This window comes from Patescibacteria group bacterium, assembly GCA_018896215.1.
Classification (GTDB): Bacteria; Patescibacteriota; WWE3; order 0-14-0-20-40-13; family 0-14-0-20-40-13; genus JAHINB01.
In genome coordinates this window covers 1-55,228 of the sequence record JAHINB010000013.1, presented here as the reverse complement: position 1 = coordinate 55,228, position 55,228 = coordinate 1, and the positions used below count along the sequence as shown (strand labels likewise).

The following is a 55,228-nucleotide window of genomic DNA, read 5'->3' as shown; positions in this document are numbered from 1 at the left end:
TGGTGGTGGTATGGAAAACTTTTCGTTGGTTACTTTAGGTCTTGGTCCCTATATTAACGCCTCTATTATTATGCAACTTTTTACTAAGGTTTTTCCAAAATTGGAAGAAATGAGCAAAGAGGGCGAATTTGGCAGAATAAAAATAAATCAGTACACCAGAATTATTGCTATTCCCATGTGCGCTATGCAATCTTACGGAATGTTTATTTTGCTTTCTAAACAGGGGATTATTGGAAATTTGTCACCTGCCGATGTTTTGCGTTTGGTTGTTGCCATGACAGGGGGGAGTGTCCTTTTAATGTGGTTGGGAGAATTAATTTCGGAATATGGGATTGGCAATGGCATTTCGATCATAATTTTCTCGGGAATTGTGGCCAAGCTTCCGCGATCCTTTGGGCAAACTCTTGCCACAGTAAGCTCACAAGGTATAACAAATATTGCGATTATTTTTACTTTGGCAATCGGCGTTGTTGCTGCCGTGGTTTTTGTCAATGAGGCGACGCGAAATGTTCAAGTTCAATATGCCAAAAGGTTGCGCGGGGGACGAATTTATGGCGGGGGGAGTAATTTTTTGCCTTTGCGAGTTAATATGGCGGGAATGATTCCCATCATCTTTGCGGTCTCTTTAGTGTTACTGCCTTCTTTTCTTGGCAATGTTCTCGTTTCGGCAAAGAGTCCGCAATTGGCGGAAATCGGCAGAGTGCTTACGGTTTATTTTAAAATGGGGGGCTGGATATATAATGCTTTTTATTTTATTTTGGTTTTTGCGTTTACCTATTTTTACACTGCGGTAGCTTTTAACCCCGAAGATGTGGCAGACAACTTAAAAAAACAGGGTGGGTTTATCCCAGGAATTAGGCCCGGAAAGCCAACATCCGATTATCTAAATCGGGTGGTAACCAGAATCACTTTGGTTGGGGCATTGTTTTTAGGGTTAGTTGCGGTACTGCCGAATGTAGCTCAAAGCATCACGGGTATTGCCACTCTTACCGTTGGGGGGGCAGGAATTTTAATTGTTGTATCTGTGGTATTAGAAACGGTAAAATCACTCCAATCGCAACTTATCATGCGCGATTACGATGCTAAGATTATTTAGTGAGTTTTTAATTATTAAAACATGGCACTACCATTTGGCAATGTAAAAAAACTTTATGAGATGAAAAAGAAGGCTGATGAGATGAAGAAGCAAATGGAAGCGATTGTTGTTGAGGTGGAGGAGAAAGGAATCAAAGTCGTGATGCAGGGAGATAATCATGTGCAAGAGGTTTGGGTAGATGGCGAGTTGGATGTGCGTCTCAAGGAGGCTTTTAATAAAGCGGTTAAAGAAGCCCAAAAAAAGGTCGCCCACAAAATGCAAGGTCAAATGGGAGATTTTGGGTTTTAAATCGCTTTTTGTGTTATAATAACCTCACTTACCCCCTCGAATCTCTACAAATCAGTGAGGAATCTCACAAAGGAGGAATCCATGAAGCAGAAACTGTTTCTGTTCGAGGACTTTGTTCCCGAGGGTCGCAGGATCATTGAGCAATTGCTCCTTGCTCATGATTATGAGATTGGTGAACCTGCCGACATCGTTCTCGTTATGTTGTACCCCAGACACTTGCATTTGGCTGTGGAAGCTTACTCTCATGCTGTACAAGATAAACGGCGCAGAGTGATCTTTCTGCGGGTAGGAATGGGGAGTCTTAACGAGTGGCGTACCGTGTTTCGTGCTGAAATCGGGGGGGGGGCATCGCATCGTATACGATGTCGTGGGTTTTCCATATGGCGATGTATCCGCCAAGGCATTCTTGCAGAGCCTCTCCGATTGTATCGATGCCAACAAGTGATGCGGTGGGGGGGAAGTTGCGGAAGGTGCTGGGGGTATTTTCTCTTGATGTATCATGAGAGACTCCAGCGCCTTTTCTTTTTCTTTTTGTTGTTTAAGAGGTGCCCCACTCCATCTGCATCCAGTTGCAATTGATAGTAAATTTTCCTTGCTATAACAACACGAAACACTGTATTCAAAAGAACCCTTTAGTGGCAAGATATTATCGGGTACTACCCGATTCGGGTAGTACCCGAATTGATAGGTGCGCAAATACCGTTTCGTAAATAGCGGTTTGTGAGGTAAAATCAACTCATGAATATAGTTATTATGGGAATGCCGGGGAGTGGTAAGTCTACTCAAGCCGAGATTTTAGCCAAAAGTCTTGGAGTTTTGCACCTTTCTACTGGTGATATTTTTAGAAAACTAAAGCAAGATAACACCCCGCTTGGTGCGCGAGTCGAAACCGCCATGGATCGGGGTCATTTAGTAAATAATCAAGATGCGGTTGAGATTATAGATTTACATCTTTCTAAGCTAAAAGACAAAGGTTTTGCCTTGGACGGCGCCCCAAGAGATTTGTATCAAGCCGAACATTCCTCAACTCCCATTGATCTTGCTATTTATATCAAATTAACCGACGAAGAATGCATCAAAAGGTTAAACGAACGGGGACGAGGTGACGACACGCCGGAGATCATCAAAGAACGGCTTTTGGTTTATCACCAACTAACCGAACCAGTGTTGGATTTTTTTAGAAAGCAAAACAAATTACTTGAGGTTGATGGAAGTCCCAGCGTAGAAGAAATTGCCCGTCAAATATCCGACAAAATTAAATCTTATGGTAATCATTAAAACCCCTCAAGAAATCGAAGAAATCTATCTTACTGCCCAAATTGCCAAGAAGGTGATGGAAAGAACCTTAGGTTGGATTCACCCTGGTCTTAAAACAGCCAATATTGACAAGTTTGTTTCTTCGCAACTTAAATCGCTTCATGCCAAATCATCGTTCCTTGGTGAAGGTGGTTACAAGTTTTCTACCTGCATTAGCATCAACGATGAAGTTGTTCATGGAATGCCGGGCGGAAGAAAGGTTAAAAAAGGCGATCTATTATCTTTAGATATGGGCGCCTTATTTGGCGGTTGGAAATCGGACATGTGTCGGACTATTGTAGTAGGGCAGGAACCAAATCCCGCAACTAAAAAGTTTTTGCAGATAGGTCAGCTGGCTTTAGATAGAGCAATAAATGCTATTGTACCCGGAAATTTTGTAGGAGATATTTCTTGTACAATCCAAAATACTATCGAAAGAGCAGGCTATAATGTTATTCGCGATCTTACTGGTCACGCTATTGGAAAAGAGCTTCATGAAGACCCACAAATTCCTTGCTTTGGCAGATGTAGTTCTGGAGTATCGCTTGTTTGCGGAATGGTTTTGTGTGTAGAAGTAATGTATGTAGCAGGCTCTCCAGAGCTTGCCGTTTCTCGTGACGGCTGGACAGTTAAAACAAAGGACGGTAAGTTGTCAGCAATGTTAGAGGATATGGTTGCAGTAACGGAGAACGGTTATAGGATATTGACTAGATAGGTTTTTTTTGTTTTAATACCCAGAGCCCTTTATGGGGTTGTATTTATTTATGCAAAAAGAGGATATAGAAGTTCGAGAAGGCGTGGTTTTGGAATCCCTACCTAATACCATGTTTAAGGTAAAATTTGAAACGGACGAGTTGCCAATTTTGGCGCATGTCTCGGGAAAGATGCGACTGCATCATATTAGGATTTTACCTGGTGATACGGTTAGGGTAGAAATGACTAAATACGATACTACCAAGGGGAGGATAGTCTTTAGGATCAAATGATATAAGCGAAGCTTGTAACGCTTTCGCTTCGCGAAATATTTTAGTATTTTTTCTTGAATCTTGTTATGAAAGTTAGATCATCAATCAAAAAAATTTGCAATAAGTGCAAAATTATTAAAAGGGAGAATGTTTTGCGGGTTATTTGCAAGGCAAATCCCAAGCATAAGCAAAGGCAGGGATAATTATGGCGAGAATTGTAGGAATAGAACTTCCAAATAAAAAAAGAATCGAAGCGGCGTTGCCGTATATTTATGGTGTGGGAGCCTCCCGAGCTAAAAAAATTCTCGAAATGGCAAAGATTAATCCCGATACTCGGGTCAGCGCTTTAACCGAAGATGAGACTGTGCGACTTAGGGACACTATAGAAAGAATGAAGATTATGCTCGAAGGGGAGCTTAAGAGAGTGGTCTACTCTAATATAAAAAGATTAACAGACATTAAGTGTTACAGAGGAATTAGGCATTTTAAAAAGCTCCCAGCGCGAGGTCAGCGTACAAAAACCAACGCCAGAACTAAACGAGGAAAAAGGCAGACTATTGGAGGCATGAAAAAAGTTCTCACCAAAACATAATGGCAGAATCAAAAAAAGTAATTTCGGAAAAAGCTCGGGTTAGTATTTTTGCGGGATTCAATAATGTCATAATTACCGTTTCTAGCCTCGAAGGTAATGTTATTTGTTGGGGATCCGGCGGCACATCCAAATTTAAAGGGGCTCGAAAATCCACACCCTACGCAGCGGGTGTTGTTGGTTTTGATATAGGTAAAAAGGCTTACGATATGGGGGTTAGAAGCGTTGCTATAACCGTAAAAGGTCCCGGAATGGGTAGAATTTCCGCTATAAAATCTATTAGAAGCGCAGGTATTAATGTAAGTTCAATTTCTGATATGACTCCCATTCCTCATAATGGATGCAGACCTAGAAAGCGCCGAAGAGTTTAACTAGATAAATTTATGGCAAGATATACCGGTCCCAAATGCAGATTGTGTAGAAGAGAAGGAAGCAAACTTTTTTTAAAAGGTGTCCGTTGTGAATCCGAAAAGTGCGGCTTAACCCGCAGGGTTAGCGCTCCAGGGGTTCATGGAATGGCATATAGGCGAAAGCCCAGTGAATATGGTATCCAGCTTAGAGAAAAGCAAAAAACAAAAAGGATCTATGGAATTTTAGAACGCCAATTTAGAAGATATTACACAGCAGCTTCTAAAAAGGTTGGGGTTACGGGAGAATATCTTTTAGAAACACTGGAACGGCGATTGGATAATGCAATCTATCGTTCTGGAGTTGCTGTCTCGCGAGCGCAAGCCAGAAAACTAATTACCGAAGGCCGTTTTTTGCTTAATGGAAAAAAGGTCAATATTCCGTCAATTGCTGTTTGCGCTAAAGATGTGATAACGCCCTCTGGTTGGAAATTTAATTTAAACTCCGATAAGGAACCTGCGGTTTGGGTTAAAGTATCTGCCAACAAAATAACGGTCTTGGGTGTTCCCAAAAGAGAAGATATTAAAGAAGATATTAATGAACAATTAATTGTGGAGTTTTATAGCAGGTAAATCTAAGGGGTTGATATTTTTTAATATCCCCAACCCTTAGCTTTATAGCTTTTATTATGAGACTTGAACCCGAAGATGTAAAAATTATTACCCTGCAAGAAAACGAATACAAGGGAAGTTACGCTATAGAGCCCTTGCCTAGTGGGTACGGTCACACTTTAGGAAATGCCTTAAGAAGGGTGCTACTCTCTTCTCTTCCAGGATGGGCGGTTACCCAAGCGGAAATTGTCGGCGCGTCTCATCAATTCTCCTACCTAAAGGGTGTAAAAGAAGATTTAATCGAGCTTACTCTTAACTTTAAAAAGATAGAAATTGCAGTTTCGGGCAAAGAATCTGCGGTTTGTGAAATAGACGAGACGGGACCAAAGGTTGTTAAAGTTTCGGATATTAAGCTACCCGCTGGAGTTGTTATAGCAAATCCCGATTTGGTTATTGCAACACTTGCGGATAAAAATGCCAAGTTTAAAGCGTCTCTTTTGGTGGAGTCGGGTTTTGGTTATGTGCCGTCGGAAGAGCAAAAGACTAATCGGGTTGGGGTGATTCTTTTAGACGCGATCTTTTCTCCTATTACCAATGTGGCCTTTTCTGTTTCCCCAACTCGTATGGGGCAAAAAACAGGATTAGATAGACTAACCATTGACATAAAAACAGATCGCACAATTTCTCCAAAAACGGCTTTAATGCAAGCTTCTGACATTTTACAAAAATTCTTTATGCGGGTTGCAACTGGAGAACAGTCTCTTAAAGACGAAGTTATTGTGGATGCTGGTAAGACAATTACGCCATCATACAAGCCGAGTGATGTTTTGGTTGATGAGCTAAGGCTTCCAACTCGCACTATAAACGCGTTAAAGAAAGCAAAGGTAAAGACCTTGGAAGATTTAGGAAAACTAACCGACGAAGATTTGCTAAAGGTGAGAAATTTGGGAGAAAAATCCATTAAGGAAATAGCCAAACTTCTTAAAAAGGAAGGGTTAAAGGACTAAGTAAGTACCATGAAGCACCAAGTTAAAAAGGTTAAAAAACTAGGAAGGTCGGGTGGGGCAAGAAAGGCTTTGCACCGCGACTTAATGATAAGTCTAATTGACAAAGGTAGCATAGAAACTACCGTTGCCAAGGCTAAGAGCGTGCGACCATTGCTCGAAAGACTAGTGTCAATGGCAAAGAAAAACAACCTTGCCTCTTACAGATATATAATTGCAAAACTGGGGAATAATACCAAGGCGGCAAAAAAGCTCTTTAACGAAATTACTCCGTTGTTTAAAGATAAAACAAGCGGTTTTTTAAGCATAAAAAGAACCAGAATAAGAGCGGGAGATGCCGCAGAGCTGGCAAAAATTAGTTTTACTATACAGTTGCCTAAAGTAAAACCGGTGGAGAATAAGGGAGATATAGAGGCAAAAAAGACAAGTACAAAATCCAAGAAAGTTAAAACCAAAGCCAAATGAACAAAAAGACTTACGCCACAAAAAAAGCGGACATAAAAACCAATTGGCAGATAATAGATGCCAAAGACAAGGTTATGGGCAGATTAGCCTGCGAAATTGCAGAAATACTTATGGGAAAGGATAAGGCGTATTTTGTAAAAAATATGGTTGTGGGAGACAAGATTGTAGTTGTTAATGCTTTAAAAATAAAAGTAACCGGGAACAAAGAAGAGGATAAAATCTATGTTAGGCATAGTGGTTATATGGGTGGTCTAAAAGAGGAGACTTACAAAAATTTACAAAAGCGCCGACCCGGAGAGGTTTTAAGAAGGGCGGTGGCGGGAATGCTTCCGCGGAATAATCTGCGAAAAGTGTGGTTGGCTAATTTATATATTTATGCTGGGGATAAGCACCCGCACGAAGGGCAGGTAAAAGCAATAGTTAAACAGTAATCTATGGAAAAAACAAATAAGGTAAATAAGATAAATAAGAAAAAGAAGATCAGTAAGGTAAATAAAGGGATTGTGGAAAAAACAAAAAAACCTCTAAAATCTTCAAAATCCGATAAGGTAGATAAGGTAGATATTGTAAAAACAGAAGAAGTAAAACAACCTAAAAGCAAAACTAAAATATTTATGGGGTTGGGTCGCAGAAAAAGATCCGTTGCTAGGGTTTGGTTGTATGATGAAAAAGGCGATATTACGGTTAATGACAAACCTATTGGCGATTTTTTTACTAAAGACGCCGACAAGCTGTTGTGGCAAAAACCTTTTCATATTGTGGGAGTTTCTCACCCCGCAGCCAAATTTTCGGGGTCAATAAAGGTTAGAGGTGGCGGAAAAACTGGATTTATTGACGCTGTAGTATTGGGAATTTCTCGGGCATTACTGGTCTACAACGAAGAATTTAGGGCAAAATTGCGAGTTGCAGGTTTACTAACCCGAGATTCCAGAGAAGTCGAAAGCAAAAAGGTTTTTTTACGCAAGGCTCGAAAGGCTCCGCAATACTCCAAGAGATAACAAGCCCCAAAAAAGCTCTTGAAATTATTGCTCGTTTAACCCATGATAGAAACATTATGCGGTTTAAACTTTTACTTTCTCTATTAATTGTTGCTACTCTCCTCTTGGCGTTTTTTAAACTTACTAGAAACTTGCAAAATCCTCTTTCCTTGACAAAATTAACTGGGATGTACGATACCTCTCAAATAATGGGGGTTTTTCATGGGGTTAAAGTCTCAACGCCTCGTCTAGCAACATCCCAACCCACCACAACTGTACTTGGCGCGACAAGTTCCGATAAAAGACTAGAAATAGATCTTACGAATCAAAGGATTTATGCCTACGAAGGAGAAGAGAAGGTTTACGATTTTTTAATTTCGTCAGGAAAGTGGGGAAGGACCCCAACTGGGGAATTTACTATTTGGATTAAGCTTAGATATACTCTTATGGCAGGTGGCTCCAAGGCCTTGCATACCTATTACTATCTACCGAATGTTCCCTACACGATGTATTTTTACAATAATGAGGTGCCAAAAGAGAGAGGATACGGAATTCACGGAACCTATTGGCATAGCAACTTTGGTCATCCTATGAGTCATGGGTGTATTAATATGAAGACAGAAGAAGTAGAGCAATTGTTTTATTGGGCAAACCCAGAACTAAAAGAAGGAGAATGGGGAACAAGAGCAACCCCAGAAAACCCTGGGACAAAAGTAATCATTTACGGCGAGGCACCTGCGGAATAGAGACAAGATTAGGGATTATCCCAAATTTGGGATAATCCCTATTTCTGCTTGCCGTGACAGCGTTTGTATTTTTTGCCACTTCCACAGGGGCATAAGTCATTGCGCCCAATTTTTTGACCTTCCTCGTCTTTGGGTTTTTGGGATTGAGCTTGGGCTATTTCGCGCGCTTCGTCGGCAACGCCGAGTTCTGGAGAGGCGTGTTGATAAACTAAACTTTGAGAAGATAGGGGGGATTGGGTAGATTGTGGTGAGGGGGAGACTTCTGATGTGATATTAATTTTGGAAAAGCGCTCGCCCAGGGTACCCCAAATATTAGCCAAAAGCTTTTCGAACATCTCCCGACCCTCTTTTTTGTATGCCACAATAGGGTCAATTTGAGCATAACCGCGCAGTCCAATTCCTTCTCGCAGGTCATCCATGCCATCCAAGTGTTCCATCCACAAAAAATCAATTACCCGCAAGGTTTCTTGTTTTACCACCTCTAGCCACATCGGACCGAATTGTTTTTGGTACTTACTCCAAATGGTTGTAAATTCTGCATAGTAAGGGGTAATTTTATTGGTGTACCAGTTAGCAAATTCCTCTAGAGTGGTTGTTGGAGATGTTAGGGATTTTTCTAGGAGGAGAACCTTTTTGCGAATTTTGTATATGGCACTCCTTTGCACATTCATCACATCATCGTATTCTACAACTCGTTTTCGGGCGTCAAAATTAAAACCCTCGACCTTTTTTTGTGAGTTTTCGATGGCTTTGGAAACAATCCCCGATTCCAGCGGAGTGTTTTCGTCCATTTTAAAACGGGTCATCAGACCTTCAATTTGCGCCCCGCCAAAAATTCTCATTAAATCATCCTGCAAGGAAACAAAAAATCGCGAAGCTCCCGACTCTCCTTGCCTGCCCGCCCGCCCACGGAGCTGGTTGTCAATCCGTCTTGCTTCATGTCGTTCGGTTCCAATTACAAAGAGTCCACCAAGAGTCTCGACTTGCTGTTTTTCCTCTGTCGTTGTTGGATCTCCGCCAAGCTTAATGTCCACCCCACGACCTGCCATGTTGGTGGCAAGAGTTACCGCCCCAATTCTTCCCGCCTGAGAGATAATCTGGGCCTCTTTTTCGTGTTGTTTGGCATTTAACACCTCGTGTTTTATCCCTTTATGAGAAAGCAAACGAGATAAAAGCTCGTTATTTTCGATGGAAGTGGTACCTACCAAAACTGGTTGGCCACGGTTTGTCGCCTCCTCAATTTCTGCCACCACAGCGTGGTATTTGGCGGTTTTAGTTTTATAAACAAAGTCGGGATAATCCTCTCGTTTAATTGGGAGATTAGTGGGGACAACAACAACATCCAACCCGTAAATTTTGTAAAATTCCTCGGCTTCGGTTTCGGCGGTTCCTGTCATTCCAGCCAACTTGTGGTACATTCTAAAATAGTTTTGAAACGAAATAGTAGCTAGCGTTCTAGACTCCTTTTGAATTGAAACGCTTTCTTTTGCCTCAATTGCTTGGTGCAAGCCCTCGCTCCATCGGCGTCCCGGCATAAGTCTTCCTGTAAATTCATCTACAATGATTATTTCGCCTTCGCGAACTACATAATCCCGGTCTTTTAAATATAGATGGTTTGCTCTAATGGCGTTTTCGATTAGATGGATACTTTCAAAATCCTTTTCGTACAAGTTATCTACACCCAAAAACCTTTCTACTTTTCTAATTCCCAGATCGGTAAGCGTGGCAGTTTTAAATTTTTCATCTATTTCGCAGTCGGTTTTAATGACAAGTTTGTTGGCAATTTGAGAGAATTCCTTATAACGGGAGGCTAAATCCTCGGCGGGGGCGGAGATAATAAGAGGAGTTCTGGCTTCATCAATCAACAAAGAGTCAACCTCATCCACCACGGCAAAATTGTGGTACCCTTCGTCACCTTGGGGATTAGTTTGTACAATTCCTAATAATGTATTTGCCATATTGTCCCGCAAATAGTCAAAACCAAATTCGTTGTTGGTTCCATAAGTTATGTTGCAGGCGTAGGCCTCTTTTCGCGATACAGGTTTTAAGTTTTTGGCGTATTCGTCTAAGAATTTTTCGTTCTCAAAGCTTGGGTCATAGATATAAGACGCTTCGTGAATAATTACCGAAACCGAAACGCCCAGCAGGTTGTAAATTGGTCCCATCCATCCGGCGCCGTGACGGGAAAGATAGTCGTTTGGGGTAACCAAATGACAGCCTAATTTTGTAAGTGAGTTTAAATACAAAGCTAGAACTGCTGTGTTGGTTTTTCCCTCACCAGTTTTTTGTTCGGCTATAGCTTTGCTATTTAAGACAATTCCCGCCAGCAACTGCTCGTCATGCAAAATTTTATCCTGGGTTCTTTTAGTTGCTTCCTTGACCATAGCAAAAGCTAAAGGCAGAATGCTTTCGAGATACTTTTCTTTTTGGGCTAAATCCTTAATCTTGAATAAGTCGTCTTGGAACTTGCTTGTCTGGTTTGCAAAATCTTCATTTTTCCAATCTTTAACATTTTCCCATTGCTGGTTTATTTCACGAACCAAAGGGTAAAGTTTTTGAATTTTCTTTTTGTTTAGATCAAAAAGCGATTTTAAGATGCTCATAAAAATATTGCTGTAACAATTACTATAGAGGCTAGAGCAATTCTATAAATAGCAAATGGCATCAGAGACTTGGTTTTTACATAAGAAAGCAAAAATTCAATCGAAAAAATTCCGGCAAAAAATGCAGTGATAAATCCGACGGCGTAACTTAATAATTGATTGTAATCAAGGTAAGGTAGCGCTTGATAAAAAGAGTATGCTCCGACCAGTAGAACTATTGGTGTTGCCAGCATAAAAGAAAATTTAGCGGATGCTTCGCGCGTTAATCCACCCGCCATGCCAGAAATTATGGTAATTCCCGATCGGGAAACTCCTGGAATAAGTGCTAATACTTGAGATAGTCCAACAATTACCCCATCCTTTTTTGTTACCACCTCTCGTTTTTGATTTTTTAGATATTTTTCGACTAGAATAATTGCAAGAGCCACAATAAATAACGCTCCAGCGACTACAAATTCTCCGCGCATTTTGTTTTCTATGAAATCTCCAAAAATAAGCCCAATAATTCCAGCAGGAATACATCCAATAATCAGATAGGTTACTTGTTTTTGCGCTGATTTGTCTTTTGCTAATGCTTTTGTCAAGAGTTTTTTGTAGTCGGGAAAAAAATAGCTAACTATAGCTAACCCAGTTGCCAAATGTAAAAAAGCATCAAAAGAAAATCCTCCAGAATCTATATTTAAGAGTTTTGGGATAACGATTAAATGACCCGAGGAAGAAACCGGTAAAAATTCGGTTGTTCCTTGAATTATCCCAAGTATAATGGCTGTTACTATTGACATATAAAGAGAAAATTGAAACTAGTCTCGTAAAATTTAGTCCGGACTCTTTTGCAGGTAACTTGTTTAAAATACTTTTTAAGGTTGTTAGAAAATTCGCTGGTTTGGTTAGCAATGTTTCCTGTAAAGATTCTGTTTATTATAACAGCACCATTTAGCTCTACAAGTTTTGGTAGCGCTCCTAAAAATTGGTCACTGGCAAAGCGGAGGTCGTAAGAACCACCAGTGTATAAATCCACTACCACTAAATCGTACGAGTTGGTTGTTTTAAGCACAAACTCGTAGGCGTCCATAACCACTACCTTTGGGGGATAAGGGGAATTAGGGGGATGAGAGGGATTAGGAAAATGCAGGAACTTGGAACCGGTGCTAGTAACAATCTCGTCGTAATCAACACCGGTAATCTCAAGAGCGGGGTTGGTTTGCTTAAGTAAAGCAGGAACTGTGCCACCGGCAATACCCAAGATCAAAGCTGTTTTGGCGTTGGGTACAATTGTTCTGGCACAAGTTACAATATTCCCCCAGACAGTGCTTTCGATATTAGGGTAGTTTAGGCTTACGGATTGAACATAGCCTGTCACAACAAGTCTGGTGTAATTGTCTTTTTGCTCAACTCTAATGTCTCCAGAAACAGGGGAAACAGTGGTATAAATTGTTTTCCATGGGGAAAAAATAGCCATTATCTCTTTTTAATTATTTCCAACCCGCCCATGTAGGGTCTTAATACTTCTGGTACAACAACTGACCCATCCGCTTGTTGGTAATTTTCCAAAATCGTCAAAACCCAGCGATCGGTGACTGCTGTCGCGGAGATGGTGTGAGGAAATACTTTATTGCCGTCTTTGGTTTTGTATCTAATTCCAAGTCTTCGGGTTTGAAAATCAGTCAAATTGGTGTTGGAGGTGATTTCTTTGTATTTGTTTTGGCTGGGAAACCAAGCCTCCAAGTCGTATTTTTTATATCCCGGAGCTCCGCAGTCTCCAACACAAACCAGTACTCTGTGATGGGGAATTCTAAGAGCCTCTGCCATGTCCTCTTCGTTTTTTTGGCATAATTCGTGCATTTTTTGCGATTCTTCAGGCTGGCAAAAAACAATTTGCTCTAATTTGTTAAACTGATGAACGCGAAAAACCCCTTTGGTATCTTTGCCGTAGCTTCCGGCTTCGGTTCTAAAACAAGGTGAGAAACCAGAATACAAAAGAGGAAGATTTTTTTCTTCTAATATCTCATCAGCGTGATAGGCGACTAAAACTTGTTCCGAGGTTCCTATTAGAGAAAGGTTGGACCTCTCGATTTTGTATATATCCTCCGAGAAAAAAGGCAAGTACCCAGTTCCAAAAAGGGTTTTTTCTTGCGCTAAATCTGGGGTTAAAAAGAAAGTAAAACCCCTCTCCTGCAAAAAATTTTGTGCCCAGCTAAAAAGCGCCCAAACAAGCCGTGCTCCGTCACCTTTCCAAAAGTAATATTTTGACTCGACAACCTTGGCGCCTCTTTCTTTGTCTAAAATGTCCAAATTTTCTCCCAATTCTTGGTGACCTTTGGGCGTAAAATTGAATTCCTTAATCTCGCCCCACTTTTTTATTTCTACATTATCCGCATCACTTTGGCCGTCGGGAACATCGGGGGAAAGCATATTGGGAACCCAGCTTAAAAGAGAGAAAAGTTCCTTCTCAAGTTTGTTTATTTCTTCTTGGAGTGTCTTTGTTTGTTCTTTTAACTCCTTTAATTTAACCATTTGCTTTGGTTCTGGTTTGGATTTGGAAAGAGAGTTTATTTGGTGTTTTAGAGCTTCGTTTTGAGTTATCTTTGTGTTTTTGGCATTAGAGAGCTCTAAAATTTTGTCAATATCAACTTTAGATCCACGCCTCAAGCAGTTTTTGGTAACAGCCTCTTTATTTTGTTTAATAAAATTTATGTCTAGCATAGATTTAGATCTAACTTTAACTTTCCTTTAGACCTTTCTCCGGTCTTTGGAGAGGGAACATAACGCACTCTCTTACGGTTTTGTTGGCTAAAAAGGCAAACAGCCTTTCCGAAACTCCAAGACCTGTTACGGGTGGCATGCCATACTCCAGCGCCCTGACAAAGTCGCCATCGTACATTTGGGCTTCGGCATCTCCGGCATCGCGGGCTTTTTGTTGCTCTTTAAACCGTTGTTCTTGATCTTGCGGATCGTTAAGCTCGCTGTAGCCGTTACCCATTTCGCTTCCTGCGATGATTACTTGATATCTTTCAACTGTTTTTGGGTTTGCATCATCGCGTTTAGCTAAAGGAGAAACCTCCACCGGATGTCCGACTAAAAAAGCAGGACCGACAATTTCTTTGCGGGCCTGTTTCCAGAGTAAGTCCAAAAGACGAGCCTTGGGGAGATTGAGGAGTTTGAGGGAATTGACCTTAGCAAGAACATCTTCGCGACTGGCAGTTTGGGCGTTAACTCCAAATTTTTCTTGGATAATTGTAGTGTAGTTAATCTCTTTCCACGGTTTTTCCAAATCTATCTCCATCTCATTAATTTTAAATTTAAGCGTCCCAAAGGTTTTTTTTGCTACCTCCTTGTACATCTCTTCGACCAATTTCATGCCATCTTTGTAGTTGGCGTACGCCCAGTAAAACTCCATTTGGGTGTAGTCTTGCAGGTGTTCTCGGCTGATGCCTTCGTTTCTAAATTGTCTTCCGATTTCAAAGGTTTTCTCAAAACCACCTACCATAAGCCGTTTTTGCCAAAGTTCTCCCATAGAGATTCGTAAATATAAGTCCACATCCAAGGCATTATGGTGAGTCACAAAAGGTTCGGCATCGGCGCCCCCAGCGGTGTTTTCCAAAACTGGAGTTTCAACCTCTAAAAATCCACGAGAAGACAAGAACGCTCTCATTGTGTTCCAAAAGATACTTTTTTTAACAAACAGCTCTTTAAGTTCTGGATTTATCGCAAAATCCACATACCTTTGGCGGTATCTTTCTTCTTCGTCTTTCAGCCCAAAATGAGCAGAAGGCAGTGGTCTTAGAGCTTTAGAAAGCAGGTTTAAGTTGCTAACCTGGATGGTCAACTCCCCAGATTTGGTGGTAAAAATAGAGCCAGTACATTCTATAAAATCCCCAGTATCTAAAAGCTCCAAAAGAGGGAGTTTTTTGGTGTCAAGAGTGTCTTTTTTAAGGATAATTTGGATTTTTCCTGTAGCGTCAGTAACATCAAAGAACGCCAGCGCCCCAAAATTTCTTTGTGAAGTAATTCTTCCAGCAACGGAAACAGTGGAATTTTCGCCTTTATCTCTAGCCTCTACTATAGGGATTCTTTTAAATTCGAGTTTTGAAGGATATGGGTTAATACCAATTTTTATGAGCTGATTAAGTCTTTCTACTCTGCTCGCTTTTATGCTTTTAAGAGATTCTTCCATGATGGAATAATAGCACAGTTAGCTTACCGAGAGAATCTCGTAGGTTATTTTGCCCACCGGCGCCTCTACTTCTACGACATCCCCAACCTTTTTTCCTATTAAGGCGCTTCCCAAAGGCGATTCGTGAGAAATTTTGCGTTCCGAAGGATTGGCTTCGGGAGCTCCTACAATGTTAAATTCTTCCTCGGAACCTTCTATTTTAACTTTTACTAAGCACCCAACACGAATTAACCCGTCGTTTTTAGAAGATACCTCAACTAGAGCATTTTTTAAGATTTCGTCTAATTCCTCAATTCTTCCCTCGATAAAAGCCTGCTCTTCCTTGGCGGCATGATAGGCGCCGTTTTCGGAGAGATCTCCTTCAGCGCGGGCTTTAGCAATGCGATCTACAATTTCTTGACGCTTTGTATTTACCAAGCCTTCGTATTCTTTTTTAAGCCTTTCCAACCCTTCTTGGGTTAAGATAACCTTGTCCATGTTGTAACTACTACAAACACCACAACCATCAGTTTTTGGATGATACACAGTGTTTAAATAGAATCTGGGATAACCAATAATGCAATGAAAATGCTCAATTAATTTAGCATACCCTAACCCCCTCGTCAAGTTGTTTAATATGTTGTAGAATGGGCAAAGATTGGAATTTCTAATTGATCTAATTATCTAATTAACCTAGATAAATCCCAATAACCAATTCGCCAATCGGCGAACCAAATTGGGAATTGATACTTGGTGCTTGTTTAACATGCGAAGTATGTCTCGCGAAGCGAGATAAATTAGAAATTAGAAATTAGAAATTTAATTATGGCCTCATCGTCTAATGGTTAGGACGGCGGCTTCTCAAGTCGTCAATCGGGGTTCGATCCCCCGTGAGGTCACCATGTTATTGTGCGTGTAATTTGTATATGCTAGTATAAAAGATATGAAGGATCAAAAAGGTCTTACGCCAAAACAAAAAATATTAATGAAAAGAAATTATAAATTAATCGCATATTTTATAGCTAGTCTTGGTGTGATTTCTTTGCTGGTTGGCTATTTAAGCAAAGAATCTATGTTTTATTTCGTTGGATCTATTTGTTTTGTCTATGGGGTATTGATGTTAGCCTATTCTTCTAAATCTTAGATAATTTTTTATTGAGAGAGTGTAGTTTTAGAGAACCACTGAGACTTAGCTACTTATCTAAGAGAGTCTAATGTTTTCCAAAACTTTATGCCCCAGGCTTATTCTACGAATTTGACTAACCACTTTACAATTAAAGGCGGTTATTGTATAGTAATAGTATGCAAAATAGACAGATTTGGAAGAAATTGTTGCCCGAGATAGCTACCCAAGAGATTGTAGTTATTACAGGTCCTCGTCAGGTAGGAAAAACTACAACTCTCCATTGGCTACTTGACAATATTCCATCTAAAAACAAACATTATTTTGATTTGGAAAACCTTGTTGATCGGGAATTATTCGAGGCGACAAACTATGATTCTTTGATCCACGAGTTTCAAACTAGAGGACTATCCACCAAAGAGCAACTTTACATTGCTTTAGATGAAATTCAATTGTTACCAAATCTTCCCAGTGTAGTTAAGTATTTGTATGATCATTACCAAATTAAATTTTTTCTTACAGGATCTAGCTCATTCTATATCAAAAACAGGTTCTCTGAATCTATGGCTGGTCGAAAAATAATATACGAAATGTTTCCTTTAAGTTTTCAGGAATTTCTGGATTTTCAGGGAGTAGAATATCTACTTCCCGAAAAACTTTCAATTGATGTGGATTTTCCAACTGATACTTTTAAAATGCTTCAAAATTACTACGAACAGTATATTGAATACGGAGGTTTGCCAAAAGTGGTTTTAACAGCAGATGTAGAACGAAAAAAACAATTACTGGAAGAAATTTTTAGCTCGTATATTAATCTCGATGTGCAGTCTTTATCTGACTTTAAATCGACTAATGATTTAAGAAAAGTAATCAAATTATTGGCATCACGAATTGGAAGTAGATTAAATGTGAGTGAACTAGCGAACATTACCGGTTTAAGTAGAATTACCGTCGATAATTACATTGAATTTTTAAAGCAAACCTATCTAATACGCACAGTTTCTGCTTTCTCTCGTTCCCCAGACATACAAAATAGACTATTACAGAAATCATATTTTGTCGATACGGGAATAGCTAATGTAAACGCGGATCTGTCTAGTGGAAGTAAGTTTGAAAACACCGTATGTCATCAATTATCTTTTTATGGAAATTTATCTTACTTTTCCAATCGCGATGGTGAGGTGGATTTTATATTAGACTTTAAAGACAAACCTTTAGCTTTTGAAGTTAAAGAAACACCAACCGAAGCAGACAACGAAACTCTCAAGCGGAGAGTTCGAAACCTAGAGATTTCTAAAAGTAGAATTATTGGTAAGGAAAAGTCAGTGAGATTTACAGAATATCTTTGGGGTGGTTTAATCAAATAGGATTTGCTATCTCCCAAAACCTTGTAACTCTATTATCTCCTACCTCGTTAGTTTGAAGTGGGGGAGAGAATCCCATAAACTAACAGATTATGATTAACAAATTGCAAAAAGAAATCATCGAGGAATTTAAAAGGTTGGATAGGGGGTCGTCAAAGTTTGATTTGCCAAAGTATCTCGGAACCGATAATAAGTTTTATCACCTAAAAACAGCGGTTCAAAAGCAAATTGCTAAAGAATTTGTAAAAAAGCATCCCAACATCACGAAAGAAGAATTTTTGGAGTTATTGAACGCTCTTAATGTTGGGGAATCCTCCAACGAACGGAGATTTGGTACAACTTTAATTTCCAGAAAAAAAGAATTTAAAGATCTCTTTACTCCAAAAAGGGTTTTTGAGTGGCTTGCAAATCTTAGCGGATGGTGTGAGGTGGACAGTTTGTGTCAAAGCACTTTTGGAGCAGAGGATATTTTGGGTGACTGGTCAGTTTGGGAAAAGACAATTACAAAGATGGCGAGGGATAAAAATATTTCTAGAAGAAGAGCAAGTTTGGTGTTGCTTACTAGGTCAGTTAGAGAAAGCAATGATGAACGACTGGCAAAACTAGCTTTTGAGAATTTGGAAAAGTTAAAATCGGAAAAAGACATTTTAATTACTAAGGCAGTTTCGTGGATTTTAAGAAGTCTTATCAAGCATCATTGGGAAAAGGTTGTGGAATATATAAATACAAATCGAGAAGTATTGCCCAAAATCGCTATCCGCGAAACCGAAAGAAAACTTAAAACTGGGAGAAAATAAGAACTAAAGTTCTTGCAACGCTTTTGCCTTTGGCAAAAAATTTTGGATGGGAATTTCATGAATCTTGTTGTAGTTGTTTTAGGGTCTGACCCTTAGACAACTCTGTAGAAAGCTCCTCGAGTGGAAGATGTTTTGTTGATCAAACCCTTTTCTTGTAATTTCTTTAGATCGTAACGAAGGGTTCTTGCTGGAACTGTTACGAATCTCCTATGAATAAAATCAAGAGATACCAGTTGATGGTCTTTAATAATGTTGTAAATTTCTCCTTGCCTTGGCGCCAAAGACAAAACCACATCGTTTTCTTGTGGAATATAAGTTAGCTGGGTTTTAACAGTTTCTGTTTGGTTATAAAAGATTTCGAGCATAAAAAACAAATAGTCCTCTACATTTTTGTATCCTTGGTCTAGGTGATAGTAATATTCGTCTCGTCTTTTGTTTATTTCTTCTTCTAACACAACAGGGACTCCAAAATTGTAGCTTTTGGCTTTTAGAACCGCATAAATTAAGAGTCTTCCAACCCTACCATTGCCGTCTTGAAAGGGGTGGATTTTTTCTAGAATTAGATGAGCTATTAAGGCAACAATAATTGGTGATTCTGCACTTGATGAGTTTATATAGTTTATCAATTTCTCTAAAAAAATAGAAAGTTCCGATGGGGGAGGGGCAAAATAAACTGCAACTCCAGCGGAATTAAAAATAGCCAAATTGTCGCTTCTAATTTTTCCTGCATTTGGAACTATGTTTTCCATAGATATCTTTTGCAGTGTAAGAATAGTTTCTAAAATCACTGGTTTTGTACCTGTAATCTCGCTATTGATGTAATTTATGGCTTTTTGGATGTTTAAAACTTCTAGTTTCTTTTGATCTTTGGGATAAAAATTAAAGTTGTGTTCTTGGAGTTCGTTGCCCTCAATTTTTGCGGAATATAAAGCACTTTTTAAAAGACTAACGCGGTCGATATTCTGTTGTACGATTGGGGGAATGTTTTTGGAATTAATAAAGAGGCGGTTGGAGTCAATTAACGCTATTAGGTCAGCTACTTTGGAATTAATCGCGAATTTTGGAGGAATTTCCATTGCCTAATGTTACCAGATGTTGCCAGATATTGCCAGATACTTTAGAAGAAATTCTAAATCCTAATATCTAAATTCTAAATGATCCTAAGGCGCGAGGTGTTTTCTGTTGTTATCCAAGCGCACTGCACACCGTACCCAGTTTTTTCTCCAGATAAGATTTTTGGTATTAGCCCCCATTGTTTTTTCATTATTGCAATATGTTCCATGGGATAGTATATAATCACACTAAAGGATTTTAAAGGGATTCAGATCCTCGGACACCCCAAGCAATTATGATATTAGACAAAAAATATACAATTGAGATAGATCCGACAGCCCCATTTAATTTTGATGCCACTTTTCATAAGCCGGCCCATTTCTCATCAGGTGATAATTACTGGGAGCCTGATGTTAGATGGCAAACCTTTCGTTATCTTGGAAAAAATTTAGGAGTGGTATTCAAAGGTGTTAGTTCTATTGATAAACCAAAAATAAAAGTAGAGATCTATTCCACCGAAAGACTGTCTGGAGAATTTGTTGAACAATTTATCGATGAAGTCAAATATAGGTATAATCTAAATCTGAACCTCACTGACTTTTATAAACACCTCTCAAAGGACAGGTTTGTGGGACCAGTTATCAAGCGGCTTTACGGTATGCGCCCTGGTCATCAAGATTCCCTTTACGAATACTTAATCATCAGCATTGTTTTACAAAATTGCACCGTCCGTCGTTCAATCCAAATGATGCAGGTTTTATTTGAAAAATACGGAACATCCCTCGAATTCGCTGGCAAGAAACTCTGGTGTTTTTGGGAGCCGGGGGATTTGAAGGATGTCACCGAAGATGAGTTGCGAGCTTTAAAAGTGGGTTATCGTGCTAAGTCAATAAAAAGAACAGATGATTGCTTTTTCCAAGGTCTCATTGATGAAATTGATGAAATGGAGTTGCGTAAAAAAGATCGAGATACACAAATGAAGGAGTTGTTGAGACTTTACGGAGTCGGACCAGCTACAGTTTGGTATCTTTTGTTTGATGTTTTTCATCGTTGGGATTTTTTTAACCATATATCACCTTGGGAGCAAAAAATTTATTCCAAATTATTTTTTAATAAAGATCCCGAAAATCCCGTTCCTGTAGAAAAACTTCTCAAATACTTTGAGAGGTATGGAAAATATAAACAGCTCGCGGTACATTATATTTGGGAAGATCTTTGGTGGAAAAGGAAAAACGAACACATTCCTTGGTTAGAAAAGCTTATTAGGATTTAGGGACAGATATTTTTTATAACAAGATTTAGAGAAGACCCCGCCAACAGCTACGCAGTTCTGGGCGGGGATGAATCTTCCGATAAATTCCCCGCCTGCGGCGGGGCGTTAATTTGCTCCAGCAAATGCGGATACTTTTGTAACGAATATAGTACCGCGCGCTTGCGCGTGGGAACCTATTTAAGGGGGTGAGAAGTATGGATAAAGAAGGAGTTTTGGCTTTTTTAAAAAGCAGAGAGTTGTGTGTTTTAGCTACCGCCGATGCGTCCGGAAAGACACAGGCTGCAACTATGGCTTATGTTGCTAAAGACGACTTTTCTCTTTTGTTTTCTACCGATGCTACAACAAGAAAAATGGCTAATATAAAAGTTAATTCAAAAGCTTCTGTTGTCGTAGGCTGCGAAAACGACAATCCGACGGTACAAATTGATGGGGATATCACACAAGTAGTAGATGATTCAGGAGCCGCCAAAGAAAGAGATTATATGTTGCAAGTTCATCCCGAGTGGAAAGATTATGTTGCAGATGGAACTATTCTCAGGTTCGTTCCTAGTTGGACAAAGTATAGCAATCACGCCACAAATCCACCGGAAGTTTTGGAGTTTTAGCAACATTGCCTGATGTTGCCAGATATTGCCAGATACTTTTCGATCTGTTTTAGGGTCTGACCCTTAGACAAAATGAAATTATTTAAAGAAAAAATTACAAACAAAGATCTTTTGGAGCTAGAGAAAGAGTTTGGGAGTTATTTTAAAGTTACTGTTGATATAGAAAATAAATGGCTTGTTGCAGGTTGCGAACTCCATAGTGATGGGGAGGATATTTTGGTGGGGGAAGGATCTCATCCCAGAGATATTTGGGGTGGAGCGGTTGACCTCAAAGTAAAATCTGTAGAAACTTTAGCTGTTTTAAATCTGCGTGCAAGTCAAGGAAACGCTTCAATGGATATTTTGGATCCAGTGATAAGAGAGAAATTAATCAAAGTTGTCAAAGAAGTCATTTGGAATCAAAAATGAAAGAAATCTATTCGGGTGACACCCCGGTACAAAATACAAACGCTTTATGGGGTGTCACCCGTGAGAAAGGAGTCTCCCGTGAGAAAAATCTACAAGCAGATGCGTTGGGGAATATTTATCGTAGCGCCTATTACATGGCGAAAGGCGAAAGGGGATTGGCAACTTCTCTTGTGGAGAAAGTAAAAACAGTGTCACCGGAATTGTATGAAAAAGCGTGGGAAATCATCAATAGCAAATTCGAAGACAAAGTTATTGCAGAGTATTTGCTAGATTTGTACTCCTGTTTTAGGGTCGGATCCTAAAAAGGCAAAAGTGATATACTAGTGGCAATGAAAGTAGCATTTAAAAAGTTAATTGCAGGATTTATCGTCTTTGTTTTTTCTTTTATCCTTTACCAAAAATTTACCAACATCGAAACTGTTATTACACCGGGAACCAGCAAAGTTGCCGGGGTTTCAACTGGGTTTTTAAGCTCATTGCCTAAAGATTTCATTGTTTATCCCGGAGCCTTATTTATCAGCCAAAACAAAACACTCCAAGGCTACGATCTTTTGTTTGAGTCTTACGATCCTTTATCCAAAATTGCCAATTATTATATTTCGCAGGCGAGAAATTTGGGATACACAATAGAAAAACCTCTTGTATACAAAAAAGACAATAAAACCTTGTCGATTATTTTAACTAGTGGGGGAGGGGAGTTATCTGTAGTTATTGAGGTAATTTACGAAGAAAGATAAGGGATTAAGGTTCTTTGGTACCAACCAAGTACACAGCTCGCCAAGGTCTATAATTGCTAATATACTCTTCGTCAATTATTATTTTTTCATTTTTTACCACTTTACGACTAAATTTGACACTTGCTCCCCAAGCCGACCAATCCACCTGCTTAGTTTGTCCCACAAGTAATGTATCAGTTTCCTCATAAACTGCTGGCGGTGGCGGAGTTTGGGAAGTAATAATCGGCTTAGTAATTTCTATGGTTCTCCCATCACTTGTTCCATAAATCTTAAAATTCATAGTCAGGTTTTTCTGGTCAACGGAAGCAGTTAACAAAATATAGCCTGCGGTGTCATTCTTAAATTTAAAATCCACTGTGGGCTGATAAATTGTGGCATCAAGACCTACCGGAGCGTCCTGTTCGTAATATGAAACTCTATAGGCGTGAGCGGCTCGAGTAACTACTGGAAGTCCCGAATTTAAGACAGCGCGAAAAAGCGTGGTAGAAACTTGACAAACCCCGCCACCTTCTCCCAGTACTGTTCTCCCTTTGGAAATAATGTAGGCAGAAGTAAACCCGTGGGTAGCATCAATTTCGCCTACCGATTTATTAAAAGAGAATGTCTCTCCAGGGGGAATTAAGGTTCCGTTGAGGTTGGATGAAGCAAGAGCAATATTAAAAACCCTGCCACTTATAGACCCTTCGAATTTAGATATGCCTTCTCCCAGCAATTCTTTTATACCGTATTCATTATTAGCTAAAACTTTGGTTTCGCGAACCGGAATGGTAACAGTTTTAGCCTTGGGGTCATCTACTAAAATCGCGCTTGCCAAATCTTTATAAAGTTTTTCTTCATCAATTACGACGCCATTGGATGCTGGTCTAAAGCTACTTACCTTGCCGTTTTCCATTAAAAATATCTCTCCTTTAGGTGGGGTGTTTATTTCTTCGGCAATTGTTGCAATTATGGGGGAGAGCGTTTCGGTGTTTACGGTAACGGTGGCTTTGTTTGCCCCCGATTCCATTTTTAGAAAAACAGATTTTAAAATGTTTTCGGGAGTTAATTTATAAACTTTTTTCTCAAAAAATAGCGCTGGTGGATTAAAAACTATATTTTGGACGAATTCTTTCACAGGGGTTAAGTTTTCTGTTGTTACCTCCGGAGTAAATTGTTCCATAGGAAGAGGCTCGTTTACAAAATTAAAACTTAAATATTTTTCTAAAATCCTAGCTTTTAATTTGTTTTTGTTAAGCCGTAATCCCGAAACTTCTTTCTCTATCTCGAGCTTGTTATTAGAGATGTAGAAGTAAGCGTTGTAAAAAGGGGATTCTACTTTAGTTTGGATTTGGCTTATTTTTAAATCCAAAAGATCTTGATTTACAAGATACTCTGGGGTCAGGTTATATCCCTTAAATAGTAGGTTAAACTTTGTTAAGTTATCTTGAATAAAATTGCTGGTTCTGCCAAGTAAAAACGCTTTTTTAATAGTTTCTTGAGAATTATAATAAAGTCCAATATCCGATGCCTTAACGACAAAATCTTGTTTTGAGGGCTCGTCCCTAAAAGAAATTACGGGATCATAAGTATCAAGATACCCAAGATCTTGTTGCAATTTAACAATTGATATCCCGCTGATGCGTTTACCGTCCAAGTAAACATTGGGAATTACTCTGTTTAAAAACGAAAGGTGGTAAGCAAAAAACGAAATTGCCGTAAAGGCAAAAGCTAAAATCCCTGCCCGAATGATAAGTTGTTTTGGGAAGTAAAAGCTTCTCATCTTAGCTATTTAAAAAATACTCTAGGCTAAAAGGATATTTTTGGCAAAGTAGTCTAAATCAAAAAAACTGTCGGCGCGCTCGATTAATTTTCCAGAGGTGTTGCGTCCAAACGAAGCCACTTCGCACCTTACTCCTTGCGAACGGGCATAATCCAACAAATCGGTATAATCCCCATCTCCCGAAATTAAAACTAGAGCGTCTATTTTGGGGATGAGTCTTACAGCATCCATGCAAAGCCCTACATCCCAATCACCTTTTTTTTCGCCACCCAAAAAAACTTGCAAGTCTTTAATACGAACTTCGAAGCCGCGTTTTTCTAGCGCTTCAAAAAAAGTCTTTTCCTGTTCAATGTTGGCTCTTATAACATAGGCAAAGGCGCGGATGAGTTTGCGCTTGCCCAGTACCATTTGTAAAACCTGCCCAAAGTCTACCTTTGAATTGTGAAGATTTTTGGCGCTGTAGTACATGTTGGAGACATCCACAAAAACTCCAACTTTTTGATCGGGATGCATTTGGTTTGTTAACATACTTTTAGTATAACAACAGAAGGACTTTTTTAAAATGAGGAATATTTTGTTTAAGGGTCAGACCCTATGACAAGAAAAGCGGGTCTGGAAAATGTGGAGGCAAAAGGATAGAATAGGAATTGTCCTTCGACAGGCTCAGGACGCAAGGAAACATTTTCTAGCGGGGATTGGCGCCACGCCCGCCACGCAAGCCAAGCTTGCGAAGGCGTTGCGGGCAGGGCAGTTGGTAGCATATGCATTACACCTATGTTTTAAAAAGCAAGATTGATGAGAAATACTATGTTGGATATACAGAGGATTTGCAAAATAGAGTAGAAATGCATAACAAAGGTTTGGTTGAGGCGACTAAGTCTCGGGCACCTTTAACGCTAGTATATTATGAGGCTTGTTTAGATAAGTATAAGGCTTTAAAAAGAGAGCAGTATTTTAAGACTGGTTTTGGTAGACGGTTTTTAAAGGATAGAGTGTAGCGGGGATTGGCGCAGTTGGTAGCGCGCACGCATGGGGTGCGTGAGGTCGCCGGTTCGAGCCCGGCATCCCCGACCACGTAATATCTTAGCGATCCCGATTTAATCGGGAAGCTTAGAGATTACGATGGTCGCGTTTGATCCGCCGAAGGCGGAGCATCACGCGAACACGATACCAATTCTAAATCGCTAAGATAAACGTGGCACAGCCATTAATACTATGCAAATAACTACGGTTTCCTTGTTCGAACAATTAGCCAAGACAATTTTGGACTACTACCTTAAAGGGTTTAAGACTCTAGATAATACCCGTCCCTTGTGGACTAATGGTCTTGAGATTGACAGGTACTACCCACAACTGGGAGTTGCCATAGAATTTCAGGGTCCGCAGCATTACAAGCAGATAGAAGCAATGCAAACTCCCGAAAAATTCCAAAATCAGCTTAGGGCAGATTCCTTAAAGAGGCAGGCATGTCTAGGGCAGGGAATAAGCTATTTGCCTTTGCCAATTTTTTCTTTTAGCGAAAGCTCGTACCGTTCGACTATTGAGCAAATTAAAAACGCCGGAACGGTCTTTGCTAAAAAGAATAACGACATTACTAGCTACAATCAGCTTTCCCGAATGCTTGTAGGAAAATATCCCGATCAGCAAATCTTTAGGCGGATTGAAGGCATCAAAAACAAAAGGTAAAGAAGATTTGCAACAGCGCTCACTTGTTGACTATTTTATCCAAACAGATTAATATATAGATGGGTTTCTATTTAAAAAATATAGATTTCCGCGCTCGGAAATATGTAACGCCCCCGACATTAGTCGGGGAAATTAATAGAAATATTTTTCTTTAATCTTGTTATGAATAAAAAATGCTTGGCTTGCTTTAAAGCTATTTCGGATAATTCAAGATCTAAAATCTACGAATTTGTGCAAAGCGGAAAATCTAAAACAGTATCCGAGGTTGTGTCCCATTTTAAATTGACACAACCTACGGTTTCGTACCATTTAATGGAACTTGCAAAAACGGGTTTACTTAAAAGAATTAAAAAAGGAAGGGAAGTCTATTACGATGCTCAATGTACTTGTGGTTGTGGTGAGTGCAAATGTCCCGTGGCTGATTAGAGATTAAGAATTATGCTAAAGATAAATAATCTGTACGCTAAAATTGGAGAAAAAGAAATCCTTAAAGGGGTGAGTCTCAACATCAACCGTGGGGAAATTCATGCTCTTATGGGACCAAATGGTTCAGGAAAAAGCACCTTGGCAACAACGCTTATTGGTAATCCCCTAATTACAGTTACAAAGGGATCAGTTTCTCTTGACGGGAAAGATCTATTTCGTCAGAAACAAACTTGTTTATTAAATCTTGATGCAACCGCGCGAGCAAGGCTAGGCTTGTTTTTAGCCTTTCAATACCCAGTCGAGGTTCCCGGAGTTTCCTTAGAATCATTTTTGCGTCTCTCATACGGTAGTATCGCTGGTATCAATTTGCCCCCAATTAAATTTAGAACATTATTAATGAGTCACCTGGAAAGGTTGGGAATGGCAAAGGAATTTACCGAAAGAAATTTAAACGAGGGTGCAAGCGGAGGCGAAAAAAAGAAAGGCGAAATTTTGCAAATGGCAGTTTTGAACCCTAAATATGCAATTTTGGATGAGATTGACAGCGGTTTAGATATTGGCGCACAAAAAACAATATTTGAGAAAATCAAAACATTTAAGAACACTGGAGTTGTTATAATTACCCATTACCCACGAATCTTAAAAATTTTAAAACCTGATTTTGTCCATGTAATGATAAACGGAACAATTGTCCAAAGTGGAAATAGTAAGTTAGCAGAAGAGATAGAAAACAATGGATACCACATTTAGGACAAAAACCACTCCAATTTACAAATCACCACGGGGATTGTCACGAGAGATTGTTAGCTATATCTCAACCACAAAAAAAGAACCTCAATGGATGTTTGACTTTAGGATTAGAGCATACGAATTATTTTGTCAAAAGAAAATGCCCGCTTGGGGTCCGGACTTATCGGCGATAAATTTTAAGGAACTTTACTATTATGTTAAACCGCAGGATAGTCAAAAACACTCCTGGCAAGAAGTCCCCGAACAAATAAAAAATACTTTTGAACGGTTGGGGATTCCCCAAGCCGAAAGAGAATATCTTTCGGGAGTCAAAGCGCAATTTGAATCTGAGGTAGTTTACGGCTCACTTAAAAAAGAACTAGAACAAAAGGGTGTGATTTTTTTGGACACTGACTCGGCTTTACAAAAGCACCCAGAGATTTTTAAGAAGTATTTTGGTAAAGCGGTTCCCCCAGCCGATAATAAATTCGCGTCGTTAAATAGTGCTGTTTGGAGCGGAGGTTCTTTTATTTATATTCCGCCAAATGTCAAAGTGAAACTTCCACTTCAGACTTACTTTAGAATTAACGAGCGCAACATGGGGCAGTTTGAGAGAACTCTCATCATCGCGGACAAAAATTCCTTTGTAAGCTATGTGGAAGGTTGTACTGCTCCAGTTTATGCTTCGGCTTCTTTGCATGCTGCTGTTGTGGAGATATTTGTTATGGAGGGCGCAAGGGTTCGCTATACCACAATTCAAAATTGGAGTAATGATGTTTATAATTTAGTGACTAAAAGAGCGTTTGTGGAGAAAGGCGGTGTAATGGAATGGGTGGATTGCAATTTGGGATCAAAGGTTACTATGAAGTACCCCTCGATCTACTTAAAAGGGGATGGGGCAAAAGGAGAAATACTCTCGCTTGCCTACGCGAAAGCAGGGCAAACACAAGATGCGGGGGGTAAAGTGTATCACCTAGCAAATAATACCTCCTCAAATATAATCTCAAAATCAATCTCAAAAGAAACTGGAATTGCAACTTATAGAGGAATGGTAAAGGTTCCTCCCCATATCAAAAATGCCAAAGTAAATGTAGTTTGCGATGCCCTGCTGCTTTCGCCCAATTCGCAAACCAACACCTATCCCACAATGCAGATAGAAAGCAAAAATGTAGAAATTGGACATGAAGCGTCAGTCAGTAATATAGATGATAGTAAACTTTATTATTTAATGTCACGGGGTTTATCCAAGGAACAAGCCAAAAGCCTTGTGGCATCGGGGTTTATTGAGCCTATAGCTAAAGAACTTCCTATGGAATATGCGGTGGAATTAAATAGATTAGTGGAGTTAGAAATGGGGGGGAGTATCGGATAGATATTTCATCCGGAGAAATCTTCCACGATTGGTTTGACGAGAGTTACGAGATCTACGGTTTTCATGTTGATAGAGTGAGTTCGGAGTCCGGCATTAAAATTAACATCAATATTTTGTAGTAATTTTTTGTCAAAGTAAGTTGGTAAACCCATCAGATTGCCAAAGGGAGCGACTGCTCCAATTTGGACTCCGGTTATTTTTTCTGCTTCCTCAATCGGTGCCAAATGGGCATCGCTATTGTTAAGAATAACCTTGACTTTTTTCCAGTCCAACTTGGTGTTGGCGCGGAGAACAAAAAGGTAGTATTTGCTTTTGCATTTGGCTACCATGGCTTTGGCTCCAGATGATAGGGGAACTCCCCGCAACTTGGCTGCTTCTTCGCTAGTTCTGACCGGTTCGTGAATTGTCAATTGGTAATTTATTTTCTCGTGGTCAAGAAAGTTTACAATTTTATCTAAAAGTGTTTGTGTCATTGTGTAAGTTTACCATAGTAAAAATTCATGTTAATATATAGACGGTTATCTATGATAAAAGGGGAACAAAATCTTAGAATTTTTCCGGGAGACTCCCCTTAAAGGCATTAGAAACTGTTTTTGGGGAGTCTCCCGAAAAGACGAAAATGAAGACAAAAACAATAAAATTAAATATGAGTGAGAGTAAAGAACTCGTCCTAAAAAATGAGGATACCTCCATGTTGGTAAATTTAATTGGAGATCAATCCGAGATCAGTGTCACCGGTAGATTTCTCTTAACGGGAAATACCGAAAGGAATATCAATATCGTGTTAAATCACATAGGGATTAATACCAAAGGTCGAGTTGATATCAAGGTTGTATTGCATGATAAGGCAAAGCTGTACTTTAATGGGTGTCTTATTGTCAACACAAATGCAATTGGAACCGACACCCATCTTTCTCAAAAGAATCTTTTAGTAGGAGAGGAAGTGTTTGTTAAATCTATACCATCGCTGGAAATTAAAAATGCTAAAGTTAAAGCCAGTCATGGGGTTACAATTGGAAAAGTAAGCGAAGACGAAATCTACTACATGGAATCTCGCGGTTTATCTCACATAGACGCCGAACAATTAATCACCTCTGGGTTTTTAGAAAACTGATGTTAATTAATACCAAAAAGGATTTCAGAATTTTAAATCGCAAAATCAACGGTCACAAACTTGCTTATTTGGACAATGCTGCTACAACGCAAAAGCCACAGCAAGTTATTGATGCCGTTGTTAACTATTATCAAAAACATAATTCCAATATCCATCGAGGAATTCATACATTAAGCGAGGAATCAACTTTATTGTTTGAAGAAGCTAGAAAAAAGGTTGCAGGTTTAATTGGAGCAGTTGTTCCCGAAGAAGTGATCTTTACCAGTGGAGCAACAGAATCATTAAATACGGCTTCTCAATTAGTTGGTCAAATATTAAAAGAAGAATCAACAATTGTTTTATCGGAACTAGAACATCACTCCAACCTTGTACCTTGGCAACAGTTGGCAACACAAAAAAATTGTCAGCTGATCTATATTCCGGTTACTAAAGGCGGTTTACTAGATTATTCTGAAGCTAAAAAAATACTCTCTCAAAAAGTGGATGCTTTAGCAATTACCCACGCTTCCAATGTCACTGGAGAAATTATTAAGATTAAAGATTTAGTCAAACTTGTCAAAACGACAAATCCCAATTGTTTAGTAGTAGTCGATGGGGCGCAGGCGGTGGGGCACCTGCCAGTTAATGTGCAATCTTTAGGATGCGACTTTTATGCTTTTTCGGCGCATAAAATGCTAGGGCCAACTGGAGTTGGAGTGCTTTGGGGAAAACGAGAATTACTAAAAACACTTGAGCCTGTTAAATTTGGCGGGGGTATGATTACTGAAGTTTATCAAGATCACGCTGTTTGGGATATTGTTCCCAATAAATTTGAAGCCGGAACGCCAAATATCGCGGGAGTGATTGGGCTTGGGGTGGCAGTGGATTACCTAAACTCCTATGGGTTGGAGAAGTTGAGGGGGAAGGTGGGGGGGAATACAGAATACTTATTAGAAATGTTAGGGCGATTAGGGCTATTACTATACGGGAACCAAAAAGCAGAAAACGGGGTTGGAATTGTGGCGTTTAACCTGCCAGGGGTGCACTCCCATGATTTAGCCAGTGTTTTAGACTCGGTTGGGGTTGCGGTTAGGTCGGGTCACCACTGCGCTATGCCACTACACACGGCGTTGGATATACCAAGTTCAGTTAGGGTAAGTTTGTATATCTATAATACAAAAGAGGATATAGATGCACTAATAAGTGGGATTAATAAAGCAAAGAAGATATTTGGATTTTCGGGTGACACCCCAAAACACCACTTTAGGGGTGTCACCCGTAAAAACAGTTAGATATGAATATTTATCGGGAAGAATTATTAGATCGCTATAAAAACCCGCAAAATATGGGTGAGATTGTTGATGCCACAAATAAGGCATCATTAAAAAACCCTTTGTGCGGGGACGCGCTCTCCGTTTCTTTCAAAACCTCAAAGGGTGTTATCACTGACATTAAATTTAATGGTATCGGTTGCTTAATTTCTACAGTTTCGGCCGACATGTTGGCGGATTTTGTCAAGGGAAAAACGCTACGAGAAATCAAAGACATGTCCGAAGAGCAGATGTTACAATTACTAGAAATGGATCTAACAACATCTCGTAAAAAGTGTGCCATCTTAAGTTTAGGAGTTTTAAAAAAAGCACTATGTCCAAGATAACAAAAATAGAAATTAATCAGGATTGTATTGGGTGCGGAACTTGCGGAGTAATTGCCAGTAAGACATTTTCCCTAAACTCGGAGGGTAAATCAACCATTGCAAAGCCGGCAGGCGACACAGATGAGGTTATTTTGCAGGCATCTCAAAGTTGTCCGGTTTTAGCTATTCATTTGTTTGATGAAGCTGGAAAACAGCTTTATCCGTAATGACTCTACTCAATCTACCTAAAAAATACACATCAAAAGTAACTCGTAAAAACAATTTAAGCTCACACTTTGTCCATTTGATTTTGCAAAAATCTCAAGACTTCTCGTATTCGGCGGGGCAGTACATTTCGCTTGTGGTTGCTCCTAATGTTAGGAGAGCTTATTCTATATGCAGGTGGGATGACAAGAACAATGTGTTAGAACTTTTGATTGACACAAAAGCGCAGGGGATTGGCTCTAAATTTGTGGAAAGCTTAAAGGTTGGGGAAACAGTTGAGTTTTGGGGATCGTATGGAAAGTTTGTGGTACCCGAGGGGATTTATGGAAATGTCTGGTTTTTGGGTACGGGTTGCGGAGTCGCGCCGCTTAAAGCACAGATAGAGAGAATAAGGGAGATAGGTGGAATTGGGAAGATTAGGTTGATATATGGAACAAGAGTTAAGGAGGACATAGTTTTTTTAAAGAATTTCGAAAACCTGGCAAAAACATTAAAGCATTTTTATTACTATGTTGCTCTATCACAAACAACAGTTGGATTTAAACCCGAATGGGGAGAGTATTGGCATAAAGGTTATGTTACGGAAATTGCTCAAGAATTGTTAAAAAAAGAAAAGCCCAATTTTGTATTTTTGTGTGGTCATCCCGAGATGATGAAAGACGCAACCACCCTATTTTTACAAGCTGGCGTACCCAAAAAAAATATTCTTTCCGAAGACTTCTTCTAGAGATTTTTTATTTCCCCTTTAAACTTTTCTCTTAAACCTTTATGATTAGATTATGGGATTTAAGGATCAATTGTTGTCAAAAATTGAAAAACTCGATACCGCAACTCGCGAAAAATTTACTCGTATTTATAAAATAACTATTTCTACTGGTAAACTTTTAATTCCAACGGAAATGGAAGAATGGGCGACAAAAACTTTTGGTGAAATAAAGGATCTGGAAACACAAACTTTTGTCAAAATTATCAATAGGGTTACTGGAGAAGGAGCAATATTTAACGAATTGCGCACCAAGCGACCAGTTATTAAAGACGAAACTTATGGAGGATACAAAGAAGAAATAGAACAATGTCAAGGCGATCATTTTAGTACTCCACTAACCGCTACTCCCGAAGATGTTTTTGGAAGAATTAAAGGAAAATATTGTATTACCGCGTCAAACATCGCCAAATATGATGGTTTTCATGGGCTGATCATTTTTAATGAGCATAACCCTCTTAATTTTAACGAAGAAAAAATAGCAGATTATCTAGAAGTAGCTCGCCAATATTTTAAAAAAGCCAATAATGTTAACCCTGATGCCATTTACCCTTTATTTTCATGGAACTGTTTGTGGAAAGCAGGCGCTTCGGTTATACACGGTCATGCTCAAGTTGTTTTAACTGAAGGGGTCTCTTTTGCTAGGGTTGATGATCTAAGAAAACAGGTTTTGGAATACGAAAATAACTATCTTGCCAACTATTTTGATGATGTCTTTAGTGTTCATAAGGCGTTGGGACTTGGTGTGGAGTATGGAAAAACCAAAATTATGGCAAAGCTAACCCCGATTAAAAATAATGAAGTTATGATTGTTGGGAGAGATTATGGTTGGGAGCTTGCAAAATCAATTAACAAAGTTTTAAGCGCCTTTAAAAATGAACTTGGTGTAGCAAGCTTTAATTTAGTTATTTATATGCCACCATTAGTTAAAACCCAAGAAAACTGGTCGCATATGCCGTACATTGTAAGAATTGTTGATCGTGGTAACCTGTCAAACCGCACCGCGGATATTGGTTCGATGGAGCTTTATGCTCAAAGCGTTGTGGAGTCTGATCCCTATTATGTCATGGAGGCGTTGCAAAAGTAGTCATGGATGACTCAACTCTAAGTAAAATCTCCAGTATCAAAAGCAGTCTTAAATACGACGAGAAAAAGCAGGAGCTTGCGTCAATTGAAAAAGAAATGGAGAACCCCAATTTTTGGAGTAATCCCGATATGGCGTCAAAACGCGCCAAAGAACTCTCGGATCTAAAATCAATTGTGGTGAAAGTAGAAGAACTGGAATTATTAGCCGAAATGGGCGAAGAGAAAGAGCTTAATCAAAAACTTAAAGAAGCCGAAATCTTTGCGGTTTTATCTGGTAAATTTGATTCGGGAGGCGCCTATTTGGCAATTCATGCGGGGCAAGGTGGAACCGAGGCCATGGATTGGGCGGGAATGTTGGCTCGAATGTACGAGAGATACTTTGACCGCAAGAAATGGAGTTTTTTTAAAGTTGATGAAACGGTGGGGGATGTAGCTGGAATAAAGTCGGTGACCTACCAAGTAGATGGTTCTTTTGCCTATGGCATGCTCAAACGCGAGGCGGGGACTCACAGATTGGTTCGTCAGTCCCCTTTTAATGCCGATAATCTTCGCCAGACATCTTTTGCTTTAGTCGAGGTTTTACCTCAAGTGCAAAAGGGTTCCGATTTAGAAATAGCAGAAAGTGACTTGGATACAGATTTTTTTAGAGCCAGCGGGCACGGAGGTCAAAATGTTAACAAGGTTTCAACCGCGGTTCGTATCAAGCACAAACCTACCGGTATTGTTGTTTCCTGCCAAACCGAAAGATTCCAGCTTAAAAATCGCGAAATTGCTTTAAATATGCTTAAAGCAAAATTGCTGGATGCCATGGAAAAAGAAAAGGTAAATGAAGTAAATAAAATAAAGGGGGTTTTTAAAACGGCTTCATGGGGCAATCAAATCCGTAATTATATTTTGCATCCTTATAAATTGGTCAAAGATTTGCGAACAGGGGTGGAGTGCTTTAATCCAGATGCAGTGTTGGATGGAGAGTTGGGGGGATTCATAGAGAAGGAACTTTATTTGTAGTATCATGGAACTATGATCAAAAAAAGATTGATTATGTTGTTAATATTTCTTGTAGTATTAGGTATTATCTTTTTGGTTGGTACAAAGTTGTTCGCTACCTCAAAACTGACGCCTATAACTGATGCCGAGCTGAAAAATACCGTAGGAGATGCCTTTATGGATCCTTCCAAACTTGTTGGTGGAACAATTGAACTGCGGGGAAGGATTGCTAAAAATGACGGTGAAAATCAAACTTATCAGTATAAATTAATGTCGGAATCAAACGAGATTTTGGCTTTTATGGAGACAAGGGGGGAGTTATTAAGTTTTGCTTCGGGTCAGGGAATTGTTACAATTACTGGAACAACGCGAGGGAAAAATGCAGATGGTGTGCAGTTAGTTTATGTAGAAGCGGTAAGTTTCAAGTGACGGGCGAGTATGATTATATTTGAGGATGTAACAAAAAAATATAAAGATGGAACATTAGCGCTTGACGATATAAGTTTGTCCGTTGCCCCCAAAGAGTTTGTGTTTTTGGTTGGTACATCGGGAGCGGGAAAAACTACAATGCTAAGACTCATTGTCAAAGAAGAATTGCCCACTAGTGGCAAAATTATGGTTGATGGACAGGATTTAGCCTCCTTAAAAAACAGCGATATCCCGCCTCTTCGCCGAAAAATTGGCTATATCTTTCAGGACTATCGTCTTTTATACAGCAGAACAGTGTTCCAAAATGTTTCTTTGTCGCTTGAGGTGGTTGGAAAAACTGATGAGGAAATTGCCACAATTGTGCCAAAATATCTTGAATTGGTGGGGTTATCATCCAAAATGCAAAATTTTCCTTATCAGTTAAGCGGTGGCGAAAAACAAAGGTTGGCAATTGCTCGCGCCTTAGTTCATGAGCCAAAAATAATTCTGGCAGATGAGCCAACGGGTATGGTTGATCCCTCTAGCACTTGGGAAATAGTAAAATTGTTAGAAAAAGTAAATTCTTGGGGAACAACTGTTATTATGGCAACTCACGATTTTAATATTGTAAATTTGCTTAAAAAAAGAGTGGTAGAATTGGATCAAGGTCGCATTGTTCGTGATCAAAGTAAGGGTAGTTATTCAAAGGAGTGATAAAGCATGAATAAAAGAGTTTTTAAGTTTGCCATATCTAATATCGTCAAGAGCAGGTGGTTTACTGTTGCCTCTGTTTTGGTCATGACCTTTACTTTCTTTATGCTAAGTTCGTTTATTTCTGTGGGGGTAATTTCTCGCGATGTCTTAAAGTATCTAGAAACACAAGCCCAAATTACAGTGTTTTTTAAAGACTCATTTTTAGAAGATGATATTTTAAAGATTAAATCAGATCTGGAGCTAGATTCCGATATCCAAAGCGTTGGCTACACCTCAAAGCAGGAAGCTCTAGATTCTTACATTGGAGAACATCAGAACGACCCGTTGCTTTTGGAGTCCTTAACCCGTGACATCTTTCCTGCCAGTTTAGATATTAGAGCGCGGGATATTAAATATTTGCCAGAAGTTGTTAGAAAGTTTGAGGGTAACACCAATGTTGAGGAGGTAGTGTATTACAAAGATGCCATAACCACCTTTAAAAAATTTAGCGATATTATTAAATACGGGGGAATTGCCATGGTAACGCTCTTACTTTTAACCTCAATTATTACGGTACTTTTGACCATCGGCTCGTCAATTTATATTAGAAATGATGAGATTGCGGTCATGAGGCTGGTTGGTGGTTCGAGCTGGTTTATTAGAGGCCCTTTTATCATTCAAGGTCTAATATATGGGGTAGTAGCAGCTTTTATCTCACAGATAGTTTTTACGATTATTGTAAGTGTGTTAGGGGGAGACATTGCTCTACTTTTTAAAGGTATTCCAGTTGTTAACTTAAACTTTGTTTATCTCTTAATTGTTTTTGGGACGCAGCTTCTTTTTGGCGCTCTTTTAGGATTTGTAGGAAGTATGTTTGCGGTTAAGAGATATCTGAAGATTTAGATTTAAATGATGCAATGCGCTTATTTAAGACACCTATTTTTATTTTTATCCTTTCGTTTGGTTTAGTTGTAGCCAATAATTTCGCCTTTTCTCAAAGCCCTTCCGATACAACGGATAGAGTTAACGATCTGCAAGATCAAATAAAAGAATTAGAAGCTAAAATCACCTCCCTCCAAAACTCCGAAAAAACTCTTAAAAACGAAATTGAATATATTAGCACCCAAGTGTATTATACCCAGTTAAAAATAGATCAAGCTAACGCCCAAATTTCTGTCAAGGTTCAAGAAATAGCTTCTTTAGAGGATGATATAACAAACCTATCCGACCGCTTAGAAAAACTTGTGGGGGCAATTGGTGATCAGGAAAAAGTTCTTAAAGCGCATTTAAGGCAAAAATATAAAAGCGAAGTTGGATACCAGACATCTCCCTTAATCTCGCTTTTGGAGACTACCAATTTTAACGACATGGTTTTAAAACTTAAATATCTGCGCTCTATCGAAGAACAGGATAAGATAATTTTGTCTCAAATGAATTTGACCAAGAGTAGCTTTGAGGGGCAAAAAAACTTGCTGACTAATAAGAAGGACAAAATTGAATTATTAAAAATTGAAATCGAGAAGCAAAGACAGGCGGTAACTTCGTATAAAGCTACCTTAGAAGATCAAAAACAGACTAAACAATGGGTTTTGGAAGAAACCCAAAACGACGAGCAAAAATATCAAGGGTTGCTGGTGCAAATTAGATCGGAGTTAGATTCTATAAGTTCCGCCTTTGCCAACATTGTAGGCAAGGAAGGAAAGCAGGTTAAAAAAGGAGATATTATCGCTTATGAAGGCAACTCGGGGTGTTCCACCGGTCCCCATCTGCATTTTGGGGTCTACAAAAATGGCGTTGCCGTTAATCCGCGAAACTACCTTGGAGATGAGTTAGATTGGCCAATTGAAGATGTCATTGTGACTCAAGAATTTGGAGAAAACAGAGCGTGGTACCAGCGTTTTTTTGGCATACCAGGGCATAACGGAATAGATTTAACAGGTTCTTATCCTTACTATGGAACGCCAATTTTGGCTGCGGAGGATGGTATGGCATACACATCGTATGATGCTAAGGCTTGTAGTATGACCGGAACTGTGGGTAAGGGGATAGTTATTGTGCATGATAATGGGTTAAAAACAATTTATTGGCATGTCAAATGAAGAAGATTTTAAAATCAGAACAGGAGACAAAAGAGTTTGCCAAAGAGGTGTTACGAAATCTCAATGGGAAAAATGTAATTCTATTATCTGGAGATTTGGGGACGGGAAAGACCACATTTACCCAAGGGTTAGCCTTGGAGCTTGGTATCAAAGGAAGGGTGGTTAGTCCAACATTTGTTATAAGTAGGGTATACAATATAAATTCTTCTAGGTGTGGTTTTAACAGGTTGGTACACTACGATTTGTATAGAATAAAGGAGATTGGGGAAATTAGGGATATTGGGGTTATCGAAGATATTGACGATCCTAAATCGTTGGTGGTTATCGAATGGCCAGAACTTTTGGAAAAATATATCCCAACTGGAAAAAAGATATCTCTCAAATTTGGTTATGGCAAGGAAGATACAAGAGTAGTGGAAATAAACTCTAAATCCGAAACCCTAAATTCTAAACAATATCTAAATACCAAATCCAAAAAGTTGTCTTTGTTTTTAATTTAGAAAATTTGTGTTTTAAATTTGTTTAGGATTTAGAGATTAGATATTAGAATTTATAATTATGATAATTACCATAGATTCTAGAATTAGGGATAGCGTTATTGTAGAACTTAAAGATAGCGAAAAAACCATTCTTAAAAAAGTTGGTAGCGACCCTGTGGATTTGGTTAAAGCTTTACTTACGGAGTCAAAATTAAAATTATCTAATATAGAAAAAGTTGAGCTGGTAAATTTGCCCGGAAGTTTTACAGGTTTAAAAATTGGCGCCTCGGCAGTAAATACCCTTAACCTCGTACTGGGAAATATCAAATCCAGTAACGATTTAGTGTTCCCCAACTATGGTAGCGAGCCGAATATTACCCCTCTTCAGAAACTCCCATCCTCTTGAGCGGCGTCAAAAATCAAGTCAAATTGTGTTTCCTTTCCAGCGATCTCGTTTCCTGGGGTTGTTGCAAGATATACCTCTATTCCTAAATTTCTTTCTTCCCCGGGAGGAATTTTTTCATCCAAGGTAAATTCGTTTAGTGTGCTTAGATATTTAGAGCTTGTGTAGTGAGTTACAATCCAGGTGTTGTCCTTATCATACTCGCTTATTTTTACTTTCAAAACTTTGTATAAATCATTGTCGTTTTCCTCACTACTGGCTTGTGCCGAGATGCGATATTTTATACCAATACCCCCGGTGTTTTTAATTGTCACGGTTTTTTCTCCAGTTGTTCCTCCTGGGGCTAGTCCCGAAAAATCAAAAAGCTTGGTTTCTGGAGTTACTGTCAGATCAAGGTTAGTTGATCTTACAGTGCTTTCTCCCAAGGTTTTTTGACCCGTCATGTAAGCGCGGGCGGTGGTATAGCCACCAACAATCACAGCTCCAATTACAGCGCCAAGGACAAAGTTGTTAATTTTTAGTTTCATATTAAATCACCGCCTTTTAATTCGAGGGGGTACTACCCTATCGGGTAGTACCCCATTTCTTACTTTTCCTCCGTACCGTAAAGTCTCCACCCATTGTCCTCTAACTTAAGCGCCATCCAAAAATTCTTTTGAGAATTGTCATCATAATTAATTTTTATTTCTTGTTTTGTCCAAATATTTGACAACCAGATAATTGTTCCAACAAGTTCCAAATCTTTAATACCACCTGTGTTAAATTGCGTGGTAAATTCTTCTTGGGTAAACGATCCTTGTATTTCGGTTGTGGTGATTTGATAAAGCGCAAAATAGTTACCTTGATCTACAAAATCCTTAATACTCTCTGCGGACTTTTGGGGAGTGGAAATATCAAATACCAAAGGAGTAGTTGAGATTTTGTTTGCTTCTAGGGTTATTGTTTTGGAAAAATACGAAAAAGAGGGTGTCTTTAAAAAGATTGTGCCTAAAGCGAAAACAATGGCAAACGCTAATGTTCGAGCAGATAGCGGGGGCATGTGTAAAATATTTTCAAAATATGCAATTGGTGTAAAGATTATGTTTGTTGATAAGTGGAAACGAGACTTTAGTGGGAAGATAGAAGCTAGAAAATAGAAAGTAGATTAATTTGGGTTCGTCCCATTCGGGTTCGTCCCAAATGGGACGAACCCGAATGAGATTTAAAAATCTTGTTGACGAAAGGATGGACTGTGGTAGATTGGTAATTAGTATGAATGCCCATGGGATTTTAAAGATACGCAAGAGTCCACTTTATGGTGTTATTTCTTTTATCTCCTCTTTTCTTGTAGTTTTTCAATCCGTTGCTCTTGGTTTTTTGATCACCGCAAAACCTTCTTATGCGGATGTTGATCCAGTTATCAACGAGGTCGTAATTTATCCGCTAGATGCACAATGGATAGAAATATACAACCCCAATTCTGCAAGTTTTGATATTAGTGGTTGGAAGCTCAATAATAGCCCATCGTCAGTTGGTGTAACCGTCTTAACTTTTACTTCTGGGACTACAATATTAGGGGAGGATTATTTAGTTGTGGAAAAAGGTTCTGGGAGTAATGAATTTTCCTTTAATCTTGATCATTATACTCACGACATTACGCTTTTTAGACCCGATGGGACGGAGGTTACGGATTTTAATTATCCCGAAACTCCTGGAGACAATGAATCTTGGGTACGAATCCCAAATGGAAGCGGGTCTATAACAAATTCTTCTGCTACAACTAAAGGTTACTCTAACGACCCTGTAGTGGACACAACACCCCCCAGTTTTCCGGGAAATCCTGGTTGGGGGCAGAGTATTCCGCCATCTGGTTATGCGGGGGATGGGAATGGAATCACAGCTTTTAAATCATGCGGAAGTTATGTTTTAAATGACGGTTCGTATAGAGGGTTGTGGGCGGAGGCATCAGATCCTTCTGGAGTATTAAAATATCAAAGGCAAGTTTTTAAAAATGGAAGTTTACTTTGGCAAGGAGATGAATCTACCAACTACACTGGTGAGTTCGTACCGGGGGTTAGTGGTGGGGCAGAAGACGGAATGTTTTATGTAAGAGTAAGGGCATTAGATACTTTAGGTAATGCTACAATTTTGGATGCTGATTGGGCGGATATGTCCACATATTTAAGCTGGTGTAAATTGACAATTGATACTGTAAATCCTACGGTTCCAAGCACTCCTGTAGTGACGACCTCGGTTACGGACAACACGCCAACTTGGTCTTGGACGGCTTCTTCCGATGTTAATTTTGATAAATATGTAATTTATTGGGACACTGTTTCTGGTGGAGAATCGAATTCGGTAGACACTGGTACCGCATCATCGTTTACACACACATCTTCTCTTGCTGATGGCACTTGGTATGCCAAAGTAAAAGCATATGATAAAGCTGGGAACTTTTCCGAAAGTTCTGTCGGAAATGTAACTATAGATGCTACGGTACCAGCAAAACCAACAGGATTAAAATTTCAATCTCCTGATAGAGCAATAGATTATAGCTGTGGATCTGCAACTCCATTACAAACTTTAATTCCCGATTGGAATGATAATGATATTGTAGATGATCCTAGCTTTTCTCATTACGAATATACCTCATTTAATCCAGGTGGAAGTATTGGATTAAACGAAAATGTGTTTTACACCTCGGAATTTGTTAATACATGGGTTCCAACTATAGAGGGGACTTATGGGTATGCAGTCCGTTCGGTTGATAATGTAGGAAATAAATCTGACTGGTCTTTAACTGGAAAATCGCTTGATGGAAGTTGTAAGATTACTTACGATTCCACGCCCCCATCTTCCGATCCGAGCGGGTTTAGTTCATCTCACGACTCCGGTTCGTCAAAAGACACGACGATTACAGTAAATTGGAGCAATTCTGGTATAGATGCTATCTCTGGCGTTGATGGTTACTCATATAATTTTACAGAAGGTGCTATTGGTACCCCAAATGCTACAAAGATTTTAGAAGAAACGGATTTTTCGGCAACAAGCGAACCTTTAACGGATGGAACTTGGTATTTTAATATTAGGACCGTTGATAATGCTGGGAACTGGACGGCAACTGCCCATTATGGTCCGTTTGCGATTGATACCACCCCACCAGCCTCGCCAAGTCCAATTTCTCCGATGGATGGTTATGCAACGAAAGGTGTAGCTTTTCCTCAAATCTGGTCTTCTGTTGCCGATGCTGTTCAGTACGAATATCAAAGCTGTAGTACGAACCCAGGTGATACAGGAGACATCTGTCCTACCCCCATATATACAACTTTTGTTTCTGGGACTACAAGAACAGTAAGTGCTCAAGCAAATATTCATTTTTGGTGGAGGGTTCGCGCAAAAGATTCTGCTGGAAATTGGAGTCCGTTTGGTGAGTCTTATGAAGTTATCATAGACAACTCTGCCCCAACAATTTTGCTAAATAGTTACTCTCCAGACCCTACAAACAATAATATCCCAACTTATACTGGAACATCGGCAGATGTTTATGATGCAGGAGTAGAGAAAGTGGAGTATCGTATTGTAGATAATCTGGCAACTGAAGTTGTTCCTTGGACACTAGCAACTGGAGATGTAAGCTTCTCCTTTATTCCTGTAGCGCTTGTGGACGGAGTTTATACTTTTTACGCTCGAGCTACCGATGGGGCGGGAAATGTTTCTTCCACAGTTAGTGATACTTTAACGATTGATACCACTGCGCCTACCGACCCAACCTGGTTTTCCACAACACCTTTAGAAAATGGTTGGACGAACGGAACAGTTCAGATTACTTGGCATCCAACAAGCGCTGTAGATGGAGCAAAGGATACTTTATCTGGTGTTTATGGGTATTCGTATTCTTTAGATCAAGATGAAACAACAGTACCCGACGATTTAGTGGATGCCACGGAGACAGGATTTCCTCAAGGGACATTTTTTATAGTACCAGACGGCGAATACTATTTTCATTTAAGAACTGTTGATAATGCTGGAAACTGGACATCAACCGTTCATTTAGGACCGTTGGGTGTAGATAAGACTCCGCCGAGTACTTTTGCGCTGCCAACTCCAACAGATGGGGCGAAAATAAATGATGCAACTCCCATATTAGATTGGGAGAATTCCAACGATGCAGGATCGGGTTTGGCAGGATATGAGGTGTATTTGGATGGATCAAAGGTTTCCGGTGTATCACTTATAACCCCGTCTGCTTTCTCTTTTATCTCTGATTTATCCGATGGAACTTACAATTGGTATATAAAGGCGTTTGACAAAGTTGGTTGGTCAACGCAATCTCCCACTTGGTCATTTACTATAGATACAGTCAAGCCAACTTCTGCAATTACTACCCCAACTAACTCTGGAAATGATGCAATAGTTTATACAAACAGTTGGGATGGGATTATCTTTGGAACTGCAACGGACAACACAAGCGGAGTCGGATTGTCTAAAGTTGAATTATCTATCCAAAGAGACAGCGATAAATACTATTGGAATGGCGCAAGTTGGCAAATATCAACAGTAGAGTTGTTGCTCCAATCAACTACAGCGGACTCTTTTGCTGATTGGATCTATACGCTTTTAGACCCAGCATTTGATGAAACTTATTTTATTAAGTCTCATGCCACAGATTTAGCAGGGAATTATGAAACCACTTATAAGATTACTGTTGTGTATGATAAGACTATTCCCGAAGTAGTGCTTACGATTGACCCTACCAATCCTGATGGTGACAACAATTGGTACATCACCCAACCTAGCATTACCTTAACGGGAACGGATGCAAACTTTAATAAAAGAGAATATCAACTCAATTCCATCACAGGAGAATGGATGGAATATACAATTCCCGTTACGGTAAATGAGGGAACCACTAAATTTTATTATCGTGCTAGCGACCTAGCGGGTAATGTCTCGGAAGTTGGTTTAAAAAATGTCAAGGTAGATTTAACTAACCCCGAAGATCCCGAGGATTTTAGAACGGAAGCTTTTGATTCACTTGTAACATTGGAATGGGGTAAATCTCCAAGTGATGACATCGATCATTACACAATTTATAGAAGCGAGAACAAGAATTTTATCCCAAATCCAGAATCACAATTAAAAGAAGTCTCATCATCTACTAGAAATTATGACGATGAGGATGTAGGTAACGATACTAAATATCACTACTATCTAATAGCCTTTGACGAGGCTGGTAGAAACAGCGATGCTGTTGGTGCTTACGCAACACCGGCAACTACCGAGGAAGAAGCAGAGGCAGGTCCCTTGCCGGGGTTAGTTGTACCTCAAGGGCAAGTAGAAGGAATTAATACCGAAGAAACAGGGGGAGCATTGCCCACAGGGCGACTTATCTCTGGTGAGGAGAAAACAGGAGGGATGGGAGAAGTAAAAGGAACCGAAACAGAAGGGGAACAACAAAATAATACGACAACAACCAACGATACAACCCAAGGCTTTTCTTTACTTAAATACTGGTGGTTATTTTTATTATTAGGATCTGGAATTTTAGGTGTGTACTTGTACAAAAAATCTGATTAAAATGTAAGTCTATGATTACCCTGCCAAGAATACCTCGCTATACCAGATACGAAAAACTGATTACATTTATTGTTTTGGTCTTGCTTGTCTCCCACGCCTTTATCCCAGGAACAGTGCGGGTTGACAAATATACCATGATGTTGCTGGGAATTTTGGTTTTAATTGCGGTAATGCCAAGTGTTACCTCGGCGAAGCTTCCCTATGTTTTGGAAATAAAGAAGAAGATAGAAGAAACTACGAAAAAAAGGAGGAAGTAGCAAATGAGGAGACACCTGCTACCTCATCCAATTCATGGATTTAGGGCAACACTTTTATCGTACCCCGCTTTGTTTGCTTACATTGTTTTTATTTTTACCCTGACCCTTTCATTTAATAAAGTAAAGACCTATTACCCAAGTATTTTAGGATATGCAACCGACATAAACTTATACGACTTGTTAGAGGATACCAACTTTGAGCGGACAAATGCTAATCTTGCGCCACTTCGACTAAACAGCGACTTAAATCGTGCGGCTTACGACAAGGCTTTGGATATGTTCTCTAAAGGTTATTGGGCGCACATTTCTCCCCAGGGTACCACGCCTTGGACATTTATTTTAGATTCGGGCTATGACTATCAGTACGCGGGAGAAAACTTGGCGCGCGATTTTAATCGATCGGATAGTGTTATTAAGGCTTGGATGAACTCGTCTAGTCACAAAGACAATATTTTAAATAATAACTATCAAGACATAGGTTTTGCGGTTGCAAATGGGCAATTAGATGGTGAGGAGACAACACTAGTCGTCCAAATGTTTGGCGCTAAAAGGGGAGCGCTCGCTACAGCTTCTCCAGAAATAAGCGAGATAACCCCGCTGGCAGTATCTAGCGAGGTTTATGGGTTGCAAAACATTAGTCCTGCAGTATCCATAAAGCCTTATTTGGACGCATCGAGTATTTCTCGCGCTGTAGCGCTATTTTTGGGCTCGTTTATTTTGGGATTATTTGTGGTTGATGTGGTGTATACTAAAAAATACCACATTCACAGATTGTCGGGAAACACCATAGCCCACATTCTATTATTGGCTTTTGCCCTAGCTGGTATTTGGTATTCGGGGTTTGGGGCAGTTCTTTAAATAGTTATGTTCATCAAGTCTGACTTTTTTCAATACTCGCTTTTGGTAATTTTGCTGGCTCTTGGAGCCGTTTTTTACTTTTTTGTTTTTAATGATCCTTTTAATCGCTTTATTTGCGTAGTTGCCACAACGGCGTTTTACTTTATTTGGGGAATATTGCATCATGCCACATACGAAAGGCTTTCTCTTAAAATATTTATTGAATATCTCCTTATTGGATCTTTGGTAATTCTCTTTTTTGCCTTTTCTCTAAAATTGCGTTAGTATTCTTCCCTGTATGAAGACTGCGATTATTGTTCCCACATATAATGAGGTAGAAAGTATCGAAGCTACAATTGATGGAATAGAAAAGGCAATTGTACCTATAAAAAAACATCAATTTATAATTCTGGTGGTGGATGATAATTCTCCAGACGGAACTGCCGAAGCCGTCAAAAAAAAGATTTCTCAATACGGCAATATAGAATTATCCATGGGAAAAAAACAGGGGCTTGGAGCAGCTTATGTGAGGGGTTTTAAGTACGCCATGGACAAACTTAGAGCCGATGTGGTTATAGAGATGGACGGAGATGGTCAGCACGATCCGAGCTACCTTCCGCGCTTTATGGAAAAAATTGATGATGGGTTTGACTATGTAATCGGATCCCGTTACATTCCCGGAGGTTCCGTTCCAAAGGAATGGGGAATTCATCGCAAAATTGTAAGTTACTTTGGAAGCCTTTTTGCCAGGATTGTGCTTTGGATGCCTCAACTTACCGACTTTACAACAGGTTACAGGTCAACTCGGGTTAAAGGTGTGCTAGATAGCGTGGATTTGGATCATCTTTTATCTTATAAATTTGCCTACAAAATTCATCTTTTAGTTCAGTTTGTGGAATTAAAAGCGAAAATAATTGAGATTCCCTTAAAATTTGGTCTACGCGAGAAACAACAAAGCAAAGCTAGTATCAATACTTTTTTTGAATCGCTTCGGGTAGTTTTAACCCTACGATACCGAATGTCCCAAAGATTCATCAAGGTTTGTGTAGTGGGGGCGATTGGTGCGAGTGTGCAATTTTTGGGATATTTCTTTCTTAAAGAGGTTTTTGGTGGCCCTAAAGGAGTTTTAAATGGTGTAGCTACAGAATTGGCGATTGTGGTCAACTTTATTATTAATAACCTCTGGTCGTTTAAGGACAGCAAAATAACGAATGCCACAAAACTTTTTAGGACATTTCCTAAATTTAATTTACTCGTCATGGGGTCGATCCTTATCCAGGCTGTGGTTCTTGAGATTGGAAGTCGCCTTGTGGGTCGTGATTCTAATTGGATTGATTTTATTTTGATATCAATAGGAATCCTTTTGGGGCTAATTTATAATTATTCTATGTACAAAAGATATATATGGAAAAACAAGTAGGTGTTTCGGTTGTTATTCCAACCCACAACGAAAGTCAACAGATTATTCAAACTATTGAGGCAATTTCCTTATATCTCGAGCAACAAAATTATGATTTTGAGATTATTGTTTCGGATAACGCGTCAACCGATGGTACCTCTAACAGGGTAAAAGAATATGGCAAAGACCACCAAGGGGTTAGGCTTATCACAAGTCCGCTTCCGGGAAAAGGGCCGGCTGTGCGACTGGGTGTTTTAGAATCTACAAAAGATTATATCCTTTGTTGCGATGCGGATTTGGCAACCCCGATTAAAGAATTGGAGCGACTGATGCTTTGGCTTCGGGAGCAAAATTACGATATTGCCATAGCTTCTCGCGAAGGCTTGGGAGCTTTAAGAAAAGGAGAGCCTTACATAAGGCACTTAATGGGGAGAATATTTAATTTATGTGTACGGATTATTACATTATTGCCTTTTAACGATACACAATGCGGTTTTAAGCTTTTTAAAAAAGAGGTGGCTTATAGTATCTTTAGCAGATTGCTGGTTTACAAAGATTTTAAAGAGGATAAGAAAGCTTATCTGGGGGCGTGGGATGTGGAGGTGTTGCTCATTGCTCAAAGTAAGGGTTACAAAATAAAGGAGATACCAGTAATATGGTCATTCGTTCCAACAACAAGGCTAGCTCATGTAAGAGACTCCATTAAAATGTTACGAGATATTGTTCAGGTTAAGCTTAATTTTATTAGAGGGAAGTATTAGTTTAATTTAGCCAATATGAAAATCTCTGTAATAGGCACGGGATATGTAGGATTAGTCACTGGTGTTGTCTTTGCCGATTGGGGACACAGTATAACTTGCGCTGACATCAACAAAGAAAAAATTAAAATGTTACATAAAGGTGTAATGCCAATTTACGAAGAAGGCTTACAGGAGTTAGTGGAGAAAAATGTTCAAGAGGGTAGGTTGCTTTTTACTCATGATGTTGCCGAAGCCATTAGAAATACCGAAGTTGTTATTATTGCAGTGGGAACTCCATCTAGCCAAAGTGGAAGCGCCGATCTTTCCGCTGTGTGGTCGGTTGCTAAAACAATTGGCGAAAACTTAAACAATTATAAAATTATAGTTACTAAAAGCACAGTTCCTGTTGGTACTAACGAGAGGGTGGAAGAAATTGTAGGCAAAAATGCTCCCAAAGACGCTAAATTCTCGGTTGTCTCAAACCCTGAATTTTTACGGGAAGGAACAGCAATTTACGATGCTAACAATACTGATAGGGTTGTCATGGGATCAAAAGATACCAAAGCCTTAGATAAAATTGCCTCTTTGTATTCTCATCTTAACGCTCCAATCGTCAAATGCGATTTAAGAAGCGCTGAATTAATTAAATATGCCTCCAACGCTTTTTTGGCAACAAAAATTAGCTTTATTAACGAGATTGCCAGGATCTGCAATAGCGCGGGTGCAAATGTAAAAGTAGTTGCCGAGGGAATGGGGCTAGATAAAAGAGTTGGAAGGGCTTTTTTAAACGCTGGAATTGGCTATGGTGGATCTTGTTTTCCTAAAGATGTAGAGGCTTTGTATAGAACAAGCTCCGACCACGAGTACGATTTTAGGTTGTTAAGAGGTGTAATGGATGTAAACGAAAGACAAAAATACTTTTATCTGGAGCAAATTTTAACTCACTTTAAGGGTAATATTGCAGGAAAAACCTTTGCCTGTTTAGGGTTGGCATTTAAAAATAATACCGATGACACCAGAAAATCTGTTGCCATAGAAATTGTAAAAATGTTACGAGGCGAAGGGGCGTTATTGCGGGTGTTCGATCCTGCCGCCATGGAAAATGCCGAGAAAATTTTGGGGAATGGGGTAGTTTATTATGCAAAATCAGCAGCGGATGCCCTTAAGGGCTCGGACGCTTTATGCATTCTTACCGAGTGGCAGGAATTTGCCGAACTGGATTTAGGCAAGGTAAAAGGGGCGCTAACTGGAGATGTGATTTTTGACGGTCGCAACCTTTTTGATCCCAAAAAAGTCAAAAAAGCAGGATTAAAATATTATGGGATTGGGAGGAGATAATTTAGGGTAAAGTGTAGTACATACTTGACACTTTGGTAGGGTTATTGTCAATTACAACTTTAAGATTTTGTAAGAGATTCGAAAATCTTTAAATATAAGTTACCTTGGGTCTTTGGGTAGCAACTTGTAGATAACAGAATTTAAAGTTGTTTTATCTCAGATTATTTTTTCCATTTGCTACAAGTGTTTACACTCCGGTCGTTTTTTAAGTGATTAAATATAAAACCAGTTGCAAAACCTAAAGTGTTTACTAGACACTCTACAGTGAATACAACGGATTCAATAGCATTTAGGCTTGATACGAATTCTGTAAAGTAGCCACCCAAGCCCCCAGTTAAAAAATATGTGGAAAAACGCAATCTTCTTTTTTGTTCGTTGTATAGGCATGGGAAATTTTCCTTTAGCATACCAAAAGCTCTACCTTCTCGGCGTTTGTATCTAAATTGATTTAATAGTGAGGACTTATACTCGTATTCTATTGTGCTATCAGTACAAATATCTATTTGTGTGTAAGGTATGGTCAGATTGAGTTTTATATCCTCATATAAATGACCTGTTTCTATAAATGGGTAGGTATTTATACCTCTTGTGATGTTAAGACGACCTGTTAGAATCTTGTACATCTTGTTTTTTGAGGAAAAAATAACTTTCTTTTTTATAACAGTAGCCCGTATCCTTTGTAGGAAATTTCCTTTGATTATCGGTATGCACATTGGTTTAGCCCCAAGAATATTTGGGTTTTTTTCCATAAATTCGACTAATGTACATAGAGCCCCGTGCTTAATTTTTATATCCCCATCCATCATAACTACATAATTGTAGGTATTTTTTTTAATGTGGTACAAAATTGTATTAACGCCATGTACTTTTCCGCGATTTTGTCTTCCTCTAAGATGTCGTATTTTGTTCTGGTAAAGATTAGATAGATCTTTTACAATATTTTCCGTACTGTCAGTGGGTCTGTCGGTATAAACAAAAACTTTAATCTCGGTTGGGCTGTTAAATTGCTCTTTAATTATGCTAGTAAGTAGGCTCTCTATATTATTAGCTTCGTTATGTACCACTAATCCAATAGCAATTTTCATAGTATTAGGCACAAACTTTGTTATAAAATTTGAGATGTTTGTTTATGACTTTTGGCATAGCACATAGTTCCTTTACTGTATTTCGAGCGGTAAGTCCAATCTCGTTTGTCTCCGCAACAGTTAAATGCGCAATTTTTTTGGTAAAACTATTTACATTATTTTCGTCGTACAAAAACCCGTTTTTATTGTTTGTTATTAAATCTTTCATTCCAGATATATTAGCTGGGGCGATGGGGCATAAACCACAGGACATGGCTTCCAAAAGAGAGTTGGACATCCCCTCGTCTTTACTGGCGATCATAAAAATATCTGCACTTCTTAAGTAATCCCCAATTTTTTTATTTGGGATCTCATCCAACCATTTAATTATTGGGTACTTTCTCTTTAACTCTTTAACTATGGTTATCATTTCTGGGTGAGTAGTTCTCCCGATAATAGTCATAGAAGCATTGTTATTGTGGGATTGGATTCTGCTAAATAGTTCAACCAGACCAGGGATATTTTTTTGAGGTGAGAGTCTTCCAGTGTATATAAAGTTTTTTTCCATGTTTATTGCTTTAGTTGGCTTTTTAATGTAGAAAAAATTGGTATCTACCGGATTGGGGCAGATAAAAAGTCTCTTACGAGGTATGCCTATCTTTATTAATTCTCTACTTATCTCCTTTGAAATACAATGAAAATAAATATTATTATATTTTAATAAAAGTTTCAGATTGGATTTAATATCTGTAAGAGCCTTAGTGTAGATGATTTTGATTATTACAGGCTTACCTTTGTTGGTTATTGCTTCAAACGCGTTTGAGTCCTTAAGATATAATGTGTAATTAAAGTACACTATGTCAGCTTTTGGTAAAACTCTATTTAGGGCTTGATAGTGTTTTTCTATTACCTGTTTTTTCCATTCTGTAGAGTTGGTAATTTTAATATTTCTAGAAAGACCGACCTTTGTAATATTGTTTTTAACTAGTTGTCTAGATTTTAGAAAATCTCCTTTTGAATTAACATTTGAGGTTATAAGAAATACCTTTGCCTTTTTACTATTTTTTAAACCATTCATAATCTTTTCCAATGAGATTTCTGCTCCTCCTATGTAAGGTTTATAAAAAGGGTTAATAAAGGCTATAGAAACTTTCTGTTTGGTTTTCATACCTTTCTAACGAGAGATAATACTATAAAGATAAAGAAATTCAGTTTAAAAATACTGCATCGTGCGGAAAATTAGTTTTGGGGATCATTCCTTTTTAGGGGATTGCTCCTTAATACTAACCTCCGCACGATTTGTGTCATCCTAGATGTGGATGACGGTCGGTTCGGACAACTGAGCCCATTCGAGTTGTTCTGCGGGGCGGGTGACCTTGGAGGCCATCTTGGCGTTGTGCTTAGCCAAGCGTTCTGGGTCAAAGCTTGAGGTGTCCCACGCTACCCCTTCGATTGTCACGAGCTTGGCGATTGACGACCTGAGGTCCTCTAGGGCAGATCCTGTCGCCAACTCCTCGACCCCGGCCGTGCTTGGATCCTCCGGAATGCCGTCGCCGATGAGGGGGAAACCAATGGGATAGAGATACTCCGGGTTCCACAGCGCGAGCGTGTTCCATGGGAACATACGGCCGTTTGCCGGGCCGTGATATCCTTGTTGGAAATCATGCCCTAGCATTGCTGCCCCGACCACATACGTTTTCCTGTCCATGTGATCCATGAGCGACATGACGACCTTGGCGTTCAGGACGACCTCTGTTGATGCGAACAGCATGCCTACTCCAGTTGCCAGTTCCTTGCGAGCGGCAAGGAGAATCGCATTTAGGGGCATTACGAACTTGCCCCATGGTTGGACGCCGAACACGACGACCTTCTCGCCCCACGGAGCGTTCAAGGCGCCGGACTTGTCCTCTGCCACATTTACTGCGACATAGACTTTCTCGGCTCCGGATGCGAGGGCACCGAGAACGAACGCTCGAAGCTTCCTCAAAGACGCTTCAGCGTTTTCCGCTTTGGACTCGAAGAACCGAGTCCCCACGACGAACTTTTCCATCGAAGACTCCTTTTTGAGTGTGGGGTTTTGTGCAACTTGGCAATCCAAGCCACAATGTCGGCATTGTACCATAAAAACCTATAGTCTGTCAAGAGTGTACCAGAAGTCACATTGTGCTAAAATATCTCTTGTGATCGGAAAAAATATATGAAGATCTTACATATTACCTACGAATATCCTCTGCCTTGGTTTGGCATAGCCCCCAATATTTATGAGCTTATCAAAGCTCAAGTTAGGTTGCCTGGCAACGAGGTTACTGTAATTAAAGGAGGTTTTGACAAACCTGTTATGTCGCATAGGAATTTACGGATTATCGGAGTACCTCATTTGATACCAGGGTTGGGACATTTTTTTTCCACATCCCCTTTTTCTCTTTTTGGATACCTCTATTTGAAGATGTTCAATAAAGTTGATGTTGTCATTGGGCATAACCATGTTACATTTTGGTTTAGTTTATACAAATTGCTTTTTGGAAAACTAGATAAAACTCCTTATATAGCTTATTTTCATACAGTGGCGTCTCAAACAGAGGAAATATGGAGAGTTCATGGCGAAGAGGCAAGCTTTTTAGAGAGGCATTTGGAATTACCGCTACGCAGAATAGCTGAAAAAATGGCTTTGAAAACCGCCGATTTCGTTTACGGAGAGTCTTGGGAGATATTAGAGGACCTTGGGGTGGGTGAAAATAGTTACAGCGATGTCTTGTTTCCTGGTATAGATTCAAGACACTACTCCACGAAGTTCAAGGGTCTTAGGAGTTCTTACTCTTTTGAAGGAAAAAAGGTTATCCTGTATTGCGATTATATTTCTTCTTATGGCAAGGCGGATTTGTTAGTTGAAGTGTTAACAAAGCTTCCTAAAGATTACAGTTTAATGATTGTAGGAGATGCTGAAGTAAAATTTTTACAAAAGTTAAAAGATAAAATTTCAAAACTTAATTTAGATAATAGGGTAACTGTAAAAGAAAATGTATTTTACAGAGAGTACATACAATATTATCAAACTTGCGATATTGTAGTGCTTCCTTCTGTGCGTAAATCTAGTCATATTCGTATAATAGAAGCGCTAGCAAGTAGCAAACCGGTTCTTTGCTACATTCCTAGACCCGAGCGTAAAACGGAAGCTGTTATAAATGAGTATTGTCAACGTATATTAAAGCTCGAGCCCGAATATATTGCAAATAAAATAAGGCACATTCTAGATAGCCCTCCTAAAATTAATGTGGATAAGGTTAAAAGCGAATACGATTGGTCCACACGGGCTAAAAAAATGGAGGATGTTATTAATAATTTAGTATGAATATACTATTAACTGGAGTCGCGGGTTTTATCGGTTCTAATCTGTTGAATACTTTGTTGAAAAAAGGCCACTTTGTTGTGGGGCTTGATAATTTTAATGAGTTTTACAACCCTCGAATTAAGCGGTTTAATGTAGAGGGTTATCTAAAAAATGATAATTTTGTTTTAGTTGAAGGAGATATAACAAATGAGGATTTTTTATCCAACCTTTTTTCTGGTTGGGGAATAGATTCTATAGTGCATCTGGCTGCGTGGGCGGGGGTTACCACCTCTTTTAAAAAACCCATTTTGTATGGAAACACAAATCTTATGGGTACTCTAAATCTTTTGGAAATGGCGCGAAATTATGGGATTTATGATGTTGTGTTGGCATCGTCCTCTTCTGTTTATGGTAATTGCGAGAAAGTTCCGTTTAAGGAAACTTTTGGAGTTAGCAGGCCAATATCTGTTTATGCCGCTACCAAAAAATGCGATGAGGTTATTGCTTATACATATTCTTATCAGTTTGGTACAAATATATCCTGTTTGAGATTTTTTAACGCATTTGGTCCCAGACAGAGGCCGGATATGGCTGGAATTTCGTTTATAAGAAAAATTTATAACGGGAATACTTTGCCTATTTATCAAGATTTGGATTTAACAAGCAGAGATTATACTTATATTGACGATATTTGTTGGGGTATAAATGCTGCTTTAGAGAACCGTTTTGATTATGAAATTTTTAATTTAGGAAATTCCGAACCTATTACCCTCGGTGAATTGATAACAACAACGGAGGAAGTGGTGGGGAAGAAAGCTAAAATTAAATTTATGCCTGTAAGGAGAGGGGAAGTAACTAGAACTTTTGCCGATATTTCTAAAGCAAAAAAATTGTTGGGATATGTTCCGAAGACAAGTTTTAGGGAAGGCATTCAGAAAACTTATGAGTGGTTTTTGTCTACCCCGCAATGGTACAAAGATTTGCCATGAAAGCAATAATTACAGCTGGCGGGCGAGGAACGCGTTTAAGACCCTTTACCCACTCCAACAATAAACATCTTTTGCCCATTGCTAATAAGCCGATGATCCTGTATCCGCTAGAACAAATACGGGATGCCGGAATAAAAGAGATTGGAATTATTGTCAACGAAACCCGCGCCGAAATAGAAAACCTACTTGGTGACGGCTCTACATTTGGAGTATCTCTTACCTATATTTTTCAAGAAAAGCCACTGGGGATTGGTCATTGTCTAAAGATTTCGGAAGAATTTTTGCGCGGGACGGATAAATTTGTAATGTATTTGGGGGATAATGTCTCGGCTCTTGGAATTAAGGTTTTTGTAGAGGATTTTGCAAAATCTGATAAAAATGCCGTAATGTCCTTAGTTAAAGTTGACGATTTGGAAAAGTTAAAAGCTTGGGGGGTGGCAGAAATAGAAGGTGATAGGGTGGTGAGAGTGGAAGAAAAGCCGCAAAACCCCAAACCCAACCATCTAGGCGGGGCGGGGATTTATTTTTTCGACTCCAACGCCTTTAAGGCTTTTAGTGGAAAGGATGCCATTGTGCCGTCAAACCGGGGGGAATACGAGATAACCTCGGGAGTTTACCGGTATTTAATTAATCACGGATACAAGGTTGGGTATTACAACATTACGGGATGGTGGAAAGATACAGGGAGAATGGAAGATTTAATAGAGGCAAACAGGCTAGTTCTGGATAAATTTGACGGTTTTGAGGTAAAGGGAAAAATTGATGCAAATTCAAAAGTAGTGGGCGATATAAAATTGGGTATTGGATCAATTATAGAAAACTCAAATATACTCGGACCCGTAGTTATTGGTGAAAATGTAATTATTAAGAATTCCAAAATTGGTGCCTATACTGCGGTGGGTGACAACTGTCAAATTGTAAATTCCGAAATAGAAAATAGCATTTTAATGAATGGGGCAAGCCTTACCAATTTGCAAAATGTTTCGTCAAGCTTAATTGGTTCTAACGCCAAGATTAAAAAGAATGGCGGCGCACCGAATGTAAGTAGTATAGTGGTTGGAGATGATAGTGTTATAAGCCTTGCTTAATATGAAAATACTAGTCACAGGAGGTGCTGGATTCATTGGCTCGAACTTCATCAAATATTGGGTTAAGGAACACCCTAGCGATTCTATTGTTAACTTAGATAAACTTACTTACGCGGGGAATTTAGAGAATTTGCGAGAAGTGGAAAATCATCCAAAATATAAATTTGTCAAAGGCGATATTTGTGACAAGGATTTGATCGAAAAATTATTTCGCGAATATAAAATTGACACGGTTGTTCACTTTGCCGCCGAGTCGCATGTGGATCGTTCCATCCTCGATCCGGGGC

The 55,228-nt window shown here is 39.2% G+C and carries 67 protein-coding genes and 2 tRNA genes (1 of these 69 cut by a window edge); 54 read left to right on the top strand and 15 right to left on the bottom strand.

All coding sequences use genetic code 11. The annotated features are described in order from the left end of the window. The 14 genes from secY to KKF75_02790 form a co-directional block, all read left to right on the top strand. Window positions 1-1,096, top strand: the 3' portion of a protein-coding gene (gene secY / locus KKF75_02855; GenBank protein ID MBU4381133.1) for a preprotein translocase subunit SecY. The gene continues 191 nt to the left of window position 1, outside the view; only the last 1,096 of its 1,287 coding nucleotides appear in the window; the start codon falls outside the window, past its left edge; it ends in the stop codon at window positions 1,094-1,096. 21 nt (window positions 1,097-1,117) lie between these two features. Beyond that, the gene (locus tag KKF75_02850) at window positions 1,118-1,384 is read left to right on the top strand and encodes a YbaB/EbfC family nucleoid-associated protein (GenBank protein MBU4381132.1); all 267 of its coding nucleotides are present in this window, start codon (window positions 1,118-1,120) and stop codon (window positions 1,382-1,384) included. A 738-nt stretch (window positions 1,385-2,122) separates the two neighbouring features. After that, entirely contained in the window at window positions 2,123-2,662 is a 540-nt protein-coding gene (locus KKF75_02845; GenBank protein ID MBU4381131.1) for a nucleoside monophosphate kinase, read from the top strand. Next, on the top strand, window positions 2,649-3,395 hold the full coding sequence (gene map / locus KKF75_02840; GenBank protein ID MBU4381130.1) for a type I methionyl aminopeptidase: 747 nt from the start codon (window positions 2,649-2,651) through the stop codon (window positions 3,393-3,395). Before KKF75_02845 ends, map begins: the two co-directional genes overlap by 14 nt. Before the next feature lie 49 nt (window positions 3,396-3,444). Beyond that, complete coding sequence (infA, locus tag KKF75_02835; protein ID MBU4381129.1) at window positions 3,445-3,666, top strand: translation initiation factor IF-1; 222 nt, start codon at window positions 3,445-3,447, stop codon at window positions 3,664-3,666. A gap of 65 nt (window positions 3,667-3,731) precedes the next feature. After that, window positions 3,732-3,848: a 50S ribosomal protein L36 gene (rpmJ, locus tag KKF75_02830; protein MBU4381128.1), complete on the top strand. Its 117-nt coding sequence runs from the start codon at window positions 3,732-3,734 to the stop codon at window positions 3,846-3,848. A 2-nt stretch (window positions 3,849-3,850) separates the two neighbouring features. Beyond that, complete coding sequence (rpsM, locus tag KKF75_02825; GenBank protein ID MBU4381127.1) at window positions 3,851-4,237, top strand: 30S ribosomal protein S13; 387 nt, start codon at window positions 3,851-3,853, stop codon at window positions 4,235-4,237. Next, complete coding sequence (gene rpsK, locus KKF75_02820) at window positions 4,237-4,605, top strand: 30S ribosomal protein S11 (GenBank protein MBU4381126.1); 369 nt, start codon at window positions 4,237-4,239, stop codon at window positions 4,603-4,605. Before rpsM ends, rpsK begins: the two co-directional genes overlap by 1 nt. Before the next feature lie 12 nt (window positions 4,606-4,617). Then, a complete protein-coding gene (gene rpsD, locus KKF75_02815) occupies window positions 4,618-5,214 on the top strand; it encodes a 30S ribosomal protein S4 (GenBank protein ID MBU4381125.1) in 597 nt (198 codons plus the stop codon). Between the two features lie 56 nt (window positions 5,215-5,270). After that, window positions 5,271-6,200: a DNA-directed RNA polymerase subunit alpha gene (locus KKF75_02810; protein MBU4381124.1), complete on the top strand. Its 930-nt coding sequence runs from the start codon at window positions 5,271-5,273 to the stop codon at window positions 6,198-6,200. Window positions 6,201-6,209: 9 nt separating this feature from the next. After that, window positions 6,210-6,662, top strand: a complete 453-nt coding sequence (rplQ, locus tag KKF75_02805) for a 50S ribosomal protein L17 (protein ID MBU4381123.1) — start codon at window positions 6,210-6,212, stop codon at window positions 6,660-6,662. After that, a complete protein-coding gene (rplM, locus tag KKF75_02800; protein ID MBU4381122.1) occupies window positions 6,659-7,093 on the top strand; it encodes a 50S ribosomal protein L13 in 435 nt (144 codons plus the stop codon). Before rplQ ends, rplM begins: the two co-directional genes overlap by 4 nt. Window positions 7,094-7,276: 183 nt before the next feature. Beyond that, window positions 7,277-7,660: a 30S ribosomal protein S9 gene (gene rpsI, locus KKF75_02795; protein ID MBU4381121.1), complete on the top strand. Its 384-nt coding sequence runs from the start codon at window positions 7,277-7,279 to the stop codon at window positions 7,658-7,660. A 56-nt stretch (window positions 7,661-7,716) separates the two neighbouring features. Continuing rightward, complete coding sequence (locus tag KKF75_02790) at window positions 7,717-8,385, top strand: L,D-transpeptidase (protein ID MBU4381120.1); 669 nt, start codon at window positions 7,717-7,719, stop codon at window positions 8,383-8,385. A 38-nt stretch (window positions 8,386-8,423) separates the two neighbouring features. Here KKF75_02790 and secA read toward each other — a convergent pair whose 3' ends face one another. Genes secA through greA form a run of 6 tightly spaced genes read right to left on the bottom strand, consistent with a single transcriptional unit; the run spans window position 8,424 to window position 15,639 of the window. After that, window positions 8,424-10,988 carry a preprotein translocase subunit SecA gene (secA, locus tag KKF75_02785; protein MBU4381119.1) on the bottom strand — a complete coding sequence of 855 codons (2,565 nt, stop codon included), beginning with the start codon at window positions 10,986-10,988 and terminating at the stop codon, window positions 8,424-8,426. Next, a complete protein-coding gene (gene uppP, locus KKF75_02780) occupies window positions 10,985-11,770 on the bottom strand; it encodes an undecaprenyl-diphosphatase UppP (protein ID MBU4381118.1) in 786 nt (261 codons plus the stop codon). The genes secA and uppP overlap by 4 nt, the downstream gene beginning before the upstream one ends. Then, window positions 11,761-12,447: a hypothetical protein gene (locus KKF75_02775; GenBank protein MBU4381117.1), complete on the bottom strand. Its 687-nt coding sequence runs from the start codon at window positions 12,445-12,447 to the stop codon at window positions 11,761-11,763. The genes uppP and KKF75_02775 overlap by 10 nt, the downstream gene beginning before the upstream one ends. After that, window positions 12,447-13,691: a serine--tRNA ligase gene (serS, locus tag KKF75_02770; protein MBU4381116.1), complete on the bottom strand. Its 1,245-nt coding sequence runs from the start codon at window positions 13,689-13,691 to the stop codon at window positions 12,447-12,449. Before serS ends, KKF75_02775 begins: the two co-directional genes overlap by 1 nt. Window positions 13,692-13,707: 16 nt before the next feature. Then, on the bottom strand, window positions 13,708-15,162 hold the full coding sequence (gene lysS / locus KKF75_02765; protein MBU4381115.1) for a lysine--tRNA ligase: 1,455 nt from the start codon (window positions 15,160-15,162) through the stop codon (window positions 13,708-13,710). Window positions 15,163-15,180: 18 nt separating this feature from the next. Then, complete coding sequence (gene greA / locus KKF75_02760; GenBank protein ID MBU4381114.1) at window positions 15,181-15,639, bottom strand: transcription elongation factor GreA; 459 nt, start codon at window positions 15,637-15,639, stop codon at window positions 15,181-15,183. Window positions 15,640-15,968: 329 nt separating this feature from the next. Here greA and KKF75_02755 point away from each other — a divergent pair. From KKF75_02755 to KKF75_02740, 4 genes are all read left to right on the top strand, one after another. Then, window positions 15,969-16,043 (top strand) — tRNA-Glu (locus KKF75_02755). Between the two features lie 41 nt (window positions 16,044-16,084). Continuing rightward, entirely contained in the window at window positions 16,085-16,285 is a 201-nt protein-coding gene (locus KKF75_02750) for a hypothetical protein (GenBank protein MBU4381113.1), read from the top strand. Window positions 16,286-16,443: 158 nt separating this feature from the next. Continuing rightward, window positions 16,444-17,631, top strand: coding sequence for an ATP-binding protein (locus KKF75_02745; protein ID MBU4381112.1), 1,188 nt, complete (start codon window positions 16,444-16,446; stop codon window positions 17,629-17,631). 89 nt (window positions 17,632-17,720) lie between these two features. Beyond that, on the top strand, window positions 17,721-18,425 hold the full coding sequence (locus tag KKF75_02740; protein MBU4381111.1) for a DNA alkylation repair protein: 705 nt from the start codon (window positions 17,721-17,723) through the stop codon (window positions 18,423-18,425). 92 nt (window positions 18,426-18,517) lie between these two features. On the opposite strand, the gene KKF75_02735 is transcribed toward KKF75_02740, so the two are convergent. Further along, complete coding sequence (locus KKF75_02735) at window positions 18,518-19,501, bottom strand: Fic family protein (GenBank protein MBU4381110.1); 984 nt, start codon at window positions 19,499-19,501, stop codon at window positions 18,518-18,520. A gap of 272 nt (window positions 19,502-19,773) precedes the next feature. On the opposite strand from KKF75_02735, the gene KKF75_02730 reads away from it, so the two are divergent. The 5 genes from KKF75_02730 (at window position 19,774) to KKF75_02710 (ending at window position 22,501) form a co-directional block, all read left to right on the top strand. Continuing rightward, window positions 19,774-20,751, top strand: a complete 978-nt coding sequence (locus KKF75_02730) for a hypothetical protein (protein MBU4381109.1) — start codon at window positions 19,774-19,776, stop codon at window positions 20,749-20,751. A gap of 194 nt (window positions 20,752-20,945) precedes the next feature. Continuing rightward, complete coding sequence (locus KKF75_02725; GenBank protein MBU4381108.1) at window positions 20,946-21,356, top strand: pyridoxamine 5'-phosphate oxidase family protein; 411 nt, start codon at window positions 20,946-20,948, stop codon at window positions 21,354-21,356. A 72-nt stretch (window positions 21,357-21,428) separates the two neighbouring features. After that, a complete protein-coding gene (locus KKF75_02720; protein ID MBU4381107.1) occupies window positions 21,429-21,764 on the top strand; it encodes a hypothetical protein in 336 nt (111 codons plus the stop codon). Continuing rightward, complete coding sequence (locus tag KKF75_02715) at window positions 21,761-22,066, top strand: hypothetical protein (protein MBU4381106.1); 306 nt, start codon at window positions 21,761-21,763, stop codon at window positions 22,064-22,066. The genes KKF75_02720 and KKF75_02715 overlap by 4 nt, the downstream gene beginning before the upstream one ends. 27 nt (window positions 22,067-22,093) lie before the next feature. Next, window positions 22,094-22,501 carry a hypothetical protein gene (locus tag KKF75_02710; GenBank protein ID MBU4381105.1) on the top strand — a complete coding sequence of 136 codons (408 nt, stop codon included), beginning with the start codon at window positions 22,094-22,096 and terminating at the stop codon, window positions 22,499-22,501. 4 nt (window positions 22,502-22,505) lie between these two features. Here KKF75_02710 and KKF75_02705 read toward each other — a convergent pair whose 3' ends face one another. Next, a complete protein-coding gene (locus KKF75_02705; protein ID MBU4381104.1) occupies window positions 22,506-24,260 on the bottom strand; it encodes a VanW family protein in 1,755 nt (584 codons plus the stop codon). A 21-nt stretch (window positions 24,261-24,281) separates the two neighbouring features. Next, complete coding sequence (locus tag KKF75_02700; GenBank protein ID MBU4381103.1) at window positions 24,282-24,788, bottom strand: NYN domain-containing protein; 507 nt, start codon at window positions 24,786-24,788, stop codon at window positions 24,282-24,284. A gap of 233 nt (window positions 24,789-25,021) precedes the next feature. Here KKF75_02700 and KKF75_02695 point away from each other — a divergent pair, with 233 nt between their 5' ends. The 6 genes from KKF75_02695 to sufB all read left to right on the top strand — a co-directional run bounded on the left by KKF75_02695 (window position 25,022) and on the right by sufB (window position 28,473). Then, window positions 25,022-25,258, top strand: coding sequence for a GIY-YIG nuclease family protein (locus KKF75_02695; protein ID MBU4381102.1), 237 nt, complete (start codon window positions 25,022-25,024; stop codon window positions 25,256-25,258). Beyond that, window positions 25,259-25,334, top strand: a tRNA-Pro gene (locus tag KKF75_02690). It abuts the gene before it with no gap. A 141-nt stretch (window positions 25,335-25,475) separates the two neighbouring features. Beyond that, complete coding sequence (locus KKF75_02685) at window positions 25,476-25,946, top strand: hypothetical protein (GenBank protein MBU4381101.1); 471 nt, start codon at window positions 25,476-25,478, stop codon at window positions 25,944-25,946. Between the two features lie 162 nt (window positions 25,947-26,108). Then, complete coding sequence (locus tag KKF75_02680; protein ID MBU4381100.1) at window positions 26,109-26,372, top strand: metalloregulator ArsR/SmtB family transcription factor; 264 nt, start codon at window positions 26,109-26,111, stop codon at window positions 26,370-26,372. Between the two features lie 12 nt (window positions 26,373-26,384). After that, the gene (gene sufC, locus KKF75_02675) at window positions 26,385-27,122 is read left to right on the top strand and encodes a Fe-S cluster assembly ATPase SufC (protein ID MBU4381099.1); all 738 of its coding nucleotides are present in this window, start codon (window positions 26,385-26,387) and stop codon (window positions 27,120-27,122) included. Beyond that, entirely contained in the window at window positions 27,106-28,473 is a 1,368-nt protein-coding gene (sufB, locus tag KKF75_02670) for a Fe-S cluster assembly protein SufB (GenBank protein ID MBU4381098.1), read from the top strand. Before sufC ends, sufB begins: the two co-directional genes overlap by 17 nt. A 5-nt stretch (window positions 28,474-28,478) precedes the next feature. On the opposite strand, the gene KKF75_02665 is transcribed toward sufB, so the two are convergent. After that, on the bottom strand, window positions 28,479-28,946 hold the full coding sequence (locus KKF75_02665) for a hypothetical protein (protein ID MBU4381097.1): 468 nt from the start codon (window positions 28,944-28,946) through the stop codon (window positions 28,479-28,481). Window positions 28,947-29,092: 146 nt separating this feature from the next. On the opposite strand from KKF75_02665, the gene KKF75_02660 reads away from it, so the two are divergent. The 13 genes from KKF75_02660 to KKF75_02600 are packed head-to-tail and all read left to right on the top strand — an operon-like array spanning window position 29,093 to window position 38,348. Beyond that, a complete protein-coding gene (locus KKF75_02660) occupies window positions 29,093-29,587 on the top strand; it encodes a SufD family Fe-S cluster assembly protein (GenBank protein ID MBU4381096.1) in 495 nt (164 codons plus the stop codon). Next, complete coding sequence (locus tag KKF75_02655; GenBank protein MBU4381095.1) at window positions 29,587-30,858, top strand: SufS family cysteine desulfurase; 1,272 nt, start codon at window positions 29,587-29,589, stop codon at window positions 30,856-30,858. The genes KKF75_02660 and KKF75_02655 overlap by 1 nt, the downstream gene beginning before the upstream one ends. Before the next feature lie 2 nt (window positions 30,859-30,860). Then, entirely contained in the window at window positions 30,861-31,223 is a 363-nt protein-coding gene (locus KKF75_02650; protein ID MBU4381094.1) for an iron-sulfur cluster assembly scaffold protein, read from the top strand. Beyond that, window positions 31,211-31,429 (top strand): ferredoxin, encoded by a 219-nt coding sequence (locus KKF75_02645; GenBank protein MBU4381093.1) that lies wholly within the window; start codon window positions 31,211-31,213, stop codon window positions 31,427-31,429. Before KKF75_02650 ends, KKF75_02645 begins: the two co-directional genes overlap by 13 nt. Then, on the top strand, window positions 31,429-32,154 hold the full coding sequence (locus KKF75_02640) for an FAD-dependent oxidoreductase (protein ID MBU4381092.1): 726 nt from the start codon (window positions 31,429-31,431) through the stop codon (window positions 32,152-32,154). The genes KKF75_02645 and KKF75_02640 overlap by 1 nt, the downstream gene beginning before the upstream one ends. A 52-nt stretch (window positions 32,155-32,206) precedes the next feature. After that, window positions 32,207-33,277 carry a hypothetical protein gene (locus KKF75_02635; GenBank protein ID MBU4381091.1) on the top strand — a complete coding sequence of 357 codons (1,071 nt, stop codon included), beginning with the start codon at window positions 32,207-32,209 and terminating at the stop codon, window positions 33,275-33,277. A 2-nt stretch (window positions 33,278-33,279) separates the two neighbouring features. Continuing rightward, entirely contained in the window at window positions 33,280-34,284 is a 1,005-nt protein-coding gene (gene prfB / locus KKF75_02630; protein MBU4381090.1) for a peptide chain release factor 2, read from the top strand. Window positions 34,285-34,296: 12 nt separating this feature from the next. Continuing rightward, a complete protein-coding gene (locus tag KKF75_02625) occupies window positions 34,297-34,692 on the top strand; it encodes a hypothetical protein (GenBank protein MBU4381089.1) in 396 nt (131 codons plus the stop codon). Window positions 34,693-34,701: 9 nt separating this feature from the next. Beyond that, window positions 34,702-35,385, top strand: a complete 684-nt coding sequence (gene ftsE / locus KKF75_02620) for a cell division ATP-binding protein FtsE (protein MBU4381088.1) — start codon at window positions 34,702-34,704, stop codon at window positions 35,383-35,385. 6 nt (window positions 35,386-35,391) lie between these two features. Next, on the top strand, window positions 35,392-36,267 hold the full coding sequence (locus KKF75_02615; protein ID MBU4381087.1) for a permease-like cell division protein FtsX: 876 nt from the start codon (window positions 35,392-35,394) through the stop codon (window positions 36,265-36,267). Window positions 36,268-36,281: 14 nt separating this feature from the next. Next, a complete protein-coding gene (locus KKF75_02610) occupies window positions 36,282-37,463 on the top strand; it encodes a peptidoglycan DD-metalloendopeptidase family protein (protein MBU4381086.1) in 1,182 nt (393 codons plus the stop codon). Then, complete coding sequence (tsaE, locus tag KKF75_02605) at window positions 37,460-37,963, top strand: tRNA (adenosine(37)-N6)-threonylcarbamoyltransferase complex ATPase subunit type 1 TsaE (protein MBU4381085.1); 504 nt, start codon at window positions 37,460-37,462, stop codon at window positions 37,961-37,963. The genes KKF75_02610 and tsaE overlap by 4 nt, the downstream gene beginning before the upstream one ends. Window positions 37,964-38,021: 58 nt before the next feature. Next, a complete protein-coding gene (locus KKF75_02600) occupies window positions 38,022-38,348 on the top strand; it encodes a hypothetical protein (GenBank protein MBU4381084.1) in 327 nt (108 codons plus the stop codon). Here the strand turns inward: KKF75_02600 and KKF75_02595 are convergent. Together KKF75_02595 and KKF75_02590 are read right to left on the bottom strand one after the other, a co-directional pair. Next, window positions 38,327-38,872 (bottom strand): hypothetical protein, encoded by a 546-nt coding sequence (locus tag KKF75_02595; protein MBU4381083.1) that lies wholly within the window; start codon window positions 38,870-38,872, stop codon window positions 38,327-38,329. The genes KKF75_02600 and KKF75_02595 overlap by 22 nt on opposite strands. Window positions 38,873-38,931: 59 nt before the next feature. Next, a complete protein-coding gene (locus KKF75_02590; protein ID MBU4381082.1) occupies window positions 38,932-39,249 on the bottom strand; it encodes a hypothetical protein in 318 nt (105 codons plus the stop codon). On the opposite strand from KKF75_02590, the gene KKF75_02585 reads away from it, so the two are divergent. From KKF75_02585 to KKF75_02550, 8 genes are read left to right on the top strand one after another with little or no spacing between them, the layout of a single operon-like run. Further along, complete coding sequence (locus KKF75_02585) at window positions 39,230-39,481, top strand: hypothetical protein (protein MBU4381081.1); 252 nt, start codon at window positions 39,230-39,232, stop codon at window positions 39,479-39,481. The genes KKF75_02590 and KKF75_02585 overlap by 20 nt on opposite strands. A gap of 58 nt (window positions 39,482-39,539) precedes the next feature. Continuing rightward, window positions 39,540-43,901: a lamin tail domain-containing protein gene (locus tag KKF75_02580; protein ID MBU4381080.1), complete on the top strand. Its 4,362-nt coding sequence runs from the start codon at window positions 39,540-39,542 to the stop codon at window positions 43,899-43,901. Window positions 43,902-43,912: 11 nt separating this feature from the next. Next, window positions 43,913-44,158, top strand: a complete 246-nt coding sequence (locus tag KKF75_02575) for a hypothetical protein (protein ID MBU4381079.1) — start codon at window positions 43,913-43,915, stop codon at window positions 44,156-44,158. Between the two features lie 3 nt (window positions 44,159-44,161). Continuing rightward, window positions 44,162-45,016 (top strand): hypothetical protein, encoded by an 855-nt coding sequence (locus tag KKF75_02570; protein MBU4381078.1) that lies wholly within the window; start codon window positions 44,162-44,164, stop codon window positions 45,014-45,016. Window positions 45,017-45,022: 6 nt separating this feature from the next. Then, a complete protein-coding gene (locus KKF75_02565; protein ID MBU4381077.1) occupies window positions 45,023-45,280 on the top strand; it encodes a hypothetical protein in 258 nt (85 codons plus the stop codon). 13 nt (window positions 45,281-45,293) lie between these two features. Beyond that, on the top strand, window positions 45,294-46,415 hold the full coding sequence (locus tag KKF75_02560) for a glycosyltransferase family 2 protein (GenBank protein ID MBU4381076.1): 1,122 nt from the start codon (window positions 45,294-45,296) through the stop codon (window positions 46,413-46,415). Then, window positions 46,400-47,155, top strand: a complete 756-nt coding sequence (locus KKF75_02555) for a glycosyltransferase family 2 protein (GenBank protein ID MBU4381075.1) — start codon at window positions 46,400-46,402, stop codon at window positions 47,153-47,155. The genes KKF75_02560 and KKF75_02555 overlap by 16 nt, the downstream gene beginning before the upstream one ends. A 15-nt stretch (window positions 47,156-47,170) precedes the next feature. Then, a complete protein-coding gene (locus KKF75_02550) occupies window positions 47,171-48,472 on the top strand; it encodes a UDP-glucose/GDP-mannose dehydrogenase family protein (GenBank protein MBU4381074.1) in 1,302 nt (433 codons plus the stop codon). A 161-nt stretch (window positions 48,473-48,633) separates the two neighbouring features. On the opposite strand, the gene KKF75_02545 is transcribed toward KKF75_02550, so the two are convergent. From KKF75_02545 to KKF75_02535, 3 genes are all read right to left on the bottom strand, one after another. Then, window positions 48,634-49,557, bottom strand: a complete 924-nt coding sequence (locus KKF75_02545; protein MBU4381073.1) for a glycosyltransferase — start codon at window positions 49,555-49,557, stop codon at window positions 48,634-48,636. Window positions 49,558-49,561: 4 nt separating this feature from the next. Beyond that, on the bottom strand, window positions 49,562-50,704 hold the full coding sequence (locus KKF75_02540; GenBank protein ID MBU4381072.1) for a glycosyltransferase family 4 protein: 1,143 nt from the start codon (window positions 50,702-50,704) through the stop codon (window positions 49,562-49,564). A gap of 141 nt (window positions 50,705-50,845) precedes the next feature. Further along, window positions 50,846-51,634 carry a hypothetical protein gene (locus tag KKF75_02535; GenBank protein MBU4381071.1) on the bottom strand — a complete coding sequence of 263 codons (789 nt, stop codon included), beginning with the start codon at window positions 51,632-51,634 and terminating at the stop codon, window positions 50,846-50,848. A gap of 99 nt (window positions 51,635-51,733) precedes the next feature. Here KKF75_02535 and KKF75_02530 point away from each other — a divergent pair, with 99 nt between their 5' ends. From KKF75_02530 to KKF75_02515, 4 genes are all read left to right on the top strand, one after another. After that, window positions 51,734-52,885 (top strand): glycosyltransferase family 4 protein, encoded by a 1,152-nt coding sequence (locus KKF75_02530; GenBank protein ID MBU4381070.1) that lies wholly within the window; start codon window positions 51,734-51,736, stop codon window positions 52,883-52,885. Next, entirely contained in the window at window positions 52,882-53,853 is a 972-nt protein-coding gene (locus KKF75_02525; protein MBU4381069.1) for a GDP-mannose 4,6-dehydratase, read from the top strand. The genes KKF75_02530 and KKF75_02525 overlap by 4 nt, the downstream gene beginning before the upstream one ends. Then, window positions 53,850-54,941, top strand: a complete 1,092-nt coding sequence (locus KKF75_02520) for a glucose-1-phosphate thymidylyltransferase (GenBank protein MBU4381068.1) — start codon at window positions 53,850-53,852, stop codon at window positions 54,939-54,941. Before KKF75_02525 ends, KKF75_02520 begins: the two co-directional genes overlap by 4 nt. Before the next feature lies 1 nt (window position 54,942). After that, window positions 54,943-55,228 (top strand): GDP-mannose 4,6-dehydratase (locus KKF75_02515; protein ID MBU4381067.1); only part of this gene is annotated, 286 nt, incomplete at its 3' end.

Bases quoted from the DNA above. Each gene is read 5' to 3' on its own strand.
- KKF75_02610 (MBU4381086.1), top strand. From the start codon at position 36,282: ATGCGCTTATTTAAGACACCTATTTTTATTTTTATCCTTTCGTTTGGT.
- rpsI (MBU4381121.1), top strand. From the start codon at position 7,277: ATGGGGTTGGGTCGCAGAAAAAGATCCGTTGCTAGGGTTTGGTTGTAT.
- KKF75_02575 (MBU4381079.1), top strand. From the start codon at position 43,913: ATGATTACCCTGCCAAGAATACCTCGCTATACCAGATACGAAAAACTG.
- KKF75_02570 (MBU4381078.1), top strand. From the start codon at position 44,162: ATGAGGAGACACCTGCTACCTCATCCAATTCATGGATTTAGGGCAACA.
- KKF75_02685 (MBU4381101.1), top strand. From the start codon at position 25,476: ATGCAAATAACTACGGTTTCCTTGTTCGAACAATTAGCCAAGACAATT.
- uppP (MBU4381118.1), bottom strand. From the start codon at position 11,770: ATGTCAATAGTAACAGCCATTATACTTGGGATAATTCAAGGAACAACC.
- KKF75_02645 (MBU4381093.1), top strand. From the start codon at position 31,211: ATGTCCAAGATAACAAAAATAGAAATTAATCAGGATTGTATTGGGTGC.
- sufB (MBU4381098.1), top strand. From the start codon at position 27,106: ATGGATACCACATTTAGGACAAAAACCACTCCAATTTACAAATCACCA.
- KKF75_02640 (MBU4381092.1), top strand. From the start codon at position 31,429: ATGACTCTACTCAATCTACCTAAAAAATACACATCAAAAGTAACTCGT.
- KKF75_02750 (MBU4381113.1), top strand. From the start codon at position 16,085: ATGAAGGATCAAAAAGGTCTTACGCCAAAACAAAAAATATTAATGAAA.
- KKF75_02850 (MBU4381132.1), top strand. From the start codon at position 1,118: ATGGCACTACCATTTGGCAATGTAAAAAAACTTTATGAGATGAAAAAG.
- KKF75_02565 (MBU4381077.1), top strand. From the start codon at position 45,023: ATGTTCATCAAGTCTGACTTTTTTCAATACTCGCTTTTGGTAATTTTG.
- serS (MBU4381116.1), bottom strand. From the start codon at position 13,691: ATGCTAGACATAAATTTTATTAAACAAAATAAAGAGGCTGTTACCAAA.
- KKF75_02700 (MBU4381103.1), bottom strand. From the start codon at position 24,788: ATGTTAACAAACCAAATGCATCCCGATCAAAAAGTTGGAGTTTTTGTG.
- secA (MBU4381119.1), bottom strand. From the start codon at position 10,988: ATGAGCATCTTAAAATCGCTTTTTGATCTAAACAAAAAGAAAATTCAA.
- KKF75_02655 (MBU4381095.1), top strand. From the start codon at position 29,587: ATGTTAATTAATACCAAAAAGGATTTCAGAATTTTAAATCGCAAAATC.
- KKF75_02600 (MBU4381084.1), top strand. From the start codon at position 38,022: ATGATAATTACCATAGATTCTAGAATTAGGGATAGCGTTATTGTAGAA.
- KKF75_02845 (MBU4381131.1), top strand. From the start codon at position 2,123: ATGAATATAGTTATTATGGGAATGCCGGGGAGTGGTAAGTCTACTCAA.
- rplQ (MBU4381123.1), top strand. From the start codon at position 6,210: ATGAAGCACCAAGTTAAAAAGGTTAAAAAACTAGGAAGGTCGGGTGGG.
- KKF75_02660 (MBU4381096.1), top strand. From the start codon at position 29,093: ATGAAGACAAAAACAATAAAATTAAATATGAGTGAGAGTAAAGAACTC.
- KKF75_02715 (MBU4381106.1), top strand. From the start codon at position 21,761: ATGAAAGAAATCTATTCGGGTGACACCCCGGTACAAAATACAAACGCT.
- map (MBU4381130.1), top strand. From the start codon at position 2,649: ATGGTAATCATTAAAACCCCTCAAGAAATCGAAGAAATCTATCTTACT.
- infA (MBU4381129.1), top strand. From the start codon at position 3,445: ATGCAAAAAGAGGATATAGAAGTTCGAGAAGGCGTGGTTTTGGAATCC.
- sufC (MBU4381099.1), top strand. From the start codon at position 26,385: ATGCTAAAGATAAATAATCTGTACGCTAAAATTGGAGAAAAAGAAATC.
- KKF75_02710 (MBU4381105.1), top strand. From the start codon at position 22,094: ATGAAAGTAGCATTTAAAAAGTTAATTGCAGGATTTATCGTCTTTGTT.
- KKF75_02530 (MBU4381070.1), top strand. From the start codon at position 51,734: ATGAAGATCTTACATATTACCTACGAATATCCTCTGCCTTGGTTTGGC.
- prfB (MBU4381090.1), top strand. From the start codon at position 33,280: ATGGATGACTCAACTCTAAGTAAAATCTCCAGTATCAAAAGCAGTCTT.
- KKF75_02580 (MBU4381080.1), top strand. From the start codon at position 39,540: ATGAGATTTAAAAATCTTGTTGACGAAAGGATGGACTGTGGTAGATTG.
- KKF75_02555 (MBU4381075.1), top strand. From the start codon at position 46,400: ATGGAAAAACAAGTAGGTGTTTCGGTTGTTATTCCAACCCACAACGAA.
- KKF75_02545 (MBU4381073.1), bottom strand. From the start codon at position 49,557: ATGAAAATTGCTATTGGATTAGTGGTACATAACGAAGCTAATAATATA.
- KKF75_02790 (MBU4381120.1), top strand. From the start codon at position 7,717: ATGCGGTTTAAACTTTTACTTTCTCTATTAATTGTTGCTACTCTCCTC.
- KKF75_02735 (MBU4381110.1), bottom strand. From the start codon at position 19,501: ATGGAAATTCCTCCAAAATTCGCGATTAATTCCAAAGTAGCTGACCTA.
- ftsE (MBU4381088.1), top strand. From the start codon at position 34,702: ATGATTATATTTGAGGATGTAACAAAAAAATATAAAGATGGAACATTA.
- KKF75_02650 (MBU4381094.1), top strand. From the start codon at position 30,861: ATGAATATTTATCGGGAAGAATTATTAGATCGCTATAAAAACCCGCAA.
- KKF75_02540 (MBU4381072.1), bottom strand. From the start codon at position 50,704: ATGAAAACCAAACAGAAAGTTTCTATAGCCTTTATTAACCCTTTTTAT.
- KKF75_02550 (MBU4381074.1), top strand. From the start codon at position 47,171: ATGAAAATCTCTGTAATAGGCACGGGATATGTAGGATTAGTCACTGGT.
- KKF75_02615 (MBU4381087.1), top strand. From the start codon at position 35,392: ATGAATAAAAGAGTTTTTAAGTTTGCCATATCTAATATCGTCAAGAGC.
- KKF75_02665 (MBU4381097.1), bottom strand. From the start codon at position 28,946: ATGACACAAACACTTTTAGATAAAATTGTAAACTTTCTTGACCACGAG.
- KKF75_02680 (MBU4381100.1), top strand. From the start codon at position 26,109: ATGAATAAAAAATGCTTGGCTTGCTTTAAAGCTATTTCGGATAATTCA.
- rpsK (MBU4381126.1), top strand. From the start codon at position 4,237: ATGGCAGAATCAAAAAAAGTAATTTCGGAAAAAGCTCGGGTTAGTATT.
- KKF75_02740 (MBU4381111.1), top strand. From the start codon at position 17,721: ATGATTAACAAATTGCAAAAAGAAATCATCGAGGAATTTAAAAGGTTG.
- rpsD (MBU4381125.1), top strand. From the start codon at position 4,618: ATGGCAAGATATACCGGTCCCAAATGCAGATTGTGTAGAAGAGAAGGA.
- lysS (MBU4381115.1), bottom strand. From the start codon at position 15,162: ATGGAAGAATCTCTTAAAAGCATAAAAGCGAGCAGAGTAGAAAGACTT.
- KKF75_02810 (MBU4381124.1), top strand. From the start codon at position 5,271: ATGAGACTTGAACCCGAAGATGTAAAAATTATTACCCTGCAAGAAAAC.
- KKF75_02635 (MBU4381091.1), top strand. From the start codon at position 32,207: ATGGGATTTAAGGATCAATTGTTGTCAAAAATTGAAAAACTCGATACC.
- KKF75_02725 (MBU4381108.1), top strand. From the start codon at position 20,946: ATGGATAAAGAAGGAGTTTTGGCTTTTTTAAAAAGCAGAGAGTTGTGT.
- KKF75_02745 (MBU4381112.1), top strand. From the start codon at position 16,444: ATGCAAAATAGACAGATTTGGAAGAAATTGTTGCCCGAGATAGCTACC.
- KKF75_02775 (MBU4381117.1), bottom strand. From the start codon at position 12,447: ATGGCTATTTTTTCCCCATGGAAAACAATTTATACCACTGTTTCCCCT.
- rpsM (MBU4381127.1), top strand. From the start codon at position 3,851: ATGGCGAGAATTGTAGGAATAGAACTTCCAAATAAAAAAAGAATCGAA.
- KKF75_02625 (MBU4381089.1), top strand. From the start codon at position 34,297: ATGATCAAAAAAAGATTGATTATGTTGTTAATATTTCTTGTAGTATTA.
- KKF75_02560 (MBU4381076.1), top strand. From the start codon at position 45,294: ATGAAGACTGCGATTATTGTTCCCACATATAATGAGGTAGAAAGTATC.
- tsaE (MBU4381085.1), top strand. From the start codon at position 37,460: ATGAAGAAGATTTTAAAATCAGAACAGGAGACAAAAGAGTTTGCCAAA.
- rplM (MBU4381122.1), top strand. From the start codon at position 6,659: ATGAACAAAAAGACTTACGCCACAAAAAAAGCGGACATAAAAACCAAT.
- rpmJ (MBU4381128.1), top strand. From the start codon at position 3,732: ATGAAAGTTAGATCATCAATCAAAAAAATTTGCAATAAGTGCAAAATT.
- KKF75_02730 (MBU4381109.1), top strand. From the start codon at position 19,774: ATGATATTAGACAAAAAATATACAATTGAGATAGATCCGACAGCCCCA.
- KKF75_02595 (MBU4381083.1), bottom strand. From the start codon at position 38,872: ATGAAACTAAAAATTAACAACTTTGTCCTTGGCGCTGTAATTGGAGCT.
- KKF75_02520 (MBU4381068.1), top strand. From the start codon at position 53,850: ATGAAAGCAATAATTACAGCTGGCGGGCGAGGAACGCGTTTAAGACCC.
- KKF75_02720 (MBU4381107.1), top strand. From the start codon at position 21,429: ATGAAATTATTTAAAGAAAAAATTACAAACAAAGATCTTTTGGAGCTA.
- KKF75_02695 (MBU4381102.1), top strand. From the start codon at position 25,022: ATGCATTACACCTATGTTTTAAAAAGCAAGATTGATGAGAAATACTAT.
- KKF75_02705 (MBU4381104.1), bottom strand. From the start codon at position 24,260: ATGAGAAGCTTTTACTTCCCAAAACAACTTATCATTCGGGCAGGGATT.
- greA (MBU4381114.1), bottom strand. From the start codon at position 15,639: ATGGACAAGGTTATCTTAACCCAAGAAGGGTTGGAAAGGCTTAAAAAA.
- KKF75_02525 (MBU4381069.1), top strand. From the start codon at position 52,882: ATGAATATACTATTAACTGGAGTCGCGGGTTTTATCGGTTCTAATCTG.